The sequence below is a fragment of the Bradyrhizobium sp. 23AC genome (assembly GCF_054863025.1).
Genome location: NZ_JAVAYN010000010.1, coordinates 1 through 57,671, shown reverse-complemented (window position 1 = coordinate 57,671; position 57,671 = coordinate 1). Strand labels below are relative to the sequence as shown.

The 57,671-nt window shown below is 60.1% G+C and carries 37 protein-coding genes (1 of these 37 running past the window's edge); 18 read left to right on the top strand and 19 right to left on the bottom strand.

Annotated elements, in window-relative coordinates; translation table 11 throughout:
- A protein-coding gene (locus RAD10_RS23145; RefSeq protein WP_461619360.1) for a WcaI family glycosyltransferase crosses the window boundary here: on the top strand, positions 1-684 show its 3' portion. The gene continues 624 nt to the left of window position 1, outside the view; the window shows 684 of its 1,308 coding nt (coding positions 625-1,308); its start codon lies beyond the left edge, outside the window; the stop codon is at positions 682-684.
- A 92-nt stretch (positions 685-776) separates the two neighbouring features.
- Here the strand turns inward: RAD10_RS23145 and gmd are convergent, their stop codons facing one another.
- Entirely contained in the window at positions 777-1,868 is a 1,092-nt protein-coding gene (gene gmd / locus RAD10_RS23140) for a GDP-mannose 4,6-dehydratase (protein ID WP_461619359.1), read from the bottom strand.
- Positions 1,869-2,135: 267 nt separating this feature from the next.
- Positions 2,136-2,702 carry a transglutaminase-like cysteine peptidase gene (locus RAD10_RS23135; protein WP_461619358.1) on the bottom strand — a complete coding sequence of 189 codons (567 nt, stop codon included), beginning with the start codon at positions 2,700-2,702 and terminating at the stop codon, positions 2,136-2,138.
- An 892-nt stretch (positions 2,703-3,594) separates the two neighbouring features.
- Between RAD10_RS23135 and RAD10_RS23130 the strand changes: the two genes are divergently transcribed.
- From RAD10_RS23130 to RAD10_RS23120, 3 genes are all read left to right on the top strand, one after another.
- Positions 3,595-4,683: an ABC transporter substrate-binding protein gene (locus RAD10_RS23130; protein WP_461619357.1), complete on the top strand. Its 1,089-nt coding sequence runs from the start codon at positions 3,595-3,597 to the stop codon at positions 4,681-4,683.
- A gap of 323 nt (positions 4,684-5,006) precedes the next feature.
- A complete protein-coding gene (locus tag RAD10_RS23125) occupies positions 5,007-5,195 on the top strand; it encodes a hypothetical protein (protein WP_461619356.1) in 189 nt (62 codons plus the stop codon).
- 515 nt (positions 5,196-5,710) lie between these two features.
- Positions 5,711-6,568 (top strand): metal-dependent phosphohydrolase, encoded by an 858-nt coding sequence (locus RAD10_RS23120; protein ID WP_461619355.1) that lies wholly within the window; start codon positions 5,711-5,713, stop codon positions 6,566-6,568.
- Positions 6,569-6,898: 330 nt separating this feature from the next.
- Here the strand turns inward: RAD10_RS23120 and RAD10_RS23115 are convergent, their stop codons facing one another.
- Positions 6,899-7,639 (bottom strand): SDR family oxidoreductase, encoded by a 741-nt coding sequence (locus RAD10_RS23115; RefSeq protein WP_461619504.1) that lies wholly within the window; start codon positions 7,637-7,639, stop codon positions 6,899-6,901.
- 974 nt (positions 7,640-8,613) lie between these two features.
- On the opposite strand from RAD10_RS23115, the gene RAD10_RS23110 reads away from it, so the two are divergent.
- The 3 genes from RAD10_RS23110 to RAD10_RS23100 all read left to right on the top strand — a co-directional run bounded on the left by RAD10_RS23110 (position 8,614) and on the right by RAD10_RS23100 (position 13,697).
- Positions 8,614-8,916 carry a hypothetical protein gene (locus RAD10_RS23110; protein WP_461619354.1) on the top strand — a complete coding sequence of 101 codons (303 nt, stop codon included), beginning with the start codon at positions 8,614-8,616 and terminating at the stop codon, positions 8,914-8,916.
- Between the two features lie 2,592 nt (positions 8,917-11,508).
- Positions 11,509-11,691 (top strand): hypothetical protein, encoded by a 183-nt coding sequence (locus RAD10_RS23105; protein WP_461619353.1) that lies wholly within the window; start codon positions 11,509-11,511, stop codon positions 11,689-11,691.
- A gap of 371 nt (positions 11,692-12,062) precedes the next feature.
- Entirely contained in the window at positions 12,063-13,697 is a 1,635-nt protein-coding gene (locus RAD10_RS23100; RefSeq protein WP_461619352.1) for a hypothetical protein, read from the top strand.
- Positions 13,698-14,390: 693 nt separating this feature from the next.
- Here RAD10_RS23100 and RAD10_RS23095 read toward each other — a convergent pair.
- The 3 genes from RAD10_RS23095 to RAD10_RS23085 all read right to left on the bottom strand — a co-directional run bounded on the left by RAD10_RS23095 (position 14,391) and on the right by RAD10_RS23085 (position 19,011).
- Positions 14,391-15,068 carry a hypothetical protein gene (locus RAD10_RS23095; protein ID WP_461619351.1) on the bottom strand — a complete coding sequence of 226 codons (678 nt, stop codon included), beginning with the start codon at positions 15,066-15,068 and terminating at the stop codon, positions 14,391-14,393.
- Between the two features lie 296 nt (positions 15,069-15,364).
- Positions 15,365-15,829 (bottom strand): hypothetical protein, encoded by a 465-nt coding sequence (locus RAD10_RS23090; protein ID WP_461619350.1) that lies wholly within the window; start codon positions 15,827-15,829, stop codon positions 15,365-15,367.
- Positions 15,826-19,011, bottom strand: coding sequence for a CHAT domain-containing tetratricopeptide repeat protein (locus RAD10_RS23085; RefSeq protein ID WP_461619349.1), 3,186 nt, complete (start codon positions 19,009-19,011; stop codon positions 15,826-15,828). Before RAD10_RS23085 ends, RAD10_RS23090 begins: the two co-directional genes overlap by 4 nt.
- A gap of 1,682 nt (positions 19,012-20,693) precedes the next feature.
- Here RAD10_RS23085 and RAD10_RS23080 point away from each other — a divergent pair.
- On the top strand, positions 20,694-21,569 hold the full coding sequence (locus RAD10_RS23080) for an ABC transporter substrate-binding protein (protein WP_461619348.1): 876 nt from the start codon (positions 20,694-20,696) through the stop codon (positions 21,567-21,569).
- On the opposite strand, the gene RAD10_RS23075 is transcribed toward RAD10_RS23080, so the two are convergent.
- Positions 21,523-21,951, bottom strand: coding sequence for a hypothetical protein (locus tag RAD10_RS23075; protein WP_461619347.1), 429 nt, complete (start codon positions 21,949-21,951; stop codon positions 21,523-21,525). The two genes, RAD10_RS23080 and RAD10_RS23075, sit on opposite strands and share 47 nt — an antisense overlap.
- Positions 21,952-22,238: 287 nt before the next feature.
- Here RAD10_RS23075 and RAD10_RS23070 point away from each other — a divergent pair, with 287 nt between their 5' ends.
- Together RAD10_RS23070 and RAD10_RS23065 are read left to right on the top strand one after the other, a co-directional pair.
- A complete protein-coding gene (locus RAD10_RS23070; RefSeq protein ID WP_461619346.1) occupies positions 22,239-22,388 on the top strand; it encodes a hypothetical protein in 150 nt (49 codons plus the stop codon).
- A gap of 243 nt (positions 22,389-22,631) precedes the next feature.
- Positions 22,632-22,853 (top strand): hypothetical protein, encoded by a 222-nt coding sequence (locus RAD10_RS23065; RefSeq protein ID WP_461619345.1) that lies wholly within the window; start codon positions 22,632-22,634, stop codon positions 22,851-22,853.
- An 861-nt stretch (positions 22,854-23,714) separates the two neighbouring features.
- Here the strand turns inward: RAD10_RS23065 and RAD10_RS23060 are convergent.
- The 3 genes from RAD10_RS23060 to RAD10_RS23050 are packed head-to-tail and all read right to left on the bottom strand — an operon-like array spanning position 23,715 to position 26,264.
- Complete coding sequence (locus RAD10_RS23060; RefSeq protein ID WP_461619344.1) at positions 23,715-24,290, bottom strand: hypothetical protein; 576 nt, start codon at positions 24,288-24,290, stop codon at positions 23,715-23,717.
- Positions 24,287-25,429 (bottom strand): ERF family protein, encoded by a 1,143-nt coding sequence (locus tag RAD10_RS23055; protein WP_461619343.1) that lies wholly within the window; start codon positions 25,427-25,429, stop codon positions 24,287-24,289. The genes RAD10_RS23060 and RAD10_RS23055 overlap by 4 nt, the downstream gene beginning before the upstream one ends.
- On the bottom strand, positions 25,413-26,264 hold the full coding sequence (locus RAD10_RS23050; protein ID WP_461619503.1) for a YqaJ viral recombinase family protein: 852 nt from the start codon (positions 26,262-26,264) through the stop codon (positions 25,413-25,415). The genes RAD10_RS23055 and RAD10_RS23050 overlap by 17 nt, the downstream gene beginning before the upstream one ends.
- 249 nt (positions 26,265-26,513) lie before the next feature.
- On the opposite strand from RAD10_RS23050, the gene RAD10_RS23045 reads away from it, so the two are divergent.
- Positions 26,514-26,909, top strand: a complete 396-nt coding sequence (locus tag RAD10_RS23045; protein ID WP_461619342.1) for a hypothetical protein — start codon at positions 26,514-26,516, stop codon at positions 26,907-26,909.
- A gap of 343 nt (positions 26,910-27,252) precedes the next feature.
- Here the strand turns inward: RAD10_RS23045 and RAD10_RS23040 are convergent, their stop codons facing one another.
- From RAD10_RS23040 to RAD10_RS23030, 3 genes are all read right to left on the bottom strand, one after another.
- Entirely contained in the window at positions 27,253-27,669 is a 417-nt protein-coding gene (locus RAD10_RS23040; protein ID WP_461619341.1) for a DUF5681 domain-containing protein, read from the bottom strand.
- Positions 27,666-29,021 (bottom strand): DNA modification methylase, encoded by a 1,356-nt coding sequence (locus tag RAD10_RS23035; protein ID WP_461619340.1) that lies wholly within the window; start codon positions 29,019-29,021, stop codon positions 27,666-27,668. The genes RAD10_RS23040 and RAD10_RS23035 overlap by 4 nt, the downstream gene beginning before the upstream one ends.
- Before the next feature lie 259 nt (positions 29,022-29,280).
- A complete protein-coding gene (locus RAD10_RS23030) occupies positions 29,281-29,916 on the bottom strand; it encodes a hypothetical protein (protein ID WP_461619339.1) in 636 nt (211 codons plus the stop codon).
- A 552-nt stretch (positions 29,917-30,468) separates the two neighbouring features.
- Between RAD10_RS23030 and RAD10_RS23025 the strand changes: the two genes are divergently transcribed.
- The gene (locus tag RAD10_RS23025; protein WP_461619338.1) at positions 30,469-30,738 is read left to right on the top strand and encodes a hypothetical protein; all 270 of its coding nucleotides are present in this window, start codon (positions 30,469-30,471) and stop codon (positions 30,736-30,738) included.
- A gap of 103 nt (positions 30,739-30,841) precedes the next feature.
- Here the strand turns inward: RAD10_RS23025 and RAD10_RS23020 are convergent, their stop codons facing one another.
- The 3 genes from RAD10_RS23020 to RAD10_RS23010 form a co-directional block, all read right to left on the bottom strand.
- Complete coding sequence (locus RAD10_RS23020) at positions 30,842-31,012, bottom strand: hypothetical protein (protein ID WP_461619337.1); 171 nt, start codon at positions 31,010-31,012, stop codon at positions 30,842-30,844.
- 961 nt (positions 31,013-31,973) lie between these two features.
- Positions 31,974-37,844, bottom strand: coding sequence for an AAA family ATPase (locus RAD10_RS23015; protein ID WP_461619336.1), 5,871 nt, complete (start codon positions 37,842-37,844; stop codon positions 31,974-31,976).
- Positions 37,845-38,088: 244 nt separating this feature from the next.
- Entirely contained in the window at positions 38,089-38,310 is a 222-nt protein-coding gene (locus RAD10_RS23010) for a hypothetical protein (protein ID WP_461619335.1), read from the bottom strand.
- Positions 38,311-38,598: 288 nt separating this feature from the next.
- Here RAD10_RS23010 and RAD10_RS23005 point away from each other — a divergent pair, with 288 nt between their 5' ends.
- The 4 genes from RAD10_RS23005 (at position 38,599) to RAD10_RS22990 (ending at position 45,601) form a co-directional block, all read left to right on the top strand.
- Entirely contained in the window at positions 38,599-40,200 is a 1,602-nt protein-coding gene (locus RAD10_RS23005; protein WP_461619334.1) for a hypothetical protein, read from the top strand.
- A 23-nt stretch (positions 40,201-40,223) separates the two neighbouring features.
- Positions 40,224-40,790 (top strand): hypothetical protein, encoded by a 567-nt coding sequence (locus RAD10_RS23000; RefSeq protein WP_461619333.1) that lies wholly within the window; start codon positions 40,224-40,226, stop codon positions 40,788-40,790.
- Between the two features lie 626 nt (positions 40,791-41,416).
- A complete protein-coding gene (locus RAD10_RS22995; RefSeq protein WP_461619332.1) occupies positions 41,417-41,719 on the top strand; it encodes a hypothetical protein in 303 nt (100 codons plus the stop codon).
- Positions 41,720-43,480: 1,761 nt separating this feature from the next.
- Entirely contained in the window at positions 43,481-45,601 is a 2,121-nt protein-coding gene (locus RAD10_RS22990; protein WP_461619331.1) for an MASE1 domain-containing protein, read from the top strand.
- On the opposite strand, the gene RAD10_RS22985 is transcribed toward RAD10_RS22990, so the two are convergent.
- Entirely contained in the window at positions 45,596-46,258 is a 663-nt protein-coding gene (locus tag RAD10_RS22985) for a response regulator (protein WP_461619330.1), read from the bottom strand. The two genes, RAD10_RS22990 and RAD10_RS22985, sit on opposite strands and share 6 nt — an antisense overlap.
- A gap of 445 nt (positions 46,259-46,703) precedes the next feature.
- Between RAD10_RS22985 and RAD10_RS22980 the strand changes: the two genes are divergently transcribed.
- Positions 46,704-48,140, top strand: a complete 1,437-nt coding sequence (locus RAD10_RS22980) for an OpgC domain-containing protein (protein WP_461619329.1) — start codon at positions 46,704-46,706, stop codon at positions 48,138-48,140.
- Between the two features lie 177 nt (positions 48,141-48,317).
- Here the strand turns inward: RAD10_RS22980 and RAD10_RS22975 are convergent, their stop codons facing one another.
- Positions 48,318-48,989 (bottom strand): hypothetical protein, encoded by a 672-nt coding sequence (locus RAD10_RS22975; protein WP_461619328.1) that lies wholly within the window; start codon positions 48,987-48,989, stop codon positions 48,318-48,320.
- 489 nt (positions 48,990-49,478) lie between these two features.
- On the bottom strand, positions 49,479-50,579 hold the full coding sequence (locus tag RAD10_RS22970; protein WP_461619327.1) for a helix-turn-helix transcriptional regulator: 1,101 nt from the start codon (positions 50,577-50,579) through the stop codon (positions 49,479-49,481).
- A gap of 876 nt (positions 50,580-51,455) precedes the next feature.
- Here RAD10_RS22970 and RAD10_RS22965 point away from each other — a divergent pair.
- Positions 51,456-57,671: VCBS domain-containing protein (locus RAD10_RS22965; RefSeq protein ID WP_461619326.1), on the top strand; the 6,216-nt coding region annotated here is incomplete at its 3' end.

The window sequence follows — 57,671 nt, the reverse complement described above, 5'->3', positions numbered from 1 at the left end:
ATCTGCCCGGGTTCGCGAATGACCAAATACCGTCAGCAGTTCAAGCTGGGCGCGGGCGATATCGTTGCGCTTTACTCCGGAACAATGTCGAACAAGCAAGGCCTTGAACTCGTGATCGAGGCTGCGATCGGTTTGGAGGAGAGCCATCCTCATATCCACTTCATCCTTGCAGGCGAGGGGCCACATAAAATGAGGCTGGAGCAGCTCGCTGCCGGACGTCGCAATGTCCATTTTGTCGGGCTTCAGCCCAACGAAAGTTTCAATCAATTGATGGCCACGGCCGATTTTCATCTGATCCCGCAGAAAGCCGAGGCCGCCGATCTGGTGTTGCCCTCCAAGCTTGGCGCGATCTTCGCGTCGGCTCGGCCGGTCATTGCGATGGCTGAAGAAGGCACGGGCCTCGCGGCGGAAGTCACGGATGCGGGCCTGGTGATTCCACCCGGAGATTCGTCCGCGCTTGAGCTTGCAATTTGCCAGCTCAGCGAGGCGCCGGCTCTCCGTGAGCATTACGGCGAAGAAGGAAGGAGGCGCGCGCTTGATCGTTGGGATCGACGCGCAATTGTTCACCGGTGGTCGGAGGCAATGGCAGGGCAGGGCAGTGCGACAGGGCAGAAGAATGTCGACTCGAAAAACGCTGCCGGCGACATTGGGCTTCCCGTGGAGGATGCCGTTCAGTCACCTTAAAGCATCGGATCTCAATTCGTTGTCGTCCAAAAAAATGAGCGCCGCGATGGGCGCTCATTTGGCTTCTTGCCTTGCTGTCCGATCTGCCAGGACTACTCGTGGCGCGGGAAATACCTAAAGCCGTGCTGCTTAATCAGCTCATCGCGTTTTGCGGATTCGAGATCTTCCTTCATCATCTCGCGAACGAGGCTCTCGAATGAGGTCTGGGGCCGCCAGCCGAGTCTTTCTTTCGCCTTGGACGGATCGCCAAGCAACGTGGCGACCTCTGTTGGGCGGAAATAGCGCGGGTCGACCGACACCACGCATTTTCCGTTTGCAACATTGTAACCCTTCTCGTCGACGCCGGCCCCCTCCCATCGGATCTGCATGCCGACCTCGCTCGCCGCCACGTTAACGAAATCTCGAACCGAATGTTGAACACCGGTCGCGATGACGAAATCTTCCGGCTTTTCTTGTTGCAACATAAGCCACTGCATCTCGACATAGTCGCGCGCGTGTCCCCAATCGCGCAATGCATCGAGATTGCCGAGATACAACCGCTCCTGCAGGCCCAGATGAATCCGGGCCAATGCCCGCGTGATTTTTCGGGTGACGAAAGTCTCACCCCGGACTGGAGATTCGTGATTGAAGAGAATGCCGTTGCAGGCATACATCCCGTAAGCTTCACGGTAATTGACCGTGATCCAGTAAGCATAGAGCTTGGCGACGGCGTACGGCGAACGCGGGTAGAAGGGAGTGGTCTCCTTTTGCGGAATTTCCTGGACCAGGCCATACAGTTCAGATGTTGACGCTTGATAGAAGCGCGCCTTCCTTTCCAAGCCGGTAATGCGCATGGCCTCGAGGATGCGCAGTGTGCCCAGGCCGTCGGAGTTCGCCGTGTACTCGGGCTCCTCGAATGAAACGGCCACGTGACTTTGCGCAGCGAGATTGTAGATCTCGTCGGGCTGCACTTGGCCAACGATCCGGATCAGGCTCGAGGAATCCGTCAGATCGCCATAATGAAGCCGGAAGGGTGGATCAGGCTCGTGCGGATCGAGATAGAGATGATCGATGCGGTCCGTGTTGAAGAGGGAGGTCCGCCGCTTGATGCCGTGGACCTCGTATCCCTTCTGCAAAAGAAGTTCGGCCAAATAGGCGCCGTCCTGCCCGGTGACGCCGGTAATAAGTGCTCGTTTCTTTGTCATATCTGTCCCGAAAATGGAAATTGGTGCTTACACGAAATCGACCTGGTTAGGGAGGGCGAAATAGAGCGAAAATCAAGCTTAGATTAACAGCGTCTGGCTCCAGCTGGCGCGCCAAAAATCCTCCTATCGGATTACGTCGGAGGCGCAGTGTCCATCAGGGTGTGCGTCCCTCGTTTGGCCGTAGCCGGTGAGAAGGCTTCAAACCGGAGAAAATTCGATCGGGTCCCATGACCGTATGAGTCCTAGCCCGGTTGACCAGGAGGCCGGCTAAAAGGCCGCAACTTCTCGCGTCCATCGTTGAGGATCCGTTCCCGACTCCGCACGCACGATAGCAAATCGATCCAAAGCATCGACCAGCGGCGTGACTATCGGGGTTAGATTATCGAGTACGAGGACCGCTTTTCCCTCACGCACGAGCAGCACAAGATGGTGCTCTCCGGTTGCCCGAATGACGACCTCAGCGAGAAGGAGGGCCGAGCTGGGCCAGCCGGATCGCAGCAGCAGATGGCGCTTGGTGACAGCGTAATCCCCACAATTGCCCTCGTCAGGGAATATCTGCCATTCCGCGTCGCGCCGGCTTGCGGGCGGATCCTTCGGCGCTATGCCGAAGTTCACCGTTGAATTGATTTGGGCGAGTTCGCGCCAGCGCTGGATTGAAGAGCGGAAGTCTCGGATCCTGCGATCGTCATGGCGCCGGCAGTCCTCGGGATATTGAATGCAGAATTGAGAGAATGAAAGCGGTGGCGTCACCGCTTGGGATTCATAATTCGAATAGGCGGGCTGGCCGCAAACGCAATACATTATGGCCAGCATGCGGACCGCATGTCTGATCATCGAAAGTTCGCCTGACATTTCTGATTGTTAGGCGAAGTATATTGCGATGCGATGGAAGCGCCATGACAATTGTGAGGCAATCGATGCCCAATCGTGGAGCAGCGTGCGCGCGCTTGATCTGAACGAGGTGAAGGCTGCCACGGTACACTAGTCCGCGGCCTTGGACACCTGCAAGATCTAAGGTGTCTGCTCCCACTCGATCCGCCGTCGGATGAGGCCGCTTGCGGAATGAAGTTAGGGTCCGTGCAAGACCTCGTCCGGATGTCCTCCGCCAGAACGTGACGTTGCTTGGTGACTCTTGCCCCAGCACGTGCCGCAGCATGAGACCGGTCCGCGGACCTCAAGGTCGACCCGCTTCAAGAGTGAGCTCGTTCCGACCGCTGGTGCAGCCCAATCGCTGATGTCCCTTGGTAGCAGACGCACGTGGCCCCGGAGCGGGGCGAGAAAGAGTTCTGGCTGAGAGTGCGATGATCGCGCACCAAGCTTCGCATCTCGGTTTGGTCTGGTGGTGAGCAAGCTCCCAAGGGGAGCCAGCAATTCTGCGTCGGGGCCTTCAGCGACACGCGTGAGCAGGCAAACGAGCGATAGGATGGAGGCCGGCGGAAGCGGTGACGATGTCAGTTTTTGGCCCGAAGCTGCCCCGGTGGAGCGCGGAGCAAGGGTTCGCCTTCAAGGGGAGAACGGACAGTTGCCGGCCTAGCTTCGTTCGTCCACCTGTGACGCTGAGCAGACCCTAGCTCCTTATAATCTTGCTCGGGAAACGTCTCCTAGCGTCCCATCAGCGAATAATGCCGCGCGCTCTTCGACGTCCGCACAGCGAGGCGGGGCGGACCCGATATGCTGACGTTGAGTTCTTCGCATTTTGATCCAAAATTGGTCGGGCTCCGGCCCATTGCGATACGGTATTTCTCGGCGCGCGACAATCTGTATCGCGCGCGACGAACAGCTGACCTATACTCACTTAGCCGCCTGCAGTTACGACCTTGAGGGCCTGCCCATGAAGTGGCGAGGATTGATTGCGTTTTTCAGCGTCGCGGCAGTTGTCTTCCCTTGCGCGGCATACGCGCAAAAGGGTGCACTTCCAACAATTGGCTATCTTGGCTTCGACTCAGCCGACAAAAGTAAGGAGTTGCTCGTCGCCTTTCGGGATGGTCTCCGCACCAAGGGCCTTGTAGAAGGCCAGAACGTCACAATCGAGTACCGCTTCGCTGATGGAAAGTATGATCGCTTTCCGGAATTGATCGCAGATCTGATTCAGGATCGCGTTCGAGTGATCGTCGCTGCGACTGGTACAAACGGAGTCTTGGCGACAACGAAAGCGACTAAGACGATTCCGATCGTATTTGCAATTGCCATGGACCCGGTACTTCTTGGCGTTGTTTCCAGTTTGAACAGGCCGGGAGGAAACGCGACTGGCGTGAGCATGTACACTCCGCAACTGACCGCCAAGCGACTTGAGTTGTTGGCAGAGTTGACACCGGCAGGCGGAACAATCGCAATGCTGGTAAATCCAACGAATCCAAACGCGAACGTAGTGGTATCGGACGCCGAAGCTGCGGCCAAGTCGCTTGGCCGAGAAATTCACGTCCTGAAGGCGAGCACCGACGAGCAAATTTCTGCTGCCTTCGGCGAAATCAGAAACCGGAAGCACGCCGCGCTTCTTGTCAGTCCAGATGCATTCTATATTGCACGCCGAGAGCAACTCGCAGCGTTGTGCGAGCAGTATCGGATCCCCGCGACTTATGAATGGTCGTTCTTCGTCAAATCCGGCGGACTTATGAGTTATTCGCCACGCATTACCGATGTTCAGCGTCAGCTTGCCGACTACACGGCAAAAATTCTGAGCGGCGCTCGACCCGCCGATCTTCCGATTGAACAGCCGACTAGATTCGAGTTGGCGATAAATATCAAAACAGCAAAGAACATCGGCCTTACTATCCCGCCCTATCTCCTCGCTCGTGCCGACGAACTGATCGAGTGACGAAGGCATGCTTCTGCTCCTAACCCTGAGGCGAAGATCGCGGTTCAGCTCGGCATGTCAGCCGTTAAGGCAACCCCGGACGTGCCGAGAACGCGACTAGATCGACAGGATTGACCCAGGGCGGGCATACTGTTTGTAGCTTCGATGTCGGCTTTGCGCTGTTTAGGGAACGTCGACCGCGCGGCTCGACTGAGGCAGAAGGCGCACCTAGCTTCAACGGAACTGGAACAATGTCCGGGCAATCTGATTGAAAACTGTAGCGGCTGATGAGAGAGATAAGGAAGTATTCCTGGGCAAGCGGCTTTATCGGTAAGGAGCAACAAATGGATGACGAACGGAGATCATCAAAGGCGGGGGAGCGGGCCGCTGAGGGCTTGCGCGAGGCAACTGCCAAGGAAGAAGCAAAAAAAGAGAGCAAGACGGGGCACGATCTGGCCAAGGGTGCTGATCGCTTCGAAGAACGCTCCAAAAGCTCCGATGGAAAAAGCGCAGAAGAAAAACAAAAGGGGTAAATGAAAGAGCAGACCCGACGCGGCGTTCTCGAGCGGATCTCCGCAATGACGCTGGAGGCCTTTACTCACGAGGGGCGACATCGACCTTGAGAACGAGGCGATCCGCGCGTGAAGCGCGCCTAAACACTTCACGAAGATCCGATGCCGCGGAGACCTCTCCGGTAGCTTTTGGGCCCGAGCTGACGTCGGGCGCCTCGACCTCGATGTTCGCTCTCGGCGAAGTGAACGTCGGCAGGATAGGTTGGGATTCTCTTCTGGCCCTTAGCCGAACCGGGCCCAGGGATTTGCATTGTCAGTTTTGGGAGGCAGGGCGGACGCAGGCTAGGGCTTGCCTGACCGCCGCGTGTGACACTCAGCGGAAGTCGCTACTGGGCACACGCGCACTGCGCCGTCGCTGCTGTTGATCTAGGTCAATTACCACCCATCCTTTGGCTTCAGACTATTAAGGTCGTCCTCTCCCTCTCGATCCTGCAGAAGGCCTCCTGAGGTTCGGCGGCCAAAGTGAGAGATTGCTCATGATAACAATCCCAGAACTGACGTCCCAGGCTCTTGGTGCGTTCCTGATCTCGGAGACACGCGGTCGCTTCGGCTCGTCCCACGCCAGCTTGCTGGAATTGCTGCCCTATGCAGCAAAGCTGGCCCTGGAATGTATTGGTAACAGCGATGCACTCTACCACAACGTCGAGCACACCTTGTTGGTCACGCTCGTGGGGCACGACATCCTGATCGGCCGCTCCCTTCTTAGGCCAACGACGGCTAGCGACTATGCTCACTTCATCCTGGCGTGCCTGCTTCACGACATTGGCTACGTTCGGGGAATAGTTCACGGAGACCAGGACGGTGCCTATGTGGTTGATGGTACCGGCCGAACGGTTGAGTTACCGATCGGCTCTTCCGATGCAGCGCTTGCGCCCTATCATGTCGACCGCTCAAAAATATTCGCCATGGAGCGTCTCGACGCAGTTGACGAAATTGAAGCTGCTCGCGTTGCCCAAGCCATCGAATACACTCGTTTTCCTTATGAAGACGCATCAGCGAACGAACTCAAGGATGATCTTGACGAAGAGGAAGGTTTGTTGCTTCGCGCCGCCGACCTGATCGGTCAGCTCGGCGATCCGAATTACATGAAGAAATCAAATGCGCTGTTCTACGAGTTCGAGGAGATAGGACTCAACAAATCGCTCGGATACACCACACCCGCGGACGTGGTATACAAATATCCTCAGTTCTACTGGACCAAAGTCGCACCGCACGTCCAAACTGCCATCCGCTATTTGAATGTAACCTCGAGCGGAAGACAATGGATCGGCAGTCTCTATGGCAACGTCCTTCGCGCTGAGCGAGAGGTGGGACTTTCTGGTCCAGAGCTATAGGCGTTTCAATAATGTGGTTTCGGGCACGCCCACAACGCAAGCTTCCTTGTTCGCGAAAGCTCTTGATCAGCTCGGAGTGCGCAATCCCGTGGTGCTCGGCCACTCCTGGGGAACGCTGGTGGCGATTCGCGCTGGCGCTGCGAAGCGGTTATGCCGTGAGCGGGCTGGTGCTTGTGTCCGGCTACTATTTTTCAACCATCTCGGATGGACTTTTGGTTCATGTCAGGTCCGGCACTGCCGCTGCTGGGCGATCTGGACCCCCCGGTGATCAGAACAACCTTACTCATGGGATATCCCTTTCGAGTTTTCTGCTGGGACTGGTGGGCAAGATCAGATGATTCCGCCGTTGGCGCGGAGCACCTGGCCGTTGATCCAGCGGCCGTCGGGTCCGGTGAGAAACGCAACCGCAGCCGCGACATCCGCGGGCTCACCAAGCCGCTCCAGCGGCGCAAGTTTTGCGAGATGATCGATCACGTCCGTCGACTTGCCATGTAGAAACAGTTTTGTCGCGGTCGGTCCCGGCGCCACCGCGTTGACGGTGATATTTCGGCCGCGCAACTCTTTTGACAGAACTTGCGTCATCGCCTCGATCGCCGCTTTGGTGGCGGCATAGATCCCGTAGGTCGGATGCAACAGACCCGTTTGGCTCGAGGATAAGTTGACGATGCGACCGCCATTTCGCAGCCGGCGCGTCGCCTCGCGCAAGGTGTTAAAGGTGCCCTTCAGATTGATGGCTATCTGGCTATCGAAGACCGAGTCCTCGGCTTCGGAAATTGCTGCCAGCCGCATCACACCGGCGTTGTTGACCAGCACGTCCACGCCGCCGAAGGCCGACTCCACGGTATTGAACATGCTCGCCACGGCACTCGCGTTGCTAACGTCAGCTTGCACAGTGATGGCGCGACCGCCGGCCTGCGAGATCTTTTCGGCCAGCGTTTCCGCCTCGGCAGCGCTGCCGGCATAGTTGATGACGACTGTAAAGCCGTCAATCCCGAGCCGTTCAGCTATTGCAGCTCCGATACCGCGCGAGCCACCTGTGACAATTGCGACTTTTCCGTTTGCATTCGCCATTTGTCTTCTCCTTGCCTCCGATGAACTTCCTCTCGCTTCTGCGATCGGGAACAATCGACGATCAAGCAATGAACAATCATACACCGTTGTTGCCGACCCGGCCTGTCGCGGCATCAAAAGACACTGGGGAAACTGGTTGATTGGAACGCTCGCGTTGCCCAGCACTGCGCTATGGCATTTGGTGGCGGCAACGGCGAGCGCAGTTGGTTCAACTCCTCCGTGAAGCAAAGTCACACATCGGAGTCCTGCGACTAAGCACGGCCTCCAGGTTAGCGCTCGCGAGCACGGTTCGTCGATTGCTCTCTAATTACTGGTGAATGTGAAGTTGGCGCGCATGCGCGGCGCAGATCTGGTTACGATACCGCCGCGCAAGCACCAAGATAGCTACGAGAGCGACTATGTTGACGAGCTGTGTAACCATGAACACCACATCGCCGATAGTGATCGAATGTCCGAGGAAGATCGCTGACGACAGCACCCATATTAAGTAGGCGCGCTCGCTAATTCCGGCCGAGCATGCTCACTCCAGAGGTGCCAAATCTGGGGCACATAGGCGCCAATGACAAACCCAGTGCCAATATAACCAATGAAGGGGTTCAAGTTTTCCATATTAGCACGCATTGCTTGACGACAAAGGGGTCGGCGCGCGGGTGTTCCAGGAACGCTTGCCAGTATCCCGGCGGCAAAATCCTCGTCCGGAGTCAATCCTGTGAGCGCCGATGACAAGCCCACCAACATAGCCGATGACGGACGGCAAGCTTTCCATATTCACCCGTCGCTGGCACTACATCTGGAGACGATTGGAAAACTCGCGAAAAATGGTTGGATTTCGGCGCTTCCGCGAAGTTTACGGATCACGGAATCGCGACTGCAGTTGCATAAGCCACATTAGGGATCTGCGAAAACCGCATTTGTTGATGCCCTTCCCGGGCTGTATAACTTGGTCGCTTCTTCTCCTATTTGAAGAGGCTATCATGAACTCATTGCATACGTGGCTTTCGCAACAGCACCACGGGTTGCACACTTTTCGCGAATTTCAGCAAAGGCTCCATGACGCCTGCAAGGACGAGCCTGACCAACAGGGCCTGTGTCGTCTGCTGAATGCCGTCGTTGACAACTATGTAGATACGTTCGACGAAGAGCCTTTACCGGTCGCCGTCGCTGACCATGCCTATCAGCGACTGCTCGATCTCGTGGCTGACATAGATTTCGGTGCAAGCGCCGAGCAGCGCCTCGCCACTATCAACCGTGTAGCAGCTAGCGATTTGCTGCATTAAAGCACGATGTGGCGAGCGCTCCAATAGGCCTAGAGTCCGGTTGTGGCCCTTCTGCGAGGTTGCGCCTCGTTTGCCGGAGGTTCGCTCACTTGGCCAGAGCAGACCAGATTCGCTCAAACTGAGTTCTTCCTATTTTGACCACATCGGACCTCCCTACGCAGTCCTGAAAACGAGCGACGACATCCCTGAGGGAGTGGACCGAAATACCGAAATCAATTGATTTAGATCAAGGGTGCCAACGCGCGTCTCGGTGTCGAGTAATGGAAAGAGCCCGAGCGGCGGAAGTCGCCATGATGCGCGATAGACCGTGGATAGAGCACGTGCTGGTTTGGGCACTGACCGCGGCCGGGGTGCTCGTCCTCCTCTCCATTGCGCTTGGAGCAACCTGAAAGGGGCAACCCCTACCCCTGAGGAGTGCCACACTGAATGCCTTGGCGAACGCTGGGCAGCTTCGAGCAGCACGGAGTCGTCCTCGCATAATCCGCACGGGAGAAAGTGGCAGTGTTTCTTTTTAACGTTAACCTGGGGGCGAGAGTCGGGGGGATTGATGGAACGGAAGCCTTTTGAGAGCATGGCGCTTGAAGAGCTATGGGAGCTCCCATAGGGTCGTCAGTGACATTCTCGCCGCGAAACTCGTAGCGAACAAACAAGAGCTTGAACGACGATTGAGGCTGCTTAGTCGAGAACCCAGGGCTTCCTATTAGAGCATCGCAATCGGGACCGCCGTTGCATTCGTGGCTTTCACTAACTCCTCCACCGACCCAGTTGGCGGCCTCTTTCATTCCCAAACGCCAACTTCCGCCGCTAACCCGTAGCTGCCCAAGTTCGCCATTGAACCAACGGCGATGTGGGATAGATTACCTCTCCATGAGAGAGATGCTGTCCCATCTAGAGCTGCTGCGCGTCCAAATGGCCGAGTGCGAGCGCCTTCAACAGGCAGCAAGCAGCCAGCTCAAGCGAGACGTCTATGCGCGGGTGCTCACGCGCTACAAGGCAATCGCAAGAGAGCTGGAACAAGCGATAGCATGCCTGCCGGACTTTAGACCCCTGCGTCGGCCATAAAGGCAGCACAAGAAAGAGTAAGAGCAGTTGCATTCTTCGACGGGCGGATGCTGTCCCTCTCGTTGATGACTGCCGCTTCTGGCTCATCGCCTCAGTTGGCGCGGTGCAGCGAGTCTGGGCGCAGGGGAGGACGGGAAGTCGACGGCCCAGTGGGAAGCCGCTGCGATTGACCGCAGACATCTAATTGAGCCGATGGCTTACGTTAGTGCTTTCCCATCCAGCCACCTCGCAACGAGACCGTTTTGGCCTACGCAGGCCCAAGCAAAAGAAGCGCCCCCGCCGAGGCAAGCCTACCGGCAGGAAGGGCTTGCTGCCGTCGCGCATAGCTTGCGACCACGGCGGGCGGCTACGGTCCGGCATCGGGCTGTCGGGCTTCCCTCGGCACTATGTGCGGTGCTCCTGCGCATCATTGAGCGCTCACGTGCCTACAACTCGTGACCACCATGAGGGTCTGGCTGCACTGCCAACCACCGCCGAGAACGGATTTGACCGGGTGTGGCACAAGCGCAAGAGCGGCGATGAGCATGGCAGCAGCGAGAGAAGTGCCAAGGTTCATATAGCGGGGCATGGGTGCTCTCCGTCCCTTGAGATGGCGTGATCATGAACCTGTCCTTCTTCCGGTCGATGTCGTCGACCCAAAATCGCGTTTCCGGACGACTTCGTCGCAAATTTGGGACATCACGGCCTCGTGAAAAGCTCGATCCGGCGCCGAGAACTAAGTACTAGATCGTGCACGAATGATGAGCCATGCGCGAAACATGCGCGGAGGGGTCGTCGACGCTATCGCGCAATCGATTAAGGCGGGGGAGATACAGTTAGGGTCCCAGCAGCACGGTCGTGACGTCAGCTTGTAGCCCGTGGCTGCCCTCAGCCCAGATCGCGGCTATGTCCGCTTCCGAGAGACGTCCCGACCGAGGGGATTGCCTCGCGACGGCTGCCTTCGGCACATTGCGGGCGTGGCTGCGGCTGTTACGTCAATGGACAAAATCGTGAGGTGGTTCGCGGTTCAACGTCTAGAAATTTACCCATTTCGTGGGCAGTTCGTTTGACGTGCTAGAGCTAAGTTGGTGGCCATTGCAGCTCGGTCCACTGACGGAGTGGTCGGGATTATGCCGATAAACAAGATGCCGGATTTTCCCTCGTATTCTGGCTATTGGTTTCTTTGGCTGGTTGCGGGTTTCGTCGTTGGCTCTTTAGCATAGCGCTATTCTGGTCTGGACCCTGGATCATTGGCGTTATCACCATTCTCGCGACCATCGCTGTCTATTTCCGTCACGGGATGGCAATCGCAAAGCAGCGGGAACGATGACTGCGCTTTTTGTAACGGCCCCCGCTATCGCCGGTATTCTCTGCGAGAGCGTTTCGGCACAGCTTCTCCATTTCGACGTCACAACGAAAGCTGATTCGGCGCAGCTCTACCTTCCGCCTCTGGCCGACAGGCGGCCTCCCAACGCGTCCCGGGCGTGAAGACCCCGGGATATCAATGGAATGCTGATGGGACTTCGGCGTAGGCCAGTGAAAGCTCAATCGATGGACACCATCTACGTGATCCTGCTGATCACGACCCGTGTTCTGGGGTTCGTCGCAACCGTCTTATGGGGGCAAGATTTCGAGTGGCTTGGGCGCGATGTTGAGGCGGCTTACATCTTCAAGCTGGTCGGCATCGGGCTGGCCGTGTTCTTCATAATCGCGATCACCTTCGGCCTCATCTGAGATCGATCTTACAAACCCGGACGGCGCGGCGCCTTAGAGGAGCGCCACAGGTTCAAGACGACACTCAGCGTAGCTAGACTCTCATCCGTGTTCGACATCGCGTTGCGGCTAGCTACGAAAAGAGCTCACCTCCGGACCGAGCGTAGTCAGGGCATGCGAAACGTCGGTTTATACGAGCTTCGAACGGCGTCCTCAGTTGTTCCAAACGGCGCTAATGACCCAAACCGGATTCGTGGGCCACCGCAGTTCGCCCAGCTAGAAGTCGTTGCAAGCAAATAATTTAATTTGTTTAAAAACGTGATTTAATTTTAGCAACGAAACGTTGTATATCATTGCGATGCATTAATCGCCAAACCACGAGGGAGGGGCACATGGCTATCCTCTTTGGCGACACGAGTGGATCTCTCAACGGACGACAGCATGGCGGAGCCCAAACACTGGTTGGTTCCGATCCGGCGAACACGCTGTTCGGGGATGCTGGTTTGGACTTGCTCGGTCGCGCTGTCGGCGGCAACGATACGTTGCTGACCTCCGGTTCCGGAAGCCTGTTTGGAGATGCGGGGGAAAACATTTCTGGTCATGCCCGGGCAGGCGACGACGCGTTATCTGCCCAGGTGCCGGCATCTGCGCTCACCGCCGACGAGACATTCACTCTGAACATGTACGGTGATGCTGGAGGCAATATCTCGAACGGAGCCGTTGCCGGCAATGACATCCTCGATGTCGCGTTGCCCTTGGCCCTTACGCCCGGAGTGACAGTGAATGCCTATGGCGATGCCGGCGAAACAATGTCCGGTCAAGCCCACGGGGGCGATGACAACTTCGGCGTTTCCGGTGGCGGGCATCAAACAGTCACGGCGTATGGAGACGCGGGCGCAAACATGTTCAATGGCGCGGCCGGCGGCAACGACACATTCGTTGGCCACGTTGGACCGGATAGCAATTTGGTGTTCTATGGCGATGCTGGCGGAAGCCTGTTCGGGCATTCCCGCGGCGGCAACGACAGCTTCACTGCGAGCGGATTCGAGTACAACAACTATCTCTATGGTGACGCCGGAGGTGACATGGCCGACCATGCGGCCGGCGGCAACGATAGTTTCGCTGTGAGCGGCACGAATCCGTTCAATTTCGTTTTTGGCGACGCAGGTGGAAACATGTCCGCTTCCGCCGTTGGCGGGAACGACACGTTCAATGACTTGAGTGACGTAACACTCACCGACCAGAATGTCTTTTCCGGCGATGCTGGCGGGAACATGTCCGGTTCGGCCCGCGGAGGCGACGACACGTTCAACAAGACCGGCCTAGGGGGAAGTACGTTCTATGGCGACGCCGCCGGCGATATGTCTGATCGTGCCCACGGCGGCGACGACAGATTCCAGGCCTCAGGCACGCAAGACCAAAATATCTTCTACGGCGATGCCGGCGGCAATATGGGTGATCAGGCCGTTGGCGGCGAGGACACCTATATCGGCGGCAACGTATTTTCCCAACTCGTCAATCAGGTGTATGGAGATGCGTCGACCATGTCGGGCCATGCGCACGGCGGCAACGACACGCTGGTCGGCGGCGATGATCTGAATGCGCATCCGGCCGGCAGCTACGAGACCACTCTCGTCGGCGATGCCCGGTCCATGTCCGATTACGCACGCGGCGGCGATGACAGGCTCGTAAGCGGCACCGGAAATGATGACATCTGGGGCGATGCCCAGATGATGCTTGGCTTCGCCAAAGGTGGGAACGACACGTTCGCGTTCAATTTCGACAACGGCCACGACAAGATCGAGGATTTCGGTCAGGGGCTCTCGAATTTGGGAACCGATCACATCGATGTCTCTGCGCTTCGTATCGAGAACTTCAGGGATCTGAGCATCTCATCGTTTGATCCTGCAACGCACGAAAGCACGATCACGTTGAGTCCGGGCAACGACGTGGTGGTGCATAGCGAGCAAGCACTGAGACCGCAGGACTTCATCTTCGCGCCACATCAGGATGGTTTGTTGACCTGAGCCGACGCTCAAGACTGCCCGCATGCTCGACACACATTTCCAGCTTCGTGCTTGCTTCAGCGGGACGAGGTCATCGAGTAATGGTCGGCTCCCCGTCAGCGTTCAGACCCATCCCGGTGATGCCTTGTTTTTGCGTGTGGCCAACGGCAAGCTTGAAAGTTGCTGCGGGTGCAAGAGTCCGGATGTGGCCCATCGCGACATACTGCGCTGCCGCACGAACTTGGCTGCTATAGGAGCAAAGCGGACGTAGTCACCAGTCACATGACGCCGCGTTCATAGGTACACGGGACGTGCGCCCAAGGATGTCTCGTCCGATTGAAAAGCAGCAGGTCGAGTGGTCTCAACTCGTCTGATACCCTAGGTCAGCTGGGTTGCTAGACCGAAACGGCGTCCATCCGAAGTGCTCCAGCAGACCGTGCGCAAGGGTGGGACAGTTGGGCTGCCGGAGATGATTGGCAGCGTCGGCCTATCCGGATCGTTGCTTCGATCGCATCTAGTTCGTCAGAAGCTCGGTGCATGTCCGCCGAAACGCTCTTCGTTTCCCTAATCCTTCCATCCATTCAGCGAAGTTCAGGCTGCCGCCCACTACATTGGGAAGAAATGCGCCCGTTGGTCTGAAGGCGAGATCGGGACGGCTCGTCGTGTCAGCAATCGAATGCCCTTGGAACCGACACCAACCAAAATTATCGGTCCTTAAGTAAGTATTCCCTTCAGCCCCGCATAGATAGATCCGATAGCAGTAATCGCGACACCGGCGAGGGGGCCCGCCGTGTGCATCAGGTCCTGGATGAGGCGCGCGCGGCGCCGGAGCTGCTCCTCGCCGACGTGTTGACCGAGCAGCCGCGCGACACGAAATGCAAACGCGTTGGGCTTGCCTCCTTGCGCCAGCACCCGCGGCAATACATGGAAGATCAGGACCGCGAGAATGTTGCCAGACACGAAGGCGAGCAGGATGCTCGCGCCGTACTCGATCACCTCACGCCACTCGATCCAAGGCCCTGGAAGGATGGGGACCTTGTCGTGAATACCTGTCACGGTAAGCATCGCGTGCACGCTCAAAGCGGCCGTGCAGAACGCCAACACAAAGGCGCCATTCCCTGACACCTTGTGAACGCGATAGGCCGCAAAGCCAAACAGCAGCGGGATCACAACGGAAGCGAGCCGCAGTGGGAGCGGCGAGATGTTGAAGACGATCGTGACGAGAATATGCGCGACAACTAGAAGTAGCGATGGAATGAGCGCATAGACTACTGCATAGGTCGAAAAATACCGCACCGGATGCCTATGGCGCTCGAGATTGGCGTTGACCAGGTCGAGCTCGCGCCTCAGGCCGTCGAGTTGGACGACGATATCATCGATCTCGCGCAGCATGGGACGCACCACCCGCAGATCGCGTGAGCAATGCTTGCAGACGATCGCCTCATCCTTAATCGTTTCGGCGCAGAACGGACATTCCATCGGTAAGCGTCGGTTTCGTGGGATGCCTAATCATCTCAAGCTCGGCTCGCGCGTGCCGCAATTGATCGCGCAGAAGATCGCGTTTTCGAGCCAGATTATCGAGCTCCGCGATCAACGTGGCCGGTACGGCAATGTCGCGCGAACAGGTTGCACAAACAAGCGCCCCCTCAGCGTTCTCCGATCGGCAATACGGACAGCTCATTGGCATACTACGGCTCTACTTTAAGGGTGAAGATCGCGCTGGCTGGTCGACCATCCGTGTCCTTGACGTCTACTCTCAGTGTGTATTCGCCCGCCGGTAGCTCAGCATCCAGGATGTTGATGCCGTCACGTCGGATGAATGGCTTGGTCCGCGGAGTGAGATCGACGTTCGGGGTACGAAGATAGGTGACCTTGACCGAATCCGGATCGATCTTGGCCCCGCCAAAGGCTTCGAACTTCAGTTGAAGCCGCAACGGCGAATGAACGGTCTCACCCGGCGAGACCACCTCTACCCTGGGGCCGCGCAGAATGCCGCGACGATCTGCGGCAATGGCACCTTTTGGCGGCGGCAGCCTTGCTTCCTCTTCCGTGATGAGCTGCGTCGCTTGAGCCACGCCGGGGATTAGAAGGCTGACTGCCAAAGCGCCTAGCCATATCTTGTTCAGGACCTGCCTTGTTGTCTGGCCGCTCAATCCTTCCCTCCAGTGCCCGAGTGCCGCACGCCACCGTCGCCAATGATTGTGTACGGGGCCCAAAATAGCGGATGCGCATAGGCGAATTCCGTTTTGCCTTCGCTGCCGAGATAACCGGGCCCATCCACCAGAGCCATCACGGCTTGGCGCAGAGCTTCGCTGCGTCCCAGCGTTGGATCGTCGGCCTGGCGCTTGAACAGGTCAGTGATCAGCTGCCGAGCGGATTGCGAATGCACCGACCAGTTCGTCACCAGCAATGCACGGGTCCCAGCATAGAAGAAGGCGCGACCGAGCCCCGAGGCGGCTTCCGCACCGGCTCCTGCGCCGGCACCGGTATTGCAGGCGGACAAGATCACCCAATCCGCATCGAGCTTGAGGCCCAGGATCTCTTCCATCGTCAGAAGCCCATCACCAGCCTCGCCGGTGACTGCCGGCGACGAGAGCGCAAGTGCGGGCTGAGTCAGACCGTTGAGCTCTCCCGGAACAAGGCCATGCGTGGCGAACGCCAGGATGTTGAATTTGGATAGATTCAACCTCTTGACCACGCCTTCGGCCGCATCCTTGCCCAGAAACAGCGCCTTCGATGGATCAGCCTGCAGCGCCAGCGCGATCGACTTCAGCTCCTCAGCGGTATCTGGCAGGCGAGGGAGCAGAGCCAGCTCCGCACTGTCGACGCCGTCGAGGTTCGGGCTGTTGCGGCGCTTCAGCGGCACGCCGCGGGTGAGACTCGCCGCAGCATCAGCCACCTGGACTTGGTCTTGCTCGGCTTCTGCCTCCGCAAACTGATCCCTGTTGAAATACGGGTCGCCGAACGCCACCAACTCGCTCCGACCCGCCTTGCCCGGCGGCAATTGGCGCAGCGTGCGCAAGGCCGCTGCAGAGGGGACAGCTGAAACGGCGTGAGTGCGGGCAAGCCACGCCACGTGTCGGTATCCCGCAAACAGAGGATCGTCATCGGGGGCAATTTCGGCTGGCGCGGTCGGCAACAGTGACAATGGCAACAGGCCGAGCGCACCGTTGGTGATAACAATCAGATTCTTGGCGGGCTTCCAGCCGCTCTCCACTGGCTTGAGCAGAAGCTCGTAGAGTTCATAAGCAAGCTTCAGGTCGAACGGCGGGATGTCGGAAATCATTGCCGCCTGCGGCTCAAGCGCCTCGCGCAGCTTGCGGATCTTCCTTTCAACATCGCCAATGCCGGCTTTCACCACGGCAAAGGCGAGAGGGCCGGATTTCGGAATGGCCCAGACAAAGCTGCCATTTTGGCCGAAGTAGAAGGACAATACGGCTTCGTCTTCAGCAAGTGTCGACCGAACTTCCGCCAGGCTCGGCGGCTTCGGTGAGACGAGATCAGCATAGGCTGGGAACTTCTGCTTGATCTCCAGCCGTGCCTTATCGCGCTCGACGCGCAACGTCGAGATCGCCGCCTGGATCTGCTGCATGCCCTTTTCATCGCGCTCTGAGGTCGGGATTGCGAGCACATTGTTCAGGAGCCCGAGCTGGGCATTGACCTGCTTCGTGAGGTCCTGCTCCTTGCGCACGAGCTCAGCGAGCACTGTATCTTTTGCGGCCGCACGGGCGCTGGACGCAGCCAGGGCCTGCTGGACCGAGCGAGCCCTGATCGCATCGGCAAGGCTGAAGGTTTCCTCGCCGACTTCGTCTGCCGTTCGCGGTGCACGAGCGAGCAAGGCAAAATAGCTCTCCACGGTCATTTGCAGCCTCTGGACGCGAGCGGCTGTCACAGTCGTGTTTTCCTCATCGGCGTTCTCGCGTGTGTTCGCCATCATGACGGGGATCGCGGCCTTGAATTCGCGGATCGCCTCCGCATCGCGATGGGCGCGCATCAGCCCGACCGCCAGCGTGCCACGCACCGAAGCCACGTCAAAATGGCTTTCGCCGACACGGCCGATCTGCTTCGTCAGCAACTGCTCAGCCAAGCTGATACCTGCGTCGACCTGGCCGGACGCATAAAGCGAAAGGATGCGCGAAGGATTGAGCTCGAACGCTTGGCGGCGCTGCGGCTCCCAATTGACGATGGCCTTGTCGATCCGTGTATAAATCTCGTTTGCTTCCAGGCCCTTGCGCTGGAGCGTCAGGATGCCTGCAAGTTGCGCCAGGAATTGCACGGTTGGCTGTGAGTCTTCCGCAAGTCCCAGGGCTTGATTGACTTCCAACGCGGCCTGCACCAATTGCGTAGCCTCTTGATAGCGGCCTTGCTCAACGAGCATGCCGGCGAGACCCACAATGAAGCGCGGCGTGGCCGGGTTGAACTTCCCGACGTCCTTCAAGCGAGAAAGGAGCGCACGGCGCGCGTCGACCTCCGCTTCCGCCAGTTTTCCCTGGCGCGCCTCCGTTCGAGCCAGGTTCAGCACCGTGGTGTCGATCGACCACAGCAGCGTTGACGCGGATGGCGGGTTGGGAGAGGCCAGAAGTTCCTTGATGCTGGCGCGCTTGCGCTGCTCTGCCGCGCGATAAGAAGCTTCCGCCTCGCTGAATTGCCCTCGTGCCTCGAAAATCATGGCGCGAGTAAATTCCACCTCAGCCTCCCAGGACTGACCAAATCTGGCATAGGCCGTTCGCCAGGCAGGATGACCGCTCGTCCTCGCCTCCTGGATCGCACTCAAACTTCGCCGCAGATAAGCTTCGGCCTGTGCGATGTCGCCCATTTGGATCAGAATGCCGGCAACCTGCCGATTTGCGTTGAATTGGTAGCCCTTGCCGCCAGCCGCATTCGCGATGTCACGGAGTTGACGCTGGTAGATCTCAAGCGCTTTTCTGGGTTCGCCGGATGCCAGATATTGCTGCCCCGCAAACTGCATCAGGCGCCCCATCATCCTCGGGTCGGCAGCCCCCCGACCTGCTTCAACGGCCTTGTTCGCATCCGCAATCGATTGGTCCAGCCGTCCTAGTTGCGCCCGTGCGTTGCCACGATCGAAATAGAATTGCGCCAGCTTTTGCGGGGATTCCTTGCCCGTTGGCGATGCCTCAGCCGCCGACCTCAACTTCTCGATGACTTTCAGATCGGGCTTTTCACTGTCGAGGATCGCCGTGATGTCCGAAATCGTGCGCGGCGGCGCAATGAAGCCGGCGGGAAGCGGGGCTCCCGGCGCGAGTTGGGGCGCCACCTCGGCTGGAATCTCGACCGCGACATTCGCACGCCCGTTGGCGGATTTCAGAGCCGCCATTACACAGGCGCGGACCGGTGGGGTTGCCCGGGCACGACAGCCGCCGAAATCGCCGCCGGCTTGCATGCAGGCCTGAACAATCGGCCGACCGACCTTTATCCGACAGCTCCCGATCGCCGCTTCCATCGTGAGGGCGGTGGCAGACGATGCCGACCCTATCAAGACGCAGCTCAAAATCATCTTGCGAGAGGTCGGTCGCAGGAGAGCAAATAAGAGACTTTTGATTGCGCTGTAAGATCGCATTTGAAATCCCCTGCGCAGCATGGAATTCGTGCGACGAGACAATTTTGCCGGGGGCAGCGTCCTGATATCCTCGGCCTCCGTCATCTTGGGCGACAACGGGCCCACCCCGCACCTCGCATCGTTGCGAGGCGCGCCACATTCGCCTAACGGATTTGCATTCTAGCGGTGCCCCGCTCCACCGCCGCCCGCTCCGTGCATCCCGGCATGCCAGCCGCCGCCTCCGCCACGCCCCTGCATATTGTTGAAGCCGTGGCCCATCATTCCACGTCTGCCGCCTCCGCCGCCGCCGTGCATCCCGGCATGCCAGCCGCCGCCTCCTTGATTCCATCTGCCGCCATGGCCGCCCACCAGCTCAATGGCGTCTCCATCGTGCTTCGCTTGCCCGAGTGGCGCGATCAAAAGTGCCAACTGAGAACCGCGCTGGGTGTCGGGGGGCGCAGCGAAGGTGTATGAGGCGTCAGCGATGGCCGCTGGCGCAGGGGCGGCCGGTAAACAGACGAGCAGTGCGCTTGCTAGAACCAGGGATTCCTTTAAGCCCATATTGGCCTCCTTGCAGGACGACGTCCGGAGCTTTTGCGGCGTTCGCCACCGGCGCGCTCTTAGTAAACATGGCACGCGGTTGGGTGGCGCCCATTCGTCATCGCCCTTGGTTGGCGTTTTCGGAATGGAGAAGCAGGATTTAATCAACATTTAATTATTAAATACATCCAGCTGATATTCATCGCAACAAAAATCAAACGCGATCCGGCAATATCGTCCGCGGCAACTCGACTCGCCCTGTTCCGGCACGCTTAAAAGTGCACTCGAGACCGGAGCTGCAAACCGTCCCGATCTTTGCCGGAGGCAAAGCTGCTCCAGGCCATCGCGTTGGCGGGCGCGGGTCCAAACGATGGAGATCATTCCTAATCGCTTCACCCCGCTCTGCAAGCCTCCGTCGCGATTAACACTTGGTTTCGCATCGATATCAGCTTGCACTGCCGTTTATATTCTCGTCTCGTGGAGCGGCATGGCTGCCGAGTTCGAATCGGAGGGAAACTCTCACGACGAAGCCGGTCAATTTTCGGAAGGGCCCTTGGGAAATTTACGGGTGGGCGGCCTGAGGCCCGCGCCGTTGAACGGCAGTTTCGATGCTTGTCCGCTATCGCCCGCAAACCGGGCGGAGGGCTGCGCTTGCCAACGAGCATTACTTGTGACCCTGAGCGGACTTCGGCGGCCTCAAGTAAAAAGGGCTCGCCAAAAATCTTCACTGTCCGACGCAAGGTGCTAATCTCAGGCCCAATAGCGTGGCCATTAGAGGGGGGCACATGCGACGACGGGACTTCCTGGGGCTCGGCGTTTTTGGCGCTGCAGCCGGATCGACACTGTTTGGTCGGGGCTCCAGCGCGCAGCCTGTGCGAAAACGACCGGTCATCGCATGGGCAGGAGCTCCACCTTCGGGGATGAAGTTGCCCCAGTTCATGGTGGAGTTGGTGTTCGGCAATTTCATTAAGGGGCTTTCTGACTTCGGCTACGAGCTAGGTCGTAACATCGATATCATTCGGCGAACGGACGTTTTCCCGGACCGGGTACCATCGATTGAGGAGATGGTGGCTCTGCTCAAGCCCGATGTCATCGCTGCACCTGCAACACTGGAAGCCGTCGCTGCCCGAAAGGCAACATCGACAATACCGATTGTCTGCCCCGCGCTTGCCGATGCGGTCCATCTCGGCTTGATTGCCAGCGAAGCTCGCCCGGGAGGAAATGTAACTGGCATTGCGCCATACATCGCGGGTTTGCCGACCAAGCAAATTGAACTCGCGCGAGAAATCGTGCCAAAAGCAAGTCGGGTGGGACTGCTGACCAACATGAATGATCCCAAGGGTCCGCCTCAAGTCGGGGATTTGAGGGCAGCTTGTGGGGCTTTGAGCCTCAGCGTCGTCGAGGCCGATGCCAGTACGGCGCAGGACGTTTCAAAGGCGCTCACTGCGCTGGCGAGCGAAGCAGTCGATGTCGCGGTTGTCCTTCAGACCAATCTTCTGCTCAACATGAGCGAACAGATCGGCGCTATCGCCTTTGAAAAGCGGCTGCCAACGGTCTTCGGCTATCGCGAGCACGTCATCCACGGCGGCCTTGTGAGCTATGGCGTTGACTTGCGCTGGTGCTATCGTCGCGCCGGCTATTTTGTGGACAAGATACGTAGGGGGGCTCAACCGGGCGATCTTCCCATCGAATTTCCAAGCAAGCTTTGGTTGGCAGTCAACCTCAAGACGGCAAAGGCTCTCGACGTGGCTATGCCGGCAGGGCTCCTCGCCCGCGCCGACGAAGTGATCGAGTGAGGAAGACATACTTCTGCTCACGGCCCTGAGCGAACATACACCAGTCGAATTCCCACGGCTGGCGGCAGAAGACCGCACATTGCCACGTCCACCGCCGCTCTCCCGGCCTCACTCGTAAGCTCAAACTTACGAGCTGTCTCGGCAATACTATCACGATGTTGATCTCCCGCTCCAATATCTTTGAGGCAATGATCGATATGTGCAACGCAAATTCGTCCTCGATCTTCGCGGCGGTGTCCTCGTCCTTAGCGTAGACGAACGGGATGTCCCCATCGACTTTATCGAACCGCACGCCTGCGAAGAGACAGTCGAACGTCCTTGCGCCGACGATGAGCGCCATGCGGGCTTGAATTGCTTGGTCGTGGATATCGGTAAGTTGCATACGTCGAATATCGGGCCGAAGCACACCGTGACAAGTGTTCAGAACTTGTGCTGGGGCTCGATCTTCCTTCGGAGCCGCCATCACCGCGCATCACAGGGCGGCCGCCGTTTGCAGCGTCTTCGCTCATCCCATGGCGCTCGCATCCATATTTGCGCCCGTTAAGGAACTCGTTACTAGTCGGTGTCACCATTTGCTCTATTAGGTCGCCACAGGCGACAGCGCAATTCCGAGAACCCAGTTTAATACTTCGACACGCCCGGTTGGCGGTCTCTTGAAGGAGAGGCCCAATGTTTAAGGGCTTCACGGTGGTAGTTGTGGCGCTGATTAGCACAGCGCAGCTGGATCGATATCTAACCAACGGTCCGTACACCGACGCGGCCACGGATATGCTGCGGCAAATCAAGCACGCGTTCGGGGTTTTAGATAATTCCTTTTAGCGCGGAGGCGCGTGATGGACATTTCATGGACCGATCTCGATAGCGATCAAAAACGCGCCATTGCGATACTCGGAGCCGGACTTTCCATCGAGCTCTGCGACCCTCTTGCCCTCCTGACGTTAGGGCGGCTCGGCCTAATCATAGGGTCCCATTTGACGGCTGCTGGTCACAATCTGCGAAGGGATGCCGTTGTGAAAAGTGTCGCGGGCTAATCGTAGCGGGTGACTAAGACCGGGGTCGGGGATGCCAAAAGCGATCGAGCTTATTGTAGACGGTTACGTTAGCTTGAACGATAGGAGGGCTCTCGACGATTTGCGCATACAGCGCCGAAAGCTGGCTGTTGACCTGAAGGCACGCACCGACTTTGACTGCCGGGCAACCATTCAGCAGATCGAGGAAGATATCATCGTGATCGAGGCTGGGCTGGCGCAGCTGGAGGATGCGGCGAAACCTAACCGCCCCTAGAGCCTTTAGCGCTCGACCTAGATCATCCGCTCCTTGGTCATGCGCAAACTGCGAAGGTAATAGCCTTGTCTTTGAACGGCTGACTTGATCTCGCTGCTGACTTTGAGAACTCGTTTTCTGCTCTTGCGCCACTTATTCTGAGAGCAAACAATGGGTATTGCAGAGCCTGCGCTTAGAACCAGAAAGTCGCGCCTCTCATTGCGATAAACATCAAACACTTTCCGTCCCCGCTATTCGAATGAAAGTAAGCTATGAAAGTATGGTTCGGCCCGTCTCGATTGACGAGCTTAGTATCTTGAATGCTTATTTGGGTGGTAAATCTGCAACGCCCGCGACTTTGCTTCGCCGCCTTCCGGAACTAGTGCAAAGACCATCGTCTAACTGGAGGCGCGCGCCTTAGCGCAGGGAGTAAGAACCTACCGAATTCCGCCACAACTGAATGAGCAAATGCACGCATGCTCAGGCAGGTCCAGTCCGAGAAGCTTCGCCGAGACGCCGCTGAGTGGCCCTTATTCGCAACCTGGCGACTGATCCCAAGAAGCGCGAGTTGTTGTCAGATGGGCTGAACACCTTGACGTGTCGCATCGGCAGTGGAGCAAGTTATTGCCGACAGCGGTGGTACCGACATCATGGACCGGTGAAAGGCTACCCTTGGCTAGTTCGAATTGCGCTGTTCGGCTCAGTTCCGAAAGCTAATATCGCAGTCCTGTGAGCGAAGAGCAGCCACGGGCCCATCCGGCATGAGGCATTGCGAAGAATCCGGTCTCACACGGGTTCGGCGCCGCTCAAAGTGCGATCTGACTGATTGTCCTTGAGCGTAAATCTGAATAGGGAGCACGCGCGCCATGACCAAGCTATTCTTCAACGCGATTGGCGCAGCGGTCCCTTGAGGAAGCGCTGATTCCTGATCTCGCGAAGCAGCAGCATGCGCTTGGTTTGTGCGGCGTTGAGCAGCCCCTCGAACAAGACCAGGACCTCGCGCGCCTGCACGTAGACTTCGGTGGTGATGGCGTGTTGGTCGAAGCCATAGGTCGCGAGGCGCGCGTCGATCTCGGACGCAGCGACTGGATCACACCGCCAGCTCAGTGCATTTTGTAGCGTGTAGGTCTCGGCCTCCGCTTCGAACTCGGGATCAATTCCGACCATGTCGATCCGCCGCAGCGCCGCCTCAACCGCCTTTTGGCGATAGGTCTCGAGCAATTTATGCCGCAACATGCGGTAGCGCTGGATGTCCCAGGACAGCTCCGCGACGTCAATGGCGAGCAGCCACTCGATGGCGGAACGCGGCGCGAGGTCGGCAAAGATCGCCTGCTGGAGCGCCTGGTAGTGTTCGAACTGTTCGCCCGGCAGCAGCAGGGGCGGCGGCGCCAAGGACTCAAACTCGACCGGCAGCGCCGTGACGGTGAGCTCGCGCGCGGTATGGAACAGACCGTTCATCCGGCGGCCTCCGAATCCAGGTTTGCCGCGAGCGACGCGGCGCTGACGGCGACGTTGGCGGGATCGTGGACGGGGCTCACCGCCCACAGCTCCTGCGCCACCGCCAGTGGCGCGATCTGCAGGTTGGCCCACCACGCCCGTTCATTGCCGTGCTGATGCAGCTCCTGGTGATGCGCGCGGCACAGCGGAACAGTGAACTCGTCGCTGACCTTGCGGCCGAGCGCCCGGGCTTGAGCGAATTTCAGATGATGGGCATCGCATGGGGCTTGCTGGCACACCAGGCAGGGCTGCCCCCTAACAAACAACAGGTGCGTCTTGCTGCGTTTGCGGGACGGCTCCTTGGGATGGGCGAGCCCGGCCTCAGGTAGCGTTGGCTGCAGCGCGGCCTCGGCGTCAGCAGCAGGCGCTGCTGGCAGGCTTGGTGGGCCAGCCAAGTCGGCGGTCTGCTCCGCCTGAGCACGGCCAGCGTCCTCAAGCTTGGCCTGATAAGCTGCCTCGACGTGCCGGGCATCCGGCTCCTGCAGGCTGTTCTTGAGCGGGAGGCTCGCCATGGCCCAGCTGAGCAGATCGGTGCTGGCAGGCAGCGCTTCGAGCTGGCGCAACAGCTGCTCCCGGAGTGCGGCGGACTCCCCCGGCCGCAGCATCGGGGTCCGGTTGAGAGCGCCCTTGCCGGGCGAGGCCTTGAGGTTAGGTGGTGCGGGGGAACCGGCGGACGTCTCCGGGGCGTCCAGATCATCCTCGCCGGCAATCCCGACCAGCGCGAACAGGGCGTAGCGTCGGGCGTAGGTGAGCGCCGCACCCATGCGGTGCGGCGCCTCGATGTCCCGTGCGGCGCAGACCGGCCAGTCCGAGGAGATCCATTCGCCGGAGGAATGGGCGAGCAGGGTGGTGAGGTGGATGTGGCCGGTGGTCTCCTCGACCCGGGTGGTCTGGATGGTGGCGATCTCCTGCTGGCTCAGCGTCTTGCGCACGATGTCGAGGCCGCTCGCCAGCGAGGCATAGCGAAAGGTGCGGTCGTCATCGCGTAGGAACGGCGAGCGGATCTGAGCCGTCAGTGTCTTTTCCGGATTGGTTAGTTCGGCTTGCGCGCGGGCCAAGGCTGCTGCGATCGCCCCGATATGCTCACTGGCCTGGTGCATGGACGGCCTCCATCTCGACCGGATCAAAGCTGACGGCGCCGGCCTTGGAACGCTTGGCGCGAATGCCGTGGCCAAACGCCTCCCTGGCATCCTCCGGCAGCAGCTTCTTGAGCTCGGTCTTGGCCAGCTCATGCTCGCCATGGGCCTCGCGGGTGCGCAGGTAGATCGCCGCGCACGCGGCCCACAGATTGGAGGCGCTCATGTCGACGACCTTGACGGCGGCGAGCCGCGGCCGTGGCGTCTCGATGCCAAACAGCAGCGGCGGCTCGCCGCTCTGCACGCAGCGCCAGAACTTCTTTTCCGCGGTCAGCAGCAGGTGTTGATAGAGCGGGTCGGCATGCACGGTGATCTCGACCCATTTGCCGCCGCCGGTGATGATCGAGAGCACAGCCGCGCGCGCCGCGATCACCCACATGTTGTGCTGCAGCTGCGCCATGTGTTTGTCGGCCGCCGCCTCTTCGGTAAAGGCCCAGGGCAGCATGAACTTGGCCTCGAACACCGCACCGGTCGGCGCGACGATGCCGTCCAGCGTGGCCGCCATCCAGGCATGGACGGGGTGCCGCACCCGCTTCTGGACGTCGGTGATCGCATGCCCGGTGGCGTTCTGGTACCAGCTGCGGTTGAGGTCTTCGGTGGCACTGCCAAGCTGGACGATCAGGTTGCGCGACAAATCTTGCGGCGCGATCTCGCCGCGTTTTTCCCGCCACAGGCGCAGGAGCTCGTCCTGGTCCTGGCCCATGATGATGCGCGCGTCCGAGCCGCCGATGAAGGCGCGGCGGTCGTGGCGGTTGAATGTGACGACGGAGGACGGCGCCGCGGCGCCGTCGGATGCAATCGTGCTCACCGGTCTCTCCTGGGTTGACGCGGCTTGCCGCCGCACCACCAAAAGCCCCGCCACTGCGAGGGGAGAGACCGGGGCCAAGGGCCCGCCGGCCGGTTTAATGATTAACGCTCCTTTTGCGCGGGAATGCCAGTCCTTTCTGCAGCGAATTTGCTGTTCTTTGGGCCTGAAAACCCTTGATCTCTCAATGCGTTGGAGCGAGCTTTCGGCCGCCACGATCAGCATCGGCCGAGGGCCTCGAACATGGCGTCAATTCGACAAATCGAAGCCAATCGCGGCAATGCGAAGCGCAGCACGGGGCCGAAAACGGCGAGTGGAAAGACGAGGTCCAGCCGCAACGCGCTGCGCCATGGGCTGGCGCGGAGCATTATCAGCGATCCTGCCGAGGTGGAAAATCTAGCCGTCGCGATTGCTGCGGGGCTCAGGCATCCGATCACGCCCGATGCGGCGATGGCGCTGGCGCGCTCCAAGCTGGCGCTGCTGCGGATCCGCAGCCTGCGGCAGGCGATGTTAGGCGCACTTTTGACCGGCCCGCTGGCGGTAGATCTGAAAGGCCTTCAAGGCCTGGAGCGCTACGACCGGGCTGCGTTGGTGCAGCAGAAGCGGACGCTTCGCCTGCTCAGCTTCGCGCGCGAATGAGGCAAGGTCAGTTGGCTTCGTTCTGCACTTTCGCTCCATTGGCGCTGTGCGGCAACGCTCCTCGACAGCACTGCAGCTTTCTGTTTAGGGCTTGCGGTTGCCTGCCGCCGACATGCACGGCCCGGATAGCTTCTCCATCACCGCCGATGGGTTCGTGAGTGCTGCCTAAACGAGCAGACAGATTGCCCTCGATAAGAGAGTCAAGCCGATCGGCACGTCCTCGACCGTTGTTGGCCCGCTCGGTCAGCATCTCCCAGCGCTGCCCGTCCTGTCTGCTGTTGGCAGAGTCGCTGTTGCGAGCAACTAGCCTGGATAGTCACGCGGCTTGACCGTCACTTCAAGATTATAATCTCATCTTCTTGATTCGGGCGCGGCCTGGAAACGGCATGGCCCGCAGCCGCTCGAAGTCGGCCCTTATCTCCTCCATCGACATCGCGTCATAATCGCGTTCGATCTTACTACTTTCGATTTCGCGAACTTGCTCGATCAGGTCCATTGTCATCCCCAAGACTCTCACGTTGCCTTTGAGCGCGACATCAACTACTCGCTTGATCAGTATCTCGTCCGTCTGGATACGCAATCGCTGTCCGTCTTCGACAATGGTTCGCTTCCGCTTCAACTCGCGCGCAAAAAGTTCGGTCAAAGAGAGGCATTTTTTCGGCCTACCCCGTGGATTGCCGGACTGGCCGGGCTTGAAGCGGCGCTCTTTGGGAGGTTTTCCGTAGCCAACTGAATAGTTTTCGGATTTTCCCTTGGTCATTTCGCGAGCTCCCGATCTGCGGCGATTTCGTCGAACAGGCGCCCGGTTTGGACGTGAACAGCCTTTTGGCCGGTGTGGCGTTGCCAGCGCCTTATCGCGACGTCAACGTAACGCGGCTCGAGCTCAGTCGCATAGAGGCGGCGACCGACCCTTTCCGCAGCCAGCAACGTCGAACCGCTGCCCAGGAAGTTGTCCAAAACGATGTCATTGCGCTCCGTGCAGTCGAGGATTGCATCGGCAAGCAACTGGACCGGCTTCACAGTGGGGTGTAAGGCAAGCAGGTTACCTTCTTCGCCGTTACGTTCGAAGCTGTTGCATCCGGGATATTGCCATACGTTGGTTCTGGTCCGACCATGTCGACCGAGCTCGACGTTGTTGCGGTGGGGCACTTTGCCGTGCTTAAAGACAAAGACGAATTCGTGCTGGCTGCGATAGAGTGATCCCATGCCAGCGTTCGATTTGACCCACGCGCATATGTTCTTGAGCTCGACGCCAATTGCCTTGCCCGCGGCAAGAATTTGAGCGGAGTGACGCCAGTCCATAAAAATGTAGAGGAGGGCTCCCTGAGAGAGGTGCTCGGTCGCATTGCGCAAAAAGCCGCTCAGGAAACCCTGAAACCCGTCGTCGGATAGTTCGCCGGACGCCATCGCAAACTCGCGGTGGCGAATGCGTCCCTTGCCTGAGACGTGCCCTTGAATGGGGAGGTTAAATGGCGGATCGGTGATCACGGCGCGGGCGCGTTCGCCGGCCATGAGGGCGAAAAATGAATCGGACTGAAGCGCGCTTTGGCACAGTATCCGATGTGACCCGACTTGCCAGAGATCGTTGACAGCCGAGACCGTGGTTGGGAGAGCCGCGGGAACGATGTCGGTTGGATCAGGAGACGGCTCAACCTGCAGAGATTCGAGGTTCTCGATTCGAAAATCGATCTCTCCCTGGGAGAAGCCCGTGACCTCGAGACTGAACCCGAGGTCGAGCTGAGAGAGCTCCTTGAAGGTTTCTGCAACCGCGCGATCGTCCCAAGGCGCTAGCTCGCCGAGCCGCTGCTCAGCAATCCGATAGAGTTCGAGTTGTTCGGGAGTGAGATGCGTGACCCGGATGACCGAGAGGTGGCGCAAGCCAAGCTGCAGCGCGCCAAGGTACCAGATCAAACCAGCGACGATCACGCCCGCCCGATCGATGATAACAGGGCCGATCAAGCCCAATGCCTCGATGCATTTCGCGTATTGTTTCTTGTGGCGATCGGTGTGTTTGCGGAGCGATCGCCGCGGCGGCGAAATTGCCTCAATGGCAAGCCGCTCGACCGGTCCCACTTCTGTGAAGACCTCGTTGTGTTTCGATGATGTCGTCATGATTTACTCCTTTGGGTTGACCTTGGCGCCGCAGCGCGGATGTTGGGTCGCGTGCGAGCTTGTTAGAAGCATCGATATAGGTTTCAATTGGACATGCGTGCATCGTACTTTTCCCTTCGGCTCATTCAGTCCGCTCGCCCGTATGCGCGCGTCCGTGGCCGCGGTGGCTTCGCGAGCCTATGCGTCTTTGTTTTGAAGCATTGATATGGGGTTCAATTAAACGTGAGTGCATGGTCCTTCTCCTTTCTATTCGGCTGGTTCAGCTGCGTCCTCGCTTGCGCGGTCGCGTTTTGGCGAGCTGTTCTGACAACGCGTGGGCTGATCGCGTGAGTTCGAGCCAGGTCATGGAACGGCCCGGCTTTTCAATCCCACGCTTAAACGCCGCGCTCGGGTCCTCGAAAATCTCAACGTTCGGGGCGGGGTCTTCCGCCGTCCGTTGATCCGACCAAATCAGTAAAATTACCGGTGAGTTCGTGTCGAAAGCTAGGCTCCCAGGTTTGGCCTGCAGCCGGATCTGATCCGGATCGAACAACTTGGCGCGATCGAGCCTCATGATCTTTTTGTGCTGGCGTTCCAGCGCCGGCCTGATGCGCCGCAACGATTCGACGACAAACTTCTGCGGCCATCTGTGATTGAGCATTTGCAAGCCGATCAGCAAGGCAAAGCTCTCATATTCCGAAAACTGGATCTCACCGCCCTTGCCCGGAGCATCGCCAGTAACAAAAGCGTAGTTAGCCAGTTCGGGCCGGTTCGATTGCGGCCGCACGTCCAACGTACGGTCGGTATCCAATAGGCGTTTTAGGCGCGTCACCAGGTTCGCCTCTGACTTGGCGTCATCGGCGCCGAGCCCCGCCACAATGGCGTCCTCGACCTGGTTGCGCTTGTAGGCAGTCATTGGAGCATGATATCAGGTTACAAACGAGGCTGTCCAGAGGGGTCTGGAAATCATGGTAGCTCCGCTCGCGCTACTGTTCGGGGAGGCGTAAGCCCGCTTGAGGTGCTCGCGGCGACGCTCGCCGTGCAGGTGATTGCACGTGGCGCAACCTAGTCCGCTGGCGACAGAGCTCCATCTCTCATTTCGATCGTTAGGTCGAGGCCTGGTCGGTTTTCAATGCTGCCGGATGTCCCGTGTCCATCAGTTGCAGCGATCCGCACCTCCAAGGCCAGTGCCTTTTCGCTGCTGGAGCTCCATTTTTGACGTGATGCCAGTTGACAGCGGTCGATGGTCGCGAGTTCAAGGTAGTAGCTCGTCGAGGCGGCTGATGGGATGCCGGTTAGACATGCGCTCGAGCATTGCTTTGCGCCGCAGGAGCCGAAACTCAGCCCTATCGGCGAAGACGACGCATGAAAGCAACAGTGTCGCAATACTTTGCGCCAACGCGTGATTGTTAATTTGCGCGCTCGACGCGATTCAGGCCTGCTGCGGTGAAGTCTTCAGATGGGGGGAATGACCAGAATGATTGTGCGTGCTCTCGGCGCTGCTACCGTCTTGCTGATCTCTCTGAGCTCCGAAGCGTTCGCAGCGCGCAATCACAGCCCCACCGGACGCGTATCTTGTACGGACGTCAGATACTATGTCGCGAAGTACTCCGCGCCCGTGGCCGAGATGTATGCCCGAAGTCGCGGCGCCACCGAAGCACAGATCGAGCGGGCGCGCCGTTGTTTGGCCTCAAACGAATCGGTCGAAGCCGAGCGCCGCCGCTCCTACACCGAATGAGAGTAATGCGATGCTCGGTAAGATGCCGCACCTAAGGCCCGGAATCGGTCGAACCCGGACAGGCGTTCTGTCCTGCAATAGATCGATGAAATTTGTCCTTTCGTTATTTAAACCCCATTTCTCGCGCCATCCGCTTGACTGAGCCGACATGCCGGCGAAGGGCCGCGGCAATCTCCGCCGCGCCGTACCGCCGGCGGCTCATTGCCGAAAGCTTCCTGCGTTCGAGGTCGCTCTCCTCGCTCGCGCCGACGAAGTGATCGAATGACGAAGTCATGCTTATGCTCCTAGCCCTGAGGCTCGGCATGTCGGCAGTTAAGGCAACCCCGGACGTGCCGAGAACGTGACTAGATCGACACGATTACAGCCCAAAGCCTCGGCCAATCTCCCGCGCAAGCTTGAGCGCGGCGTCGGTATTGCGACCATAGAAGAACGCTCGATCAAGCTGCGAAAAGATGCCGATTCCAAATAGCGCGATGGCAATGCCTCTAAACATGGTTGTGGACCGGGTTGAACGATGCAGCGAAAGTTCAAAACGGCCCCAGCCGCAGGTTGGGAGAAACAGCCGGGGCCGACATTCCCATTCCGTGTGCCGTAATCAGCGGTAATCGGCACGCTCCCAGCAAGCCACAAGAAAGCTAACGAACTCTTTCTCCCGCCGCCGTCCGGGCGCGCGCCCCACGCGTTGAGGTTGGATCAATGTGAAGCGCAGCGTGGGCACTCGCCATCTGCTGCTTTGCTGAGCTGCCGTGCGATCTCTTGCCTGAGGTCTTGCGTTTCCCAATTCGCGGCATCGCTCCTAACGATCGGGATGGCAGGCTCTCACCTTGATGCTGCAAAGCCCCCTCGGGCCAGCCTTGGCCCCTTGGGGGCTGGAGGGGACAGTGCGGGGCCAAGGCGGTCCGACGGATGGCGCTGAGGAGCGCCACGCAATTGAGGCTGGTCCCAGTCGGCGAAATCGCTGTGTTCACTTGTGACCGGGACAGCTACTTGTAATGTTCCAACATAGGAACATGGCGGCTGGCTATGAGACATGCAGGCCCAGTCTGAGAAGCTTCGCCGAGGCGCCGCTGAGTGCCCCCTTATTCGCGACTTGGCGACTGATCCCAAGAAGCGCGAGCTGTTTGCCAGATGGGCTGAACACCTTGACGTGCTCGCATCGGCAGTGGAGCAAGTTATTGCCGACAGCGGTGGTACCGACATCGCTATGACACATCAAAAGCGGCCATGCGGGATCGTCACGACGCGCTGCCCGGATGGGCTGGCACTGTGAAGTGGAAAGTCGCGCCATGGGGCGCATTGGAGGTCACCCACAAGCGCCCGGCATGCGCTTCGATGATCGAGCGGCAGATCGATAGTCCCATCCCCAGACCGCCAGGCTTCGTCGTGTAGAAGGGGTCGAAGATGCGCTTGAGAGCGTCCGGGGCCAATCCTGGTCCCGAATCCTTCACCGCCACGATAATGCCGTCAGGTTCGGCCCTAGCGGTCGTAATGAGCACGCTTCGCGATCCCCTCGCGACCGTGCCCATGGCTTGGATGGCATTGACCATCAGGTTGAGGATCACTTGCTGCAATTGGACGCGATCACCTTCGACGAGTGGCAAACCGTCTCCGAGTTCCGTCTGCATCGCGACGTCGTTCTTCACCGCCTCGCTGCGGGCGAGCTCGACCACGTCCCGGATCGCCTCGTTGATATCCAGGCGATCCTTCAGTGGCGGTGCTTTTTTGATGAGATCACGTATGCGCCCGATGATGTCGCGGGCTCGATCAGTGTCGTTCACAACATAACCGAGCGTATCCCTGGCTCTCCCGACATCCGGCGGGTTTCTGTCCAAGAAATGCAGGGCGGCATCGGCATTCATCGATGCGCCGGCGATCGGTTGGCTTACTTCATGGGCGATCGAGGCCGTGAGCTCACCCATGGTGGCGAGGCGGCTCGCATGCGCCAATTCCCTTTGCACCTCCCGCAAGGTCTCTTCGGCTCGCTTGCGCTCGGTGATGTCCCGTCCGACGCCGCGGTAACCGATGAAGCGCCCTGCATTGTCGAGGACCGGCAGTCCCGAGATGGACACGTAGCGTTTGCCGCCGTCAGGCGTAGGCCTCGCCAGCTCGAAATCACGGAACGGAAGGTGGGCATCGAGAGTCTCCCGGTGCTTGCGCCAGGCCTCCGCGTCGGGCTCCAAATAGGGCACTTCCCACCGCGTCTTCCCAATTTCAGAGCCAAGCGCGGGCGCGTCGGCAAGACCCTCGCCGAACTCCTGGCGGGTGAAGCGATGCTGCGTATCGGATTCCCAGTATACGTCGAAGGAGAATTGTACAAGGGTGCGAAAGCGCTCCTCGCTCTGCCGCAGAGCCTCTTCCGACCGTTTGCGTTCCGTCAGGTCGACGACAAAAGAGACGCCGTAATCTCGTCGCTCGTCGAATGCAGCCATGCCGATCAACACGGGCACGCGGCTGCCGTCCTTGCGGAAATATTCCTTCTCGAACGGCTGCACGCTCCCCATCATCTTTAGCTCCGGGATCCACAATCGCATGTGGCGGTCGAGCCACTCCGGCGGTGTAAGGTCAGTCCAGCGTAGGGGGCCCGAAATGAGATCCTCGCGATCGTATCCCACGATGCGGAGAAACGCATCATTCGCCTCCAGAATCCGACCTCCAAGCTCCCAGATGATAATCCCGATGATGTTGGCCTCGACCAGGCGCCGAATCCTAGCCTCGCGTTCTGCGAGATCCTGGTACAAGTGAGCGTTCTCCAGCGCGATTGCCGCCTGCGAGGCGAGCAGCTTTAGCACCGCGATCCGACCCGGCGCGAAGACGTGCGCAGCCAGATTGTTTTCCAGGTACAGCACGCCGATGAAATTGGCATGAGCGATCACCGGCAGGCCGAGCACGGAGCGCGCTTGGCGCTGAACGATGTAGGGATCCGCTGAAAACGGTTTCTGGGCTGCGGCATCATCGAGAATGATGCTCTCCCGCGTACGCAAGATGTAGTTGAGGATCGCCTCCGGCAGGAGCGCTGCAGTCACGGGCTCGTCGCGCAGCTGCACGACGACCGTGTCGCCGTCGGTGGTCGCTTCGGCGGCAATTCGCAACTCGGTCCCGTGCGACAGAACCAACAGGCCGCGCTCGGCGCCCGCGTGCTCGATAGCGGTGCGCATGACGGTGATGAGCAGCTTCTCCCGGACGATTGCGCCCGAGACCGCTTGCGACAACTTGATGACGGTGGCGAGGTCGAGCTGCTCCAGGGGGGTCTCGATCGTGCTCGTCGGACCGGGCGCCGCTGTTTCCTCTGCCAGGTGGGCATAGACGCGGTCGAGTTGCCGCACCTTGCCATCAGCCCCCCACCGCAAATAAGCACGCCGAGCGTCGGCCAAGTACGCTCGAGCGATTCTCTCAAACCCGCGCGCCGCGTAGAAGCGTGCGGCGAGTTCGTTGGCAAGCGCGTCGTTTTGAACAAAGCCATTGGCGCGGGCCGAGCGGATAGCGTGTTCATAGAGGCGCTCGGCATCGAGTTCGCGGCCCTCCAAGCGGGCGACCTCCGCCTCGACAAGCGCAGCGCGATTCTCGAAATTCTCCGGACAATTCTTTGCCCAGATTTGGATCTGTCGCCGGTGCACCGCCAGTGCCGCGAGGTACTCCCGGTGCTGGGCAGGCGCGGCGGAGGCGCAGGCCATCGCGAGGGACAATGCACCATAGAATTCGTATTCGGCAGTTTCGAGCTGCGATATAGACGTCCACAGCAGCCGCTGCGCTCTTTGTGACGCCTCAATCGCAGCCGCGTAGTCGCCTGCAAAAAAGCGCGCCTGCTGCTTTCGGATCCAATACCAGCAGTCCGCTCGCATGAGGTTGGCATTCTCGGCGAACCGGCGCTCCGTCTGAAGCTCTTCAAAGTGCTCATCGTCGAAGGAGCCGAATTTCGACGTCAGCCCCCGCAGGGTTCGGATGAGCTGCAGTTGGCTGACGACAACGTCAACGACCAGCCCGAACTGTGCCGTTTTCGCAAACGCGAGGCCACTCTCGACTTCGCGTTGCACCTCGGCGAGCGGGTCACCAGCCGCGAGCAGATTCGAATTCAGATTGACGCGGGCGTACGCGGCGAACGTGAGATCACCGGTTTTGTTTGCGACGTCGAAAGCCCGAAGCAGCGAATCACGCGCACTCCGGACATGTCGCGTCCATGGCGCGAGGTGCGCTCCGAAGAGCATGTAGGTCTGCGCATGAAATCGCGTCAATCCGCGCCGTTCGACCAATTCATATCCGAGCAGACCAAATCCAAATCCCGCCTCGTAGTCGCCGAAGCGAGGACCGGCAATCATCCCAAGCCTCATATAGGCGACGCACGAGGCATCGCAGTTTCCGTGTTCAAGGCTGAGATTAACCGCTCGACAAACGGTCAAGGAAAAGAGGTTCAAATCCGTGAATAGTGCAGGCGGCAGCAGCCTGGTTAGCACGCCCAGAGTCGCGAGAGACATCGGATCACTCATTAAGGGCAGATCAATCAAATCTTCGATACGGCGCCCGCCAAGTTGGGACCGGACGCGGTCGTATTCACCTCGCGCCTCCTCCTCCGTCGGATGGGGCGGCCAGTCGATGGTCAGGTGGCGGAGGTAATCGAGAGCAACAGCAATTGCATCGCTACTCCGATCGAGCCTCGTGTACAGGTCAATGCGCAGGCATGAGACCGTGGCTAACTCGACAGGCCCGGCCGCACGGGCTGAGAGAGCCATCAGGCGTCGCTCCGCTTCCGCCAGCGCGCCGGTCAGAAACTCGCATTCTGCCCGGTTGATCTCCAGGGAGAAGGCCAGTTCATGCCTGCTCTCCCAGCAATCCTCCAGCAACAGGGCCGCGCCGGCTTTGAGATAAGTCAGTGCCGAGACATAGGCGGTGGACGCTTTGGCGCGCTTGGCTGCGAGCAGGTTGAGCTCGGTCAGCTTCGCTCGTTCGTCTCGTGAGGTGATCAACGCAACGCCGCGGTTGAGCTGATTGACAATGTCGAAGATCACGTCCCCGTGCTGTTCTGTGGGAGTATTCGCCACGAGCAGCCGGCCGATGGCGAGATGGGCTTCCGCACGCTCGGCTTCCGGTTTGCTTGAATAGGCGGCTTCCTGCACCCGGTCGTGGGTGAATTTGTAATACCTTTGCCGTCGCTCGACCAGCTCCTCGTGCGCGGCTTCCCACAGCGCTGCGTCGACTTCAGCCGCCGATCTTCCCAGAACAAGGGCCAACAGCGTGATCGTGGCGCTGTTACCGAGACAGGCGAGCTGCTGCAACGCTGCCTGCGTGTTGGCCGGAAGGCGCGCGAGTTTGCCGACCATGAGGTCCACCACATTGTCGGTATAGCCCTTGGCGCGAATGAGATCGAGATCCCACGTCCAGCACGACGACATATGATCGAACGCAAGCAAACGCTCCTCGACGAGCTCGTGAAGAAACTGGATGGCGAAGAACGGATTGCCGCCCGCTTTCTCCTGCACTATCTGCACCAGGGACGCGGCATAACTCGGCTCGCAACGCAACGAGTCGGCGATCAGCTGCCCGACATGCTCGGTGGCAAGCGGCGCTAGCGCGATCTCCTCAACCATGCCGCTGCAATTCTTGATGGCGGCGATCCTGCGCCGCAGAGGATGCGCGGCGTCGACCTCGTTATCGCGGTAAGCGCCGATCATCAGCAGATGGCTCACATCCGCCTGAGTCATTAGATCCTCAAGCAGGTCCAGCGTCGCCGAGTCTAGCCATTGCAGGTCGTCGAGGAATAGCGCCAGTGGATGCTCCGCTCGCGCGAACACGCCGATGAACTGCCGTACCACTTGGTGGAAGCGCCTTTGCGCATCCTGCGGAGCCAGGTCGGGTACCTGCGGCGGCTCGCCGATGATGAGCCTCAGCTCGGGGACGAGGTCCACCAATAGCCCGCCGTTCGGGCCTAACGCCCTGTGCAGGGCATCGCGCCAGGGCGCCAGCTCGACCTCACTCTTCGCCAGAAGGCCCCGGAGCAGGCCGCGGAACGCCTGCGCCAGTGTGGCATAGGGAATGTCGCGCTTGTATTGGTCGAATTTGCCGTCGGCGAACAGGCCGCGCGAGGGTACCAGCACCTTGTGCAGCTCGTTGACGACAGCTGACTTGCCGATGCCGGCGTATCCCGAGACCAACACCAGCGCAGGCGTGCTGCTCTGGACCATGCGGTCGAAGGCCGCGAGCAAGACTTCGATGTCTCGCGCGCGCCCATAGAGCGTCTCGGGGATGAGCAGCCGGTCCGGGATGTCGCGCTCGCCCAGGGGGAAGTCGTCGATCCCCTGCCGAGCCTCCCAGGCGGCGAGGCAGCGCCGGAGATCGCTCTCCAGACCGGCCGCAGTCTGATAGCGCTCCTCGGCGGTCTTGGCGAGCAGCTTCATGATCATTGCCGAAAGGAAATTGGGCACTTGCTTCCGACGCACGGCGGGCGGCACAGGCCTCCTGGCGATATGGCAGTGCACCCATTCCATCGGATCGGCTGCGGTAAAGGGGGGCGCGCCGGCGAGCATCTGATAGAAGGTGACGCCCAGCGCGTATAGATCACTGCGCGCGTCGATCGAGCGGTTCATTCGTCCGGTCTGCTCGGGTGCCATATAGGCGAGGGTGCCGGCGATGGTTTCAGGCGGTTCGGGTGATTGGCGCTCGCGCGGGAGTCGCGAGGCAATGCCGAAACCCGTGAGTCTGACTTCGCCGGTCGCGCTATTCACGATGATGTTGTGCGGCTTGATGTCTTTGTGCACGAGCCCGCGCTGATGGACCTTGCCAAGAGCCGCCGTGATGTGGACGGCGAGACGCAAGAATGTTCCCACTTGCATGGGCGCTTGGAGCTGGCGCTCCAGCGGCTCGCCGCCGGGGTCCTCGAGCAGCAGCACGGGCCGGCCGCCCTCACTGACAAGTTCGAGCGGCCGCAAGGCCCACGCGCTGTCGAGCTCGTCCTTTAGTGCATATTCGTGAGCCAGGCGATCCCGGCTCGTTGATGGGGCATGCTCGGCGGGAAGCACGGCCAGCACAGTTTTGCGGCCACCATCGGAGCCCTGGCGCGATGCCCGGCAAAAGATGCGGTCGTCGTCCTCCCATAACGCCTGGAAGTCGCTGTCCATGCGCGCCGAACCGAAAGACTGGGTTCAACTGCTGGCCTCTACGGCACCCGATGTCGGGTGGTGAGATACCTGTTGAGCTCGTTGAATAAAATCGAGCTTGCCACAGATGGAGCGGCGTGGCCAGCCGAGCTAAGCTCGCCTACAACGGAGCGGTCCTGAATTCTGGCTGCCGATCAGGTGCGGCATCGGTCGAACGCGGACAGGCGTTCTGTCTTGCAATAGATCGATGAAATTCGTCCGATCGTCATTTTTTCAGAAGTAACCCCATTTCTCGCGCCATCCGCTCGACTGAGCCGACATGCCGGCGAAGGGCTGCGGCAATCTCCGCCGCGCCGTACCGCCGGCGGCTCATTACCGAAAGCTTCCTGCGTTCGAGGTCGCTCCATTCCTTCGGCTTCGATGCTTTCATGTTGTCATGTTGCCGCAGGCCCGAGGCAGGCGACATTGGGAAATTTACGGGTGCCATGCGTGGATCGTCGAGGAGCGCCTGTCAGTATTCCGGCGGTAATCGGCGTGGGTGGAATGGCGGCTTAGCTTCGCGATCCGTTAGGATTTCGCTGGTGGGCGGATGGAGTCTGACAGACGTGCTTCCCTAACGCTAATCCGCACGCTCCTATTGACTCGCATCACGAATGGGCAAATCCTTTCAACAACGGCAATTGCCATCGCCCATTTCAGCACTACCGACTTCGGCGCCCCAACTTTTATCAGCGCCATCCGAGCAAATTTGTTCTGAACAGAAACGGAGGGGCCGATGCGCGCGCTCGCCTTGAGAACCGTCTCTCTTCTCGCCGTCGCTACCTTGGGCTCGATCTCAGCCACGCCTGCCGTCCGCGCGGAAGACGGGACCGAAGAGCAGTTTGGCAAGGTTCACTTCCAGACCTCCTGCAACGAGGTGGCACAACGGCGCTTTGACCGCGGGATGCGCTATCAGCATTCGTTCTGGTACCGCCCCGCGAAAGAGATTTTCGAGGAGACGTTGCAGGCCGATCCGGAATGCGCGATCGCCTATTGGGGCATTGGCTTGAGCCTGCTGTACAATCCGCATTTTCCCGCGCCGAAGGAGAACCTCACCGAGGGCCTGGCCGCGCTGCAGAAGGCCAGGGCACTCGGCGCCAAGAGCGAACGCGAGCGCGACTACATCGACGCGCTGCTCGCGTTCTATTCGGGCGACGAAACGACGACGTTTGGCCAGCGCGCACAGGCCTATCTCAAGGCAACCGAAGCCGTCGCCGCGCGCTATCCCGACGATGACGAGGCGCAGATCGCCTACGCCATCACGCTCAACGTCACGGCGTCACCAAACGACAAGACTTATGCCAACCAGCTCAAGGGCGCTGCCATCCTGGAGCCGATTTTCAAGCGACAGCCGCGGCACCCCGGCGTGGCGCATTACCTGATCCACCTCTACGACTATCCGGCGATCGCAGAACAAGGTCTCGACGCTGCCAAGCGCTATTCCGAGATCGCGCCGGCGGCGCCGCACGCTTTGCATATGCCCTCGCACATCTTCACGCGCGTCGGCTACTGGAACGAATCTATCGAGGCCAATAGCCGTTCCGCCAAGGCTGCCAAGGAGGGCAGAGACCCCAGCGAGCAGCTGCATGCCGACGACTACATGGTCTACGCTCTGCTCCAGCTCGCGCAGGACAGCCGAGCCCACGACGTCATCGCGGACATGGTTGCGACGACGGGCTATGCGCCCGCCGTCCGCGCCGGTCCCTACGCGATAGCGGCCAGCCAGGCGCGCTACATGGTCGAGCGCGGCGATTGGCAGGGCGCGGCCGCGCTGAAGGCCGAGCCGAGCCGCTTTGCCTATGTTGATGCGATCACCTGTTTCGCCCGCGCTCTTGGCGCCGCGCGCTCCGGCAATGCAGACGCCGCGACGGCGGACATCGCCAAACTGGCGGAGCTGCGGGACAAGCTGCAGCGGGACAAAGATGCCTATTGGGCGGAGATCGTCGACATTCAGCGGCAGGTCGCCACCGCCTGGCAGCTCAATGCCCAGGGAAAACAGGCCGAGGCGTTGGAAGCGATGCGCCTCGCCGCCGATGCCGAAGACAAGACCGAAAAATCCATCGTGACGCCGGGACCGCTTGCCCCAGCACGCGAGCTTTACGCGACCATGCTGCTGGAACGCGGCATGGCGACGGAGGCATTGGTCGCGTTCGAAAGTACCATGCGCAAGGAGCCGAACCGATTTGGCGCGACGATCGGCGCCGCTCACGCCGCCGAGAAGGCGGGTGACCTTGTGAAGGCCCGTCAATACTACGCGAAAGTCGTCGACATGGCGCGCAATGGCGACTCCTCGCGGGAGGACCTCGCGGCCGCACGGAAGTTCATGGCTCAGAATTAGCAAGAGTGCCGCGGCAGGCTACCATGCGCCTGACAACCAAATTCGTTGCGATCAGCGCGGCCACCGCGCTGCTGTGCGCAGCCGCTGCGATCTGGATATTGCGATCCGGCGAACCGGCGCGCGCAACAGGGGCATCCGGCGAGGTCCGTCCGGTATGGACGGAAACCGACTGGCCTTTCAGCGCAGATCCCTGGGGCAAAGGAAAGGCGTTCCGCTGCAAGGCCGGGGATTGCGGGGGCGAGGTCCAGCTCTACGTTCGCGCCAAGCTCGGCTTTTGCAATTGCGCCACTGGCGTCGCCGACGATGGCGACCTCGACCAAATGGGCGACCTGGCGCTGATTGGCAAGGCAACGCCGCTCGGTGCCGGCCGAGAGATCAACGTCGGTCCGATGCGCGGCCGCAGTCGGGCCTATCGCCTTGAAGGAAATCGCAACGCAGCGCTCTCACTCGCCTTCAATCAGCGCTGCGACATGGTGGCCGCGACGGCCTTGGTTGGACCGGGCGCGCCCGCGTCAATGGAGCCGGCGGTGCTGGCGTTCCTCAATAGCGACCGCATGTTGAAATGGGCCGAGATCGCGCTTGGCCTATAACTCAGAGCGATTCGGCTTCCGTCGTTCGCAGAGCCATAGTACCCTCTAGATGCGCGCACCGAGCGCGCTGGGGTCACCGGTGCCGACACTGCTGTGCCACATCTTTGACCAGCAAACATCCGCAGGTGCGTAGTGCTTGGTGGAGGCAGAGGCGCTAGCTCCGTCGTCCAGGCAGAACAGCGTCTTGGCCGCGCTCGAGAAAAGGAGCTGCCGTAGCGGAGCCCCGATAGAAAACGGCCCCGACATCCACCCTACCAGGACGCCGAGGCCGTCAGGCCCTGAGCGCTTTGGCAGCGCCCGGAGCGGTCACAGCCTAGTCCGGCGCAAAACTCGGGTCTGTGCGGTTTCGAACATTCGTGCGCGCTGACGGCGCCGTGTCCACAGACACGGATGGCTGAACCGTACGGCCTGTGGCCAGCCGCTGGCACCGGATCGATCGGCGGCGGCTAGGACAAGATGACCGGGGTGGTCGCGAAACCCCGGTCCAGCTCCTCAGGCGGCACCGTCCGAAACTGCGGCCGGAGACTCTGATGTGGTCCAACCGGCGAGATGGCTACCTATCACACGGTGAATAGCGACTAATTGGCAATTATGAAGAACCAATATCCCGTTTCGGTTGTTGATTAATGCGCGATCCGAACAACGGCTTTATTCTTCGCGCCGCGCATTGGTCTAGAACCGCGGGCCGAAACAACATGAAGGACCTCAGGCCACGATTAGAGAAGCTTCGCTCTGACGCCAGAGAATTCGCCCTGATGAGTCAGCGGGGAACGGACGTTGAAAAGCGCGAGCCGTTTGAGCGCTTGGCGGATGAACTTGCCATAGAAGCTCTTGAGCTCGAGCAGATCGTGAAACAGAAAGAGCAATCGGATCCCAGCGACCAGCACGAGGTCGTGGAATTGCGGCGTCCGGAGCGGAAGCGCGGCTGACACGGAAAAGAGGCTAAGCCGTCGCTTGTCTTCCTTATCAGCCCGCGTGCATAATGATGTTTGAGCATAGCTCCGTCGAGGCCAGTCCACGACGTCTAATGCTGTCTTTGTTCCAGCTCTTTGAGTAAGGCGTGGAGAAACGCGCTGGCATGGTCGTGATTTGCATTGTCGTCCGCCACGCCACGCGCGCATGGACTGAGCACGCTCCCGACAATTTCCGGTCCCGGTGCCTCAATGCGCTCTGACCAATGATCGAGGAGATCATTGGAAGTGTCTCGGCCGGAGGTAAGTAGCTTCAGCAGCCGAGGTGCACGATCGTGCTGCTTGCTAGGTCGGCCCGCGCATGCATAGAGCGCGAACAAGCTTCGGAAATCATCGCGGGATATTGTTCGCATGAACGTCCTTCGATGTGAAAAACAATGCTCAGTAAATCACAGTGCCAGTATGCGCGTTTTCCAGCCAGCAGATATATAGCGAACGTGCTAGGTTGCCTGTCGATTCAGATCCAAGCTGGGCCCGGTGGTCGCAACTTAGGCGACCACCGGGTTTCCCCGCGCTGATATCTGATATCACTGGATGTCAGTTTTTCTGCTTTGGCCGCACGTGTCCGTTCGGTTTACGACTCTCATGTTGTCTGACAGCCAAATGTAGCGCGGGCGCAACACCCAGTTGCCTCGCCTGGTCTTGCAGAATGGTCGCCATCCTGGCTTTGAGGCTCGTGGGTCTCGGTCCAAAATCGGATCGCCATAAAATCAACCTGAAGAAGCCGCTGAAGGATGGACGACACGCCACCGCAACTCTGGTTCGGCCTCCGTATAATTGCGGGCGGCGCTCGCTTTGCGTTGGACTGTGGTTTGCGCAACAGCAAAGCGCATCGCACCGAATTCGGACACGCGAAATGGTTCGTTAGCTTTCCTGTGGCTAGCTGGGTGCGTGCCGATTACCGCCGATTGCGGCACATTGGAATGGGAATGCCGGCCCCGGCTGTTGACCCCATCCTGCGGCTGGGGCCGTTTTGAACTTTCGCAGCATCGTTCAAACCCGGTCCACAACCATGCTTAGAGGCGTTGCTATCGCGCTATTTGGAATGGGCATCTTCTCGCAGCTTGATCGCGCGCTGTTCTATGGCCGCCATACTGACGCCGCGCTCAGGCTGATGCGGGAGATCGGCCGAGGCTTTGGGCTGTAGAGTGGCCTGCGCGAACGCAGCGCTTCAAACATGATGACCGCCGTGCAAGTCATCGAACGATGTCACTCCTCAAGGGAGAATTGCATCGCCCATCGCCGACGCAACGGACTCGTCGCCTCATCGGTCATGGGGATGCTTCTATTTTCTGAGCGAAGCTTCCGCTTCCTCCACGTCGCAGCAAGCTATCGTGCAAGTGGTTCAGTCCCCAGACTCCAACGAGAGATAGGCCTTTGTCGCACACGGCGACCTAGTCCAGGTCCAAATCCGGCTTTCGGAGCGCCTATCTTCGTCGTACGATGCATCCTCCCAAAGCTCGGGGTGAACACGAGACGGCGCGAATTACTCGGGGTGCAACGGTGCCCTGTTCGTCCCGCTGGTTCTGACGCAATCCGCGGGGATTGAACAGCAAGTCGGCCAGCTCGATCGCACGTGCCGTCTCTTAGTCCGCCAGCAGAATGCTGTGATCAATTGGACCTGAGTGCATCTGCCAGTATCCATCTAGCGATGTTAGATCCAGAGATCAAAAGTCAGTTTCGATAGACGAAGCATTTGCCTAGTCCAGGACGTGGACGATGTCCAATCCTCGATCATTAGCTCCCGAGACAAATTCCAGCCGAGGTGTCAGCTACGTCGGTAGTCTGGTCGCAATCGGCGCCATCTATCTCGTCTTGGCCAAAGGTGGGCTTGCTCTCGCCTCCATTCATCCCAGTTCAACGCCAATTTGGCCGCCGACAGGTGTCGCGCTGGCGGCGGTGCTGTTGGGGGGATATCGGACCTGGCCAGCAATTTTTGCGGCAGCGTTGATCGCAAATGCGACGACGGCGGGCTCGGTTGCTACCGCAATCGCGATTGCGGCCGGTAACGCTCTTGAAGCGGTTGTAGGCGCTTATCTCATTAATCGGTGGTCGAGCGGATGTAACACGTTTTCAACCCCCGATTCTGTCGCAAAGTTTGCGGTGATCTGCGTCGTCATCGCGACGCCGATCAGCGCCAGCATTGGACTGACCAGTCTGACAATCTTCGGGTACATCGAACAGAAGAGTTTCGCCGACGCGTGGATCACCTGGTGGCTGGGAGATGTGACAGGCGCACTGGTCATTACTCCCGTTATCGTGCTTTGGGCATCAAGCCGCTATCATGACTTCGAACGCCATGCGCTTCAGGAGACGGTCGGCGTCCTCACGACAGCGGCGGTTGTTGGACTCATTGCTTTCAGCCCTTTGATCGAGCAAACGCCCGGCCGAGATCCACTGGGTTTTCTGGCGATCTTGCCGATGTTGTGGGCGGCGCTGCGCCGCGGTCCACGCGATACCGCGACGGTCGCCCTGATGCTTGCGGGCATCACGATCTGGGGCACGCTCAGGGGTGGCGGCCCGTTCACAACTGCGGACCTTAACGCATCGTTCCTGCTGGTGTTGATGTTCTTGATCAGCATTACCGTTCCAAGCTTGTTGCTGAGCGCCGATGTCGAGGTACGCAAGAAAGCGGAGGAGCGTCTGCGCCGCGCGCGCGTCGAACTCGAGCAGAAGGTCGCAGAGCGAACGCAAGAGCTGGAGCTCGCCAGTGCCGCAAAATCACGCTTTTTTGCCATGGCAAGCCATGATTTGCGGCAACCGTTACATGCATTAGGGCTGTTTGTTGCCCAGCTGCGCACGCCGCTCGAACCGGGGGAGAGGGCGAGGACGATCGAGCGGGTCGACGCAACACGCAAGGAAATGGACGAAATGTTCAATTCGCTGCTGGACATTTCGAGGATCGATGCCGGGATGCTTAACCCTTACATTACCGAATTCCCGATCGGGCGCCTGTTGCAGAAAAGCGAGACGGCGTTTGATCAGGCGACGCGTGAAAAAGGCTTGCGCTTACGCGTCAGGCCAAGTGCGGCTTGGGTGCGGAGCGACGCCATGCTGCTCGAACGCATACTCCTGAATCTGGTGTCCAATGCTGTACGCTATACGTTGCAGGGCGGGATCCTGGTCGGATGCCGTCGGCGCGGTGAAATGCTGCGCATCGAAGTATACGATACCGGTCCCGGCATTCCCGAGGATCAAAAGCAGAATATCTTTGGCGAGTTTTTTCAAGTTCCTGCTCCGGAGCAGAACCGGTCCGGCGGCCTGGGGCTCGGCCTAGCCATTGTCGACAGGCTTCGCTTGCTTCTCAACCATCCAATTGAGCTCGCTTCGACTGTGGGGCGCGGTTCGCGATTCACGATCCTGGTTCCGAAGGTCGACGAATGCGTCAGAGCCGCAGCGCCCGCCGACTTACCACACCCCGGTGCTTTTGCAGTCGACGGCAAGGCAATTCTTGTTATTGCCGATACTCCCATCGTGCAGGAGGGAACGGGCGGATTGCTCAGCAAATGGGGATGTTCGGTACTTGCTGCCGGATCCGACGAAGCCGCACTGGTTCGACTTGCTGAGCGCGAACAACGCCCCGACCTCATCATCTCGGACTATCATCTCGCACGCGGGAAGACCGGAATCAGGGCAATTGAACAAATCAATGCCGCGTTTGGCTCGTCAATTCCTGCCATTCTCATCAGTGGCGATACAGCAGCTGAACCACTGCGGGACGCAAAGGATAGAGGATACGTTTTGCTGCATAAGCCGGTTGACCCAATGCAGCTCCGCGCTGTCATGCACAAGCTGTTTAGGGATCACGATGGTGGGAGAGACGCTGGGGCAGTTTCATGATCCAGATTTCGGCGGCCACTCCCAGCCCATTTTTCCGACCTTTATGATGGCCTCGGTGCGCGTCGCTACGCCGAGCGCCTTGAGAACGACCGTGATGTGATTCTTCACCGTAGGCACTGCCATATTGAGTATCCTGGCAATGACCTTATTGCTCTTCCCCTTCATCAGGAGCGCAAGTACTTCAATCTGCCGATCGGTCAACCCGACCCCCTTGAGCGAGTCGGGCGTCACTGGCTTGTTTGCATGCCGTGGGCCCGCCGTCTTCTCCAGTATCTCCAACGGGATGTAAACTCCGCCGGAGAACACCAATTCAATAGCCTTGAGCATCACCTCGCGTTCCGTGGTTTTCGGAATGAAACCCAGCGCGCCGAATTTGAAGGCGCGCCTGACTGTGTCTTGATCATCGGAGGACGAGAGAATGACGACAGCAGTCCTCGCATAGCGATCGCGCAGTTCGCAAAGGACGGAGAAGCCGTCGCGATCAGGCAAATTGATATCAAGCAAAATGAGGCTGATGTCGGGATGCTCTTCGACGATGTGCATGGCCTCCCGGCCGCTCGAAGCTTCGAATATGACGGCTTCTGGCTTTAGTTGCTTCAGGACGGCGTGCAGCGCGGCCCGAATCAAGGTGTGATCGTCAACAACAAGCACCTTCATAAAAAAGCTCTCCGTCTTCTAGCCGCCCGGAGATCAATAGAAAATCATACACCCACCTTCGAAATCGTCCATCTTCCATCTCGGCTCCGGCCGGCGGTTCGCCGTCAGGTAAGAAGGGAGCGGACTAGGTGTAGCGCGCAGCTCGCGGGCCCCGCAGGACGGACGGTACCTTGGTCATAGGACCTAGGCACCTCGCTGTACCGACCTCCGGCCGATTTACAGGCTGCGGCGCTTGCACGATGATGACGACAGTCAGCCACTTCACCAGAGGGTTGTGCGCAGCCCGGCCATATCATCATTGCCGCAATTGCTGTCGTGGCCGGGTCGGTGTGAAGCAATTCTGGACTGCGGCGCTGTCAGAATCCCGCAGCGTGCTTTTTGTTACATTCAGTTCCTCTCGATCGTTCCTCTCGAAGCCTGCGCGTACCCTGGACGAGGCAAGCCAATGCAGGATCGGACCGCATTCCCGAAGCTAATTGCGGGCGCTCTGCCGGAGCTCAAAGTCAACAGCCGCGACCTTCGCATTGATGCCTGCCGCGGCATCGCGCTCTGGTGCATCTTTCTTGATCATGTCCCCAATAACATTGGAAGTTGGCTGACGCTACGGAACTACGGCTTCAGCGATGCCGCGGAAGTGTTCATGTTCGTCTCGGGAGTCACCTGCGCGCTGGCCTACGGCAAAGCACGGAGTTGCGAGGGGTGGACCAGCGTGATCCGCCGGACCCTGCGGCGAAGTTGGGACATCTATGTCGCATTTCTGCTGCTGACGCTCGCCTGCGCCATCTTGGTTCACCTCGCAGGCGGGGACCGTCTTGCTGATGAGAGCAATACGCGCATTCTGTTGGACCAGCCGGGTTCGGCGCTCGCCCACGCAGCGATCCTGCAATACCGTCCGGTCAATACCGACGTATTGCCGATCTTCGTGCTTCTCCACCTCATTTTCGCGCCGTTGCTGTGGTTGCTGCTCCGAATGCCGAACGTGACGCTTGGCGGCTCGCTGGCGCTTTATGCGCTGGTGCAAATGTTCGGCTGGTCCATGCCGGCGTGGCCGAGCGGCCATTGGGCTTTCAATCCACTGGCCTGGCAGCTATTGGCGGTTCTTGGTGCGTGGATGATAATCGAGGGCGAAAGAGTGCGCCCCTGGCTAACGTCTCGCACGGTGCTCGTGCCTGCCGCTTTCTATCTGATCTTCAGCCTCGTCATCGCATTGAGCTGGAGAATCAAGCCGTTGGAAGCGTTGATCCCGCAGGGACTGACCAAATTGGCTTACCCGCCAGACAAATCCAATCTCGATCCGTTGCGTCTATTGCATTTCTTGGCTCTAGCGGTTGTGGCGGTATGGTTCGTGCCACCCAATCGGCAAGCATTGACGAGTGCGGTGATGCGCGGCGCCATCCTCTGTGGCAAGCACTCGTTGCCAATCTTCTGCCTCGGCGTCCTGCTGACGCTCGCTAGCCTCCTGGCGCTGCTCGACATATCGGAAGGGCTTGCGATGCAGATCACGCTCAGCGTTGGTGGGATCCTCATGATGATCGTGGCAGCGACGCTGCTGAACTTGGTCAAGATCACGCCCAGGCTGCAGCCGTCTGTTGCTCTGGCTGCGGGCGTGCCCGTCCAGCCGGACGCCTGGGGCACCGTTGGCTGGCGCCCCTTGGAGGCGTTTCGCCGAGGACTGCGCGAGCTCGGATGGGCCGGCGGCCGGAATCCCGTCATCAATTGCTGGTTCGCGGATAAGCAAGCCCACCGGGTGTACCAGGTGTTTGGCCTCGCAGATGGATTATTACGGCCGAAGGCGAATGTCATCGCGGCGTCGCCGACGCCTGCAGCGACGGCGGCCAGGAATGCAACAGCGCCCATTGCATCGGCGGAATATGGCTTTTGACACATCGGCACGGAAAAGTTCCGGCAGACCTAGAGCCGCTCTGAGAGATCACTAGGAGGTGAAGGACCGCGTTTCTTCGCAGCGTGAGGCGGAATGTTTCAGCAACGGGAATCGTACGGTTCGGTCGCCATTTGGCGTTCCGCCGTGCTGCTCATGCATCGAGCCATTTCCCCAAGGTCACAGCACGCACCCGCAGCGGGCAGATTGAGCATAGGCCAAGAGCCGAAAGTCAGCTTTAGCATGCGCTGTGCAAAAGCGATCGATGATTGGGGTTACTTTGTCACTGTAGCCGCGTTGCCAGTGTCCGAGCCCGTGCAGAGCGCTCTCCTGACAGGCAATCGAGTTGAGGTGAAGGATGCGCTCCATCGTGCGGAGCGCGCAATCGTGGAGAGTTGGCAGGTGCGGATCGTCGGCAAGAGCCAAGCACGGAAATGCATCCCACCACATATAACAGACACAGTTTAGCGTCCCGGCATCGGCTTCGCTCAGGTGGGACAAACTGGGGGTGCACCGCGCTTCGAACAATTTGGCAAAGAGTTCTGCGATGGACTTGACGCAGCGGACACGATCTTTGATGGGCACATCAGTTGAACAAAGCCATCTGTTATCGCCGCTTGCGCTGGTATTGACAAGGTAGGTTAAGCCTTGTGCGATTTGGCTGTCAGCAAATCCCTCTAGCGCGGTCTGCGGGTCTTCAAACAGCCGAGTGAGATAAGACACGGCTTCTGCTGGTGGCGGGTCCCACCAATCATGCTCGGGATCGAAGTACCAAGGTGCTTGCTGAAAGCGAACCTCGCGTCCAAATGCGTGCTCCAGCCAATCATGAAACGAGAGCGTTTGCAGGCGCATCACAAGGGCCGCCTCCCCGGAAGGCATGAAACTCCCTAATGCTATGCTAGGTCCGGGATCACGCCAAGGCGCGAAATTTTTCAGGCAAATGCCTCCTACGATCAATAGATGAATGAGATCGGTTCTTCACCTTGGGCCGATCGGCCAATTCGCCCATTCAGGCAGCTCCTGATTGTCATCCCGCTCGCGCGGCGCAAGGGGAGGCGCGCCACGGAAGTCCGCCGGATATATTTCCGTGCTCGCGGCCACGCGAGTCCCTATTCGCCAGCGAAAATTCCCTGCTCCGATGAGGCCGCGACGCTCGGGATTTCTGGCAATTTAAGGTACTTCTCGCCAATTCTCGTTGCCAAGGCGGGGCCTGCGGTGGGCGTTTTCCCTGTAAATCTCCCTGTTCGCAGGGAATTGGCGGCGTTCGTGTTTGCCGCGGATGGTGGCTGACACATGCGCGGTTCAGCACCTCGGTCACGGTCCCGAGCTGGATGATGCAAATCAAGCAAGTTGAGAAACAAGCGTGACCAGCTCCGACTGGCGGTGCGCGCCCGTCTTCGAGAAGATCGACTTGAGGTGGTTGCGCGCGGTTTCGCGCGAGATCCGCAGGTGCTCGGAAGCGCTGGCGAGCGATGCGCCGGTTGCAAGCAGGGCGGCCAGGCGGGATTCCGCCGGGGTGAGATCGAAGGCCTGGCCGATCAGCGCCGGGTCTGGCGCCGGGCGTGGAATGAGGTTGGACAGGATCAGCATGGCGCGGGCTCCGAGGAAGACGGAGCGTGCCGCCCCGTCCACCGGCAGGATCCGCAAGACGACCGGTGGCTTTGTCGTCCGGCGGATCAGGATCGGAGAGGCGGGGATGGCGGAGGCGTCGGGCGTGGAGCGCACCGCGCTGACCAGCTGATCGAGCCTTGTCATCGCATGCTTGTCGCGAAGGATGAGGCGCCGCTCCCTGATGCGGATCTCGTTGTCGAATCCCGTTTCGGCTGCCGCGTTGGTGCGCAGGACCATTCCTTCCCGATTGAGGATCAACGCGGGCTGTCGGACCCGGTCCAGAACATCGGTCATCGCGGTGAGTGCGGCCCTGCCGACGACCGTCGCGAGCGTGGCCGTCTCGGTCAGGCGCGGCGCCAATTGGGCAAGCAGTTGCTTGTCGGCGGCCTCGAATGCGCCTTCGCGGCCGGTTCGCTGGATCGTCAATGCCCACGCTGCGCTGTCAGCCCAAAAGCCGATGCCGGCAAACCACCGGAATCCGGATGGAAACAGCAACTCGTTGTACATGGGATCGGCGCGAATCTGCTCCGGGGTCATCACATCGAGGTCGGTCACGACCTCGCCCGCCATCATGCGCGGAAAAGCCTTGGCGCGCGGGTCCCTCAGGTGCCAGTTATTCCTGAAGTAGAGCTCGGTGGCCTCAGCAATCGACGCCGTGCGCGGAACGTCCGGGGTCCGGATATCGCTTTGAAGGAGCAGGGCCGCCGACGCGCCCACCGCCTTGCAGATGTCATCCATGATGTCGCGCCATGCTTCCGGATTCACGGCGGCTTCGCCAAGTCGATTGAGGACCTTCGACAGCTCCGCATCGTCGATTTTGTCGACTTTCAAGCGCGGCCCCCTCCGCCTAACCCAACGCATTTCGTTGCGAGCCCGCATGCATCCCTGCTGCATGCATGCAAGTCCCCGACATTTGGGGCCCCGGAATGCGTTTCCCTGACCGGCGATGCTTCGTGAGGAGGCGGCTCGAAGCAAGCCCCCCTGCCTGTTTTTCCTGAAAAATCGCACTTGACGAAAGTCTAGCGGATGGCTGCGGGAGGCGGCGGCGCCCGGACCGGAATGACCCATTCGGGTCATGCGTCCATATGTGCCGGCGCTATTCCATGGAGGAGGAATATTTGCCGCACCAGGAATTGAGATGACATTGCTTTGCTTGAGTAAGTCGGATCTCGGCGACGGCTTTCGGCTCCCGATATCGATCCGCGGGGATATCGGGGCGCGTCAGAGTGACGCAGTTCGCGTTGGCAGGCGCGGCGCGAATTGCTCAGCCGCGCTATCAACGGTCGCAATCCATTTTCTCGGCAGCTTAAGCGATCTGGTCAAGGCCAGCCGGGGAGGCAAGGCGATCGCTTCATTCCATCCCGTATTGTGCTGCAATTCGGCAGAGCTTCGATCTCCTGGTTTGCCGAAATCGGGCGCAATCGCAAACCTGGGACGCGCGCTTTCTCGGCTGCGCAGTTCGATTCACACCGCGCTTAAGGTTAGCAGCTGTGCTGTCTTGACGCAGTCACGCAACAATGGAAACAATTTGCAATTATCAGAAGTCCTTCGTCGCTCCGTGACAGGACTTCGCCGTTCGACGTCGGGCAACGACGCCTTGTCGAATCGATACCCGATACAACCATAACAAGACCATTTCATTTCCAACTCGCGCCGTTGGGCTGACGGCGAATTTTTGAGCATCAGAACGTTAAGGGGGGGCTCGCCATGAGCGACCAGACGACTTTGCGCGCCAGTTTTGTCTCGGAGTCCGCGGCCTATCGCAACACCTTTGGTTGGTACAACAGCTCAACAGGGCTCGGCGGAATTCTGTTTGCAAATGCGGATTCGCAAGGGGCTGGCGCCCTCACCCCCGGTGTCTCCTATGTCGACTTCGCGGTGAACACCGCCGATCTCGGCAAGATCCAGTTCTTCCTCATTCCGGACGGCGCGGCGCCGGGCCGCAACGATGCCGACGATCTCTCCGGCGCCATCAAGGTCATCAAGCTCTCGGACGGCACCTGGGCGGTCGCCGATGTCGATGCCAACGGCAACGTCATCTACGTTGCCGGCAAGCCCGATCTGCTCACGGGCGCCGGCGCCAATGCGTTGTTCACCGAGACCTCCAAGAACGCGGGCGGCGTCGATTATGCCTCCTCGGTCACGGGCAGCCAGCAGACGGCAGCCAAGCTCGCCGGCGACACCGCCGACGGCGCAACCGGCACCATCGCCTGGGAGGACACCGCCGCGACGCGCAGGTCCAACGGCACCTACACCGCGCCGGGCGACGCCGACTACAACGACGCCGTCTTCCAGGTTTCGCTCGTGCAGAAACCGGTCGCCAATGCCGATGCGGTCACGACCGGCGAGGATGCCGGCGCCACCGCGATCAACGTGCTCGCCAATGATACCAACCCCGCGGGCGGGACGCTGCGCGTCACCTCCGTCAATACGCACGGAATTTTGGGGACGGTCAGCATCGCCGCCGACGGCCACAACATCGCCTATACGCCGGGCGCGGCGTTCCAGTCGCTGCGCGCCGGCCAGTCCGCGAGCGAGACCTTCACCTATACCGTAACCAACAGCGCCGGCCTGACATCAACGGCGACGGCGACCGTCACGATCCAGGGCGCCAACGATGCCGCAATCATCGGCACACCCTCGGCTGCCGATGTCACCGAGGATTCCCGCAATCCGACCCCGAAGCTCAGCGGGACGATCGCGATCTCCGACGTCGATCAGGGCGAATCGGCATTCAAGACCACCGTGGTATCCGCGGTGGGCAATTTCGGCACCCTGTCCCTGAAAGCCGACGGCAGCTACACCTATTCGATCGCCAACAGCGCCGTTCAATATCTCGGCGCCGGCGAGACCAGGGTCGAGACGTTCACGGTCAGCGCGCTGGACGGCACGACCAAGCAGGTCTCCTTCACGGTTCACGGCACCAACGACGCCGCCGTGATCGGCGCGCCTGCCTTCACCACCGTCACCGAAGACGCGAGCACGCCGACGCTGTCGGTGTCAGGCACGATCTCGATCTCGGATGCCGACCAGAACCAGTCCACGTTCCAGGCCGGCGTGATCACAGGGCAGGGCAATCTGGGCGCGCTGACGCTGAATGCCAACGGCACCTACAGCTATTCGGTCGCCAACAGCGCCGTGCAATATCTCGGTGCGGGCGACACCAAGGTCGAAACCTTCACGATCAAGTCGTTCGACGGCACGGCCAAGCAGGTCTCTTTCGTCATCAAGGGCGTCAATGACGCCGCGGTGATTGGTACAGCCACGGTTCACGACGTCTACGACAATCCGTCCGCGCTCGTGCTCACCGCGTCCGGCAGCATCGGCATCACAGACGTTGATCAGGGCGAAGCGGCGTTCAAGCCGGCCGTTGGCTCCGCTGCCGGCAATCTCGGCTTCCTGCTGCTGTCGAGCGACGGCAACTATGTCTACGTCGTGGCCGAAAGCGCTGCGCATAATCTGGCGGCCGGCGCTGTCAAGGTCGACACTTTCACCGTGACCGCTGTCGATGGCACCACCAAGCAGGTCAGCTTCACCGTTCACGGCCCGGCCGGCGGCAATCACGCGGCGACGATCGGCGATCCCACCATTGCCGATGTGACGGAAGACCTTGCGGCGAACAACGCCGGGAATCTGACCGCGGTGGGCAGCATCTCGGTCAGCGACCCGGATGCGGGCCAGTCGTCGTTCCAGGCCGGCGTGCTCACAGGGCCGGGCAATCTCGGCACGCTGAACCTCTCGGCCAACGGCAGCTTCACCTACACCGTCGCCAACAACGCCGCGCAATATCTCGGAGCCGGCGAAACCAAGATCGATACGTTCAGGGTCACCTCTCAGGATGGCACCTCCAAGGACGTCACCTTCACGATCCACGGCGAGAACGACGGCGCGACCATCGGCAATGTTGGCGATCACGACGTCACCGAGGACGGCCAAGTGACAGCGTCCGGGCAGCTGTCCATCGTCGATGCCGACCAGAACCAGGCCGCGTTCCAGGCCGGCGCGATCACGGCACCAGGTAACTTCGGCACGGTGACGCTGCTGGCCGACGGCCACTACACCTATTCGGTCGATAACGCCGCTATTCAGCATCTCGGCGCCAACGACACCAGGACGGAGACTTTCACCGTCACGTCCGTCGACGGCACGACCAAGAACATCAGCTTCGATATCCATGGCGCGGAGGACGCGCCGAATCTGAGCGTTCAGGACTCATCGGGCGCCGCCGACGGAAACATCACGCTTCACATTGCCGCCGATAAGGTCGACCTGAGCAGCACCTTGTCGGTGAAGATCGAGGGGGTTCCGTCGAGCTTTACGGTCCAGAACGGCGCAGCGATCGGGGACGGCGTCTGGCTCGTGACGGGCGACTCCATTCAGAACGTCGTTCTGATCCCGAACCACGCCGTCGGCAGCGCTGATCCGTTCACATTGCAGGTCACCGCCATCTCCGACGACGGCGTTCATCAGGCGGTGAGCTCGGCCCAGCTCTCGCTGACCGTGACGTCCGGTGCCAACGAGATCAACGCGCTGGATATCGACGGCTATATCGGCGGCGCGACCGTATTTGCTGACGCCAACAACAACGGAATACTTGACGCAGGCGAGGCGTACACGACGACGCGGGCTGACGGCAGCTTTACGCTGGCGGGCGGCTCCGGTCCGCTCGTGAGTATCGGCGGTGTCGATATCTCGACGGGGTTGCAGGTCGCCGGTGTGCTGAGGGCGCCGGAGGGCTCCACCGTCATCACTCCGCTGACGACATTGATCGTTGCGCTGGTCGATAGCACGGCAAACGACGAGCACCCGCTGACGGTGGACCAAGCCGTCAACGCCATTGCGGCCGCGTTCAACGTCGATCTCGCCTCTGATCCCGCCAACCCCATTGACCTGCTGTCGTACGATCCGGTGCCCGCTGCGGTGAATGGCGATCCGACGGCAACGGCGGTGCTTGCGGCGGCTATCCAGGTCCAAAGCACCGTCGCCCAGGTGTCGGCCGTCGGCGTGGAGACAAGCGCGGTCATTACAGCCATTGCAACCGCCATTACGGCCTCTCTGAGCGGGCCCGGCGCGCCCGTCTTCAATTTGGCGTCTTCGGAAACGGTTCAGAGCGTCGTCACGTCCTCCGGCGTCGACGCGGCGGCGGCCGCGACGGTTATCGAGGTGGTTGCTGCCGCGAACGACAGCATTCAGGGGGCCACGAACGTCACGGAACTGGCGCAGGCCGGTCAGGTCGCTCAAGGCGCGGCCGCCGACCAGTTGGCTGCGACGGATTTTTCGGATCAACAATCGATTGATCAGCTCACAGACCGCTTTGTCGAAAATCTGGACACGGAGGTTTCGAATGCCGTGCTGACCCCGGTCGGGAATGCCCTGTTCGGCTCGCTCGGCGATGACCTGCTTTCGGGCGGAGCAGGCAACGATCTGATTGACGGCCAGGACGGCAACGATCGCATCAGCGCTGGTGACGGAAACGACATCCTCTTTGGCGGCGCCGGCAAGGACTATCTCGGCGGCGGCTCGGGTGACGACATCCTCGACGGTGGCCCGGGCTTCGACCGCGCCGTCTATACCGACGCAACCGGCGGCGTCACGATCAACCTCGCGGCCGGGACGGCGTCCGGCGCGGGCGTGGGAACAGACACCCTCGTCAACATCGAAGCTGCTATCGGCAGCGACTTTGCCGATACGTTCAACGCGGCGGGCTTCACCGGCGATGCACATGTCCCGGGTAGCCCCGTCGGCTACAACGAGTTCGAAGGCAAAGGCGGTGACGACACCATCATCAGCAACACCAACAGCCAGGGTGCGGAGCTGACGCGCGTCTCCTATGTCAGCGCCACCGGGGCGGTGACGGTGGATCTCGCCGCCGGCTATGCACAGGGTGATGCATCGGTCGGTCACGACACGCTCGTCGGGTCCGGCTTCAACGGCGTCTGGGGCTCTGCGTATAACGACACGATTCTGGGCAGCAACAATCCGATGTTCACCGCGGAGGTGTATTCGGGCTTTGCAGGCAACGACTACATCGACGGCCGCGGTGGCTACGACCGCGTGGACTACAACGTCGATCCGAACACCACGACGGGAATTACGGTCAATCTCGCCGCCGGATCTGTCACTGGCGACTCGACCATCGGAACCGATACGTTGCGCGGGATCGAGGCGATCCGCGGCACCAACTTCGCCGATACCTACAATGCCACCGGTTTCGGCTCGGGCAGCGTCAATGCCGGCTCGAACGGGACGTTCAATGAGTTCACCGGCAATGGCGGTGACGACATCGTCACCGGAAACGGCTTCACGCGGCTCGGTTTCAACAACGCGACGGCTGGCGTCCAGGTGGACTTCGTCACGGGCTTTGCCACCGGCGATTCATCCGTCGGAACCGACCAATTCAGCGGCGTCAACGCCGTTCAGGCATCGATGTTTGACGACATGCTGCTGGGCGGGGCGACCAACGACACATTCACCGGCCTTGCCGGCAACGATTATATCGACGGCCGCGGCGGCTTCGACGTCTCGTCCTACAACAACATCTTCTTCATCACGGGAAGCATCACCGTCGACATGGCGGCCGGCATCGTCACCGGAGATGCGTCGAACGGCACGGATACACTTCGTTCGATCGAAGGCATTCAGGGCACCAACTTCGACGACACCTACGACGCGACCGGTTACGGCGCGAGTGGGGCCAATATCGGCAACAACGGGACCTTCAACCAGTTCGAAGGGCTGAGTGGTGACGACGTCATCACCGGTAACGGCAACACGCGTCTGATTTTCGCCAACGCGACCGGCGGGGTGACCATCAATCTCGCGGGTGGCACCGCCGCCGGCGACGGCTCGACCGGTCACGACACGTTCACCGGCGTCAACAGCGCCACGGGCAGCACTCTTGATGACGTTTACGACGCAACGGGTTTCACCGGCGCCAACGGGAATTTCAACTCATTCCAGGGCAATGCCGGAAACGACACCATCGCCGGCAATGGCAATACGCAGATCCAGTATGGCAACGCGACCGGCGGTGTGAGCATCAACCTCACCGCGGGCACGGCCGATGGCGACGGCTCGGTCGGCCACGACATCATCACCGGTGGCGTGTTCAACGTTCTGGGGTCCAACTTCAACGACACCATCGTCGGCAGCGCCAGCAACGATGGTCTCTCCGGCAGCAACGGCAACGACACCCTGGATGGTCGATCCGGTAACGACTTCCTCAGCGGTGGCGCCGGTGCGGACACTTTCGTCTATTCGAGCGGCGGCGGCTTCGACTTCGTCCAGGACTTCGTCCATGGCCAGGACAAGCTCGATCTGACCGGGGTCTACGGCATCTTCAGCCTCTCCGACCTGCAAGCGCACGCGGTGCAGAGCGGCCCCAACACGGTCATCACCTTCAGCTCGGGTGACGGCCTCACGCTTCAGAACGTCAATCTGAGCAGCTTGACGGCGAGCGATTTCCTGTTCGGCACGCCGGCCGCGCCGATCGTCGGCGACGAGAACGCGAACGACCTCGTCGGCACCGCCAATGCCGAATCCATCAGCGGTCTCGGGGGCAACGACCGCCTCCAGGGCCTCGGCGGCAGCGATCTCCTGGACGGCGGCTCCGGCTTCGACCGCGCCATCTATACCGATGCGACCGGCGGCATCGCCGTCAACCTCGCGGCCGGCACCGTCTCGGGACCGGGCGTCGGGACGGACACGCTGGTCAACATCGAAGGCGTGGTCGGCAGCAACTATGCCGACACGTTCAACGCGACCGGGTTTACCGGCTCGACCGGTCTGCCGGGCGTGGCCGTCGGCCAGAGCGAGTTCGAAGGGCGCGGCGGCGATGATAGCGTCATCGGCGATCTCAACGCCCTGGGGCAGGCGGTGACGCGACTGTCCTATCTGAGCGCGACCAGCGCGGTCACCGTCGAC

Bases quoted from the DNA above. Each gene is read 5' to 3' on its own strand.
- gmd (WP_461619359.1), bottom strand. From the start codon at position 1,868: ATGACAAAGAAACGAGCACTTATTACCGGCGTCACCGGGCAGGACGGC.
- RAD10_RS23135 (WP_461619358.1), bottom strand. From the start codon at position 2,702: ATGATCAGACATGCGGTCCGCATGCTGGCCATAATGTATTGCGTTTGC.
- RAD10_RS23125 (WP_461619356.1), top strand. From the start codon at position 5,007: ATGGATGACGAACGGAGATCATCAAAGGCGGGGGAGCGGGCCGCTGAG.
- RAD10_RS23120 (WP_461619355.1), top strand. From the start codon at position 5,711: ATGATAACAATCCCAGAACTGACGTCCCAGGCTCTTGGTGCGTTCCTG.
- RAD10_RS23115 (WP_461619504.1), bottom strand. From the start codon at position 7,639: ATGGCGAATGCAAACGGAAAAGTCGCAATTGTCACAGGTGGCTCGCGC.
- RAD10_RS23110 (WP_461619354.1), top strand. From the start codon at position 8,614: ATGAACTCATTGCATACGTGGCTTTCGCAACAGCACCACGGGTTGCAC.
- RAD10_RS23105 (WP_461619353.1), top strand. From the start codon at position 11,509: ATGGACACCATCTACGTGATCCTGCTGATCACGACCCGTGTTCTGGGG.
- RAD10_RS23100 (WP_461619352.1), top strand. From the start codon at position 12,063: ATGGCTATCCTCTTTGGCGACACGAGTGGATCTCTCAACGGACGACAG.
- RAD10_RS23095 (WP_461619351.1), bottom strand. From the start codon at position 15,068: ATGCTGCGCGAGATCGATGATATCGTCGTCCAACTCGACGGCCTGAGG.
- RAD10_RS23085 (WP_461619349.1), bottom strand. From the start codon at position 19,011: ATGGCGGCTCTGAAATCCGCCAACGGGCGTGCGAATGTCGCGGTCGAG.
- RAD10_RS23080 (WP_461619348.1), top strand. From the start codon at position 20,694: ATGAAGTTGCCCCAGTTCATGGTGGAGTTGGTGTTCGGCAATTTCATT.
- RAD10_RS23075 (WP_461619347.1), bottom strand. From the start codon at position 21,951: ATGCAACTTACCGATATCCACGACCAAGCAATTCAAGCCCGCATGGCG.
- RAD10_RS23070 (WP_461619346.1), top strand. From the start codon at position 22,239: ATGTTTAAGGGCTTCACGGTGGTAGTTGTGGCGCTGATTAGCACAGCG.
- RAD10_RS23065 (WP_461619345.1), top strand. From the start codon at position 22,632: ATGCCAAAAGCGATCGAGCTTATTGTAGACGGTTACGTTAGCTTGAAC.
- RAD10_RS23060 (WP_461619344.1), bottom strand. From the start codon at position 24,290: ATGAACGGTCTGTTCCATACCGCGCGCGAGCTCACCGTCACGGCGCTG.
- RAD10_RS23055 (WP_461619343.1), bottom strand. From the start codon at position 25,429: ATGCACCAGGCCAGTGAGCATATCGGGGCGATCGCAGCAGCCTTGGCC.
- RAD10_RS23045 (WP_461619342.1), top strand. From the start codon at position 26,514: ATGGCGTCAATTCGACAAATCGAAGCCAATCGCGGCAATGCGAAGCGC.
- RAD10_RS23040 (WP_461619341.1), bottom strand. From the start codon at position 27,669: ATGACCAAGGGAAAATCCGAAAACTATTCAGTTGGCTACGGAAAACCT.
- RAD10_RS23035 (WP_461619340.1), bottom strand. From the start codon at position 29,021: ATGACGACATCATCGAAACACAACGAGGTCTTCACAGAAGTGGGACCG.
- RAD10_RS23030 (WP_461619339.1), bottom strand. From the start codon at position 29,916: ATGACTGCCTACAAGCGCAACCAGGTCGAGGACGCCATTGTGGCGGGG.
- RAD10_RS23025 (WP_461619338.1), top strand. From the start codon at position 30,469: ATGACCAGAATGATTGTGCGTGCTCTCGGCGCTGCTACCGTCTTGCTG.
- RAD10_RS23020 (WP_461619337.1), bottom strand. From the start codon at position 31,012: ATGACTTCGTCATTCGATCACTTCGTCGGCGCGAGCGAGGAGAGCGAC.
- RAD10_RS23015 (WP_461619336.1), bottom strand. From the start codon at position 37,844: ATGGACAGCGACTTCCAGGCGTTATGGGAGGACGACGACCGCATCTTT.
- RAD10_RS23010 (WP_461619335.1), bottom strand. From the start codon at position 38,310: ATGGCACCCGTAAATTTCCCAATGTCGCCTGCCTCGGGCCTGCGGCAA.
- RAD10_RS23005 (WP_461619334.1), top strand. From the start codon at position 38,599: ATGCGCGCGCTCGCCTTGAGAACCGTCTCTCTTCTCGCCGTCGCTACC.
- RAD10_RS23000 (WP_461619333.1), top strand. From the start codon at position 40,224: ATGCGCCTGACAACCAAATTCGTTGCGATCAGCGCGGCCACCGCGCTG.
- RAD10_RS22995 (WP_461619332.1), top strand. From the start codon at position 41,417: ATGCGCGATCCGAACAACGGCTTTATTCTTCGCGCCGCGCATTGGTCT.
- RAD10_RS22990 (WP_461619331.1), top strand. From the start codon at position 43,481: ATGTCCAATCCTCGATCATTAGCTCCCGAGACAAATTCCAGCCGAGGT.
- RAD10_RS22985 (WP_461619330.1), bottom strand. From the start codon at position 46,258: ATGAAGGTGCTTGTTGTTGACGATCACACCTTGATTCGGGCCGCGCTG.
- RAD10_RS22980 (WP_461619329.1), top strand. From the start codon at position 46,704: ATGCAGGATCGGACCGCATTCCCGAAGCTAATTGCGGGCGCTCTGCCG.
- RAD10_RS22975 (WP_461619328.1), bottom strand. From the start codon at position 48,989: ATGCGCCTGCAAACGCTCTCGTTTCATGATTGGCTGGAGCACGCATTT.